The sequence below is a fragment of the Holdemania sp. Marseille-P2844 genome (genome assembly GCF_900120005.1).
Lineage (GTDB): Bacteria > Bacillota_I > Bacilli_A > Erysipelotrichales > Erysipelotrichaceae > Holdemania.
Map to the genome: position 1 here is coordinate 285,863 of NZ_LT635450.1, position 57,671 is coordinate 343,533.

Sequence of the window (57,671 nt, forward strand, 5' to 3'; positions counted from 1 at the left end):
ATGGGGACTGACCCCTTTATTCCACACAGGTTCGTTTTAATTACAAAAATTCAAAAATGAGCGCTATAATAGATGACATACAGATTGAAAAATTTTAAATTTGGAGGTGAATAGCAATGGAATTTAACTGTGGTTTTATAAAAGATAATAAATGGTTTCGTTATAGAGCAGCGGCAATTATTATTGAAGATGATTGTGTGCTATTTGCAGGAAATGAATTGGATGACTATTTCTATTCTATAGGCGGTGCTGTTCACATGGGAGAAACCGCCGAAGATGCTGTTATAAGAGAGGTATATGAAGAAACAGGTATTTGCTACGAAATAGACCATCTTGCGGTTATTCATGAAAACTTTTTTTATAAAAGCAACGGCTCCCTGGCAGGTTTGGATTGTCACGAAATTTGTCTTTACTATCTGATGAAGCCAAAAGGAAGTAAACAACTCTTTAGTAACAGCTATACGCAAGGTGTGAAAGAAGAAATGTACTGGATACCTATTCCAGATTTAAGAAGGCACAAGGCGTTTCCTGCATTCTTGAAAGATTATCTAAGCAAAGAACATTGCGGAATAGAACATATCATTTCGGATGAAAGGAACTAACAAATGTAAGTTTGCGTAAGAAATCAGGATATTATTAACAAGCTGCTTACTGTCGCGAACAAAAACAACTGATTTTACGGAAAGGGTACTACTTTCCTATACTTGTGGCGGAACTTTTTACAAAGGAATGGAAGGGAAAGGATAATCTGAACAGAGAGTTGCTTTGAAGCATTGCAGTTAAAGGACATTTTTAAGTGAAAAGGTATAAACACCTTGTTTTATCAGTTTTAGTGACTGTGAAGGCTGGTTATGCAAGGCTTATTGAGTCCCTAATGCGTAACAAAGGCATTCTCATCGTCTTTGCAGTTGCGATAACATCACCTTGTGTGTATGCTTTTTGCCTTGTTTGTGGTGCTGAAATGGTACCCGATTTTACAAAGCCAACTTATGCGGAGATATGCGAAGATATAAGCAAAAACGTGAAAATCATTGAAAATACAGTTTTTCCCTCACTTCTATAAACACTTGTAAGAAGTTATAAGACGATTTTCGTCTATAAAATCAATAAAAAATAAATACCATGCGACATGTGCAATTCCAACGTGTATGTAATATTTTTGTTGTCCATTGGGACACCTGCCTTTGATTTTCATATGATCTGCGAATCTATTATTATATCTTTTGAAGCTTTTTTATACTCTTGGCAACACTTTCACTTCGCCTGTTCCCCCTGTGCTGATATCGCAATCTAAAATTCTTGCGTTCCAACTCTCAATAACCGCTTCTTTCATATACCAATAGCGTGCATTTTCATCCGTAATACGAAAAAGACTCCTAATATGTGTCCAATTCAAATTGTGAACGCATGCGTTCACAATTTGCTCATCAGGAAAGTATTGATAAAATTTAATGTGATATTGGGAGGCTATTTTCTCAGCGTCCAGTTTTTTTGACTTTTTGTACTTTTTCAACAGCTTCGCCCACATCGTTAACATGACTTAGCAGTATATAGTTATAAAGAGCTTATCATGTTCCTTTAAGATGCACTTTTCTGCGAAAAGAAAGCGTCTTGGCAACACTCGAACGAGTTTTCTACTAAAACGCTCTTTTTATTTCCGTTAATCAGTAACCATTCTCCTCACGCTTTCAGCGGCCGCTGCGGAGATAACTGATGATTTCCTCAGATCAAACGTTTCATTCCTGATCGTGATCATGACGTCCGCTCTTGAACCGTCACCTGATGAATCCACTGACAATGATGAATCCGCCAGTCCCCGGCAAACGCCTTGATTACATCGTCGCACCGCAGGATAAAGAAGGTCATAAACACCGGAATTCCCGCCTGCTGCGAACACCACCAGCCGACTGGAATACAAAACGCCCACAAATAAAATACATCGTTGAAAAAGACGAACCGGGCATCCCCGCCGCCGCGCAGAATCCCGACATTATTGACAAACCCCATGCAGCGGAAGATTTCGATCAGCGCGCCCACGACCATGATTTGCACGAGCACGCCGAATGTTTCCGGCGTAATGTTGTAAAATTTCGGCATCAGCGGAATGATCGCCAGAATAAACAGACAGGCCAGCGTCCCACTCGCCGCGCCGACCCGCTGCAAAAGCCGAATCGGCTGATCCAGCTCGGCCTGTTTCCCTTCGCCGATCAAGTTGCCGACGACGACCGAAGCAGCTGCGGAAATCCCCTGCGAGAGCGCGCAGGAAATCTGCGCAACGACGTTGAAGATCGCATACGCCGTCGCAAACGCGAAAGCCATGTGGCCGGAGATCATCGTCAGCACCGAGCTGCCCAGCACCCACGTTAATTCATTGGCGACCACCGGCGCACAGTTTTTGACAAACGAAGGCCACAGAATCTTCTGTGGATGGAGAATACAGCTGAAACGGAAACGAATCTTTTTCTCAAACCCAAGCGAATAAACAATCAGAATGGCGCATTCCAGCATCCGCGCCAGAATGTTCGCCAGCGCGCTCCCCACAACCCCGCAGGCCGGAACGCCCAGATTGCCGAATACGAAAAGCCAGTTGAAGATCACACTGGCCCCGATCGACGCCAGCGACGCACCCATCGCCACATTCACATCTCCGACAGCCCGCAGCGTATTGCCCAGAACCGTCGTGATCCCAAAAAACAGATAGGACACGCTGACGATCCGCAAATACTGCGTTCCGACCGCGATCACTTCGGGATTGTTCGACAACAGCGTCATGACCTCGCGCGGAAACAACGCCGCGATCGCGACCAGCACCGCCGCTGCGCTCAGCATCACGCGGAACGTGTAGCCGATCACCGACCGGATCGCTTCGCCATTCTGTTTTCCCCAATACTGCGCGATCAGCACGTTAGCGCCGCCGGTTGTCCCGAACAACGTCAGCTGGAAGATGAAGAACAGCTGGCTGGCCTGCGATACCGCGGTCAGCTGCGTTTCACCCAGCGCCCCGACCATCAGCGTGTCGACCATGTTGATGCCGACGGAAATGATCGTCTGCAGCGCTACCGGCACCGCGATCAACAGGATCACTTTCAGTAAAGCGAAGCGTTGAGGGTTGAGAAAAAGCACGTTCCCGTGCTTCTTCCTCTGCTTATTCATCGTGCGTATTGAAGTATTTCATCTCCGGGAGCGGATCCTGCGTTTTAATGTCCTTCAATTCAATGCCGTAATCCACAGCCAGCCGGTAAGCGAGGATCTCCACAACCGGCGCGTATTCCAGACATGCGAAGTCCTTCGAGGCCGGCGTGAAGCCCAAATCGTCCGCGTCGATCGGATTGGCGCCGATCACATACGCGTGGCCGACATCGTTTTTCATGTATTTCGCAATGCCCATTGCCAGATGGTTATCCTTGCCGCCGTCGTTCAACACAATGACCGCATGCCGTTTCGTGAAGCCCATCGTCGGTCCATGCAGACCGTCGTCCATTTCATAACCGACGCACATGAAGCGCTTGGCAATCTCGAGAATTTTCAGCGCGCCTTCCATCGCAACGCCATACAGACTGCCCGGGCCATACAGAACAAAGGCATCGACGTCCATCAACGCTTCCTTGTTGTGATCAAACCAGGCCAGTGTCCGGTCGCAGATTTCCTTGTGGTCCTTCGTCACCGCCAGCGCGTCTTCCATATAGGCCGCCGCTTCCGTCTCGCTGACAACGCCGCGCGCCTGTCCCAGAGCCACGCCCATCAACATTTCCGTCAGGATGCTCGCGCAGTAACCAATCGTGCGCATGCCGTATTCTTCGTAGCCGCAGCCCATGTCGATATGCACATCCGCTTCTTTTGCCAGCGGAGTCGTCGGCGCTTCCGTAATCGCCGCCGTCAGACAGCCCAGCGCTTTGACTTTTTTCAATGCCTGCTGCGTCAGCGTCGAGGTGCCGGACTGGGAAACGAAGACATACAACGCCTTCGGGTTATAAACCGTTTTTGCCAGGAATTCGTTGGGAATCATCGTGCACGTTGACAGCTTGCTTGCTTTTTCAACAAAACGGTACGATGTCAGCGAACAGGTGTTGCTTGTGCCGGAACCGATAAACATGATTTCGTTCAGCTCGCCCAGCCGATCCTTTACTGCGTCCAACAGCGGCGCAAATGTTTCTTCCCGGCGTGCGACGATCCCTTCAATCACCGACGGTACACGATAGATGCAATCCAGTAATGTCACCATTTCTTTTCCTCCTTCAAATGGAATAGAATCCGATCAGGCAGAGGACTCCCTGCCTGATCGTTATTCTTCTTTCTTTCATTGTAGCTTGAAATCCGGTTGTTTTACAGACTTCGCTTAGAAAATACCAATCCAGGTACCCAGAATTGCGAAGATCATCAAACCGAAGATCAAAACTGTCGGGTTGACTTTATTCTTCAATAATTTAAAGCAGAACAAGGTCAGTAACAGCGGAAGCAGATTCGGGAAAATTGTGTCCAGCATCGCCTGGATCGACTGTTCCGCTCCATTCATTTCAAAGACGAAACCGATGTTGCAGGAAACCATCGTCGCCGTCATCGCGCCAACCGTCATCAGACCGACAGTGCTGGCAGCTTTCGTAATCGTACCCATGATGCCGTTTTCCGCAGCGTCGCTCATGAATTTCGCGCCTAAGCTGTAGCCTACGAACGGGCCGATATAACGAACAAACGTCGCAGGAATGTTATAAACCAACAAGAAGATAATCGGTCCTAAAATACTGCCGTTGACCGCAAAGCTTAAGCCAATGCCCATTGCAATAACACGCAATGTACTCTGGAAAATGGAATCGCCAATGCCCGCGAACGGTCCCATCAGGGAAGACTTAACCGCAGAGATCGAGGATTTATCAAAGTTTGGATCTTCCGCCCCCTGTTTTTCCATCGAAGCAGCTAAACCAGTGATAAAGCCGGAAACGCTTGGGGTCGTGTTGAACAGTTCCCAATGCCGTTTGTAACCTTCAATCCGGTCTTCTTTTTCCGGATAATATTTGTTGATAACCGGGATCATCGTGTATAAGAACGCCAGCGCCTGCATTTTTTCCCAGCAGTATGGAGCGCTCATCGTGCAGGACCGCATCGCGATCTGCCGACACATTTTATTTTCTTCTTCTGTTAAATTGAATTTTTCCTTAATCATTGAATAATTCCTCCTCTTCATCCGCGGCGGCACTGGCTGACTTACCGTTGTGATTTTGTTCAACAAAGAGAATAATAACGTACAGAATACCTAAAATGGCGACTGCCATTAACGGCAAACCCAGATAGGACGAGAGAATAAAACCGACGAAGAAATAAACTGCCAGCTTTTTGGTCCACATCATCTTTAACAATAATGCAAATCCGACTGCACCCAGCATGCCTGCCGCGACGCCCATACCATCTAATAAAACAGTTGGCAGCACAGCGATGAATCCTTCGACAGCGGTCGATCCCAAAGCGATCGCACATGCACAGACGATGCCACGCGGAATGAATGTGGTTAACGAAACAAGCGGCATAATTCTTTCTAATGTCTTATAATCGCCTTTTTCCACCCATTTGTCTATTGCCGGGCTCCACAGTGAACGCAACGCTGTAAATGGAACGAACATCATCTGGCAAAGCATCGAAGCCGGAATTGCCAACGCAAAAGCGGTTTCCACACCCTGACCTAAAATAATCGCGTAAGCCGTACCGACGGCGGTCCCTGCTACGGCATCCGGCGGAACTGTGCCGCCGATCGCCATAACGCCCATGAACACTAATTCCAGGCTGGCGCCAACTACGATACCCGTTGTAATATCCCCTAATACGATACCGATGACTGTACCTACAATCAACGGTCTGGTTGTCATAGGATAGGAGAACCATGTTTCTACGAAGTCGCAGAAAATGACTGCCAATCCTACTAACAAAGCTTGTGTCATAATTGTTTCCTCCTCTAAATTAATTTACTGACATCTGTTTTTGATTCACTGGGAACCATTCGCAATTCAACATAAACCAGAGAATTTAACTCTCTCAGTGTCGTTAAATCGTCATCGTTCATATGGACGTTGGCCGCCACCTGTCTGCTACCCTCCTTTTTCTTGACTCCTCCGATGTTGACACTTTTTATCTGCCCTCCTGTTGCCTTTACCAGTTCCAACGCATCCTGAACCGTTCTGACAATCAGGAAAATCCGGGTTTTCTTCGTGCGCGGATCATTCAGCAGCACCGCTGCATCCTTCACCGTTTTGATCGCCAGCTTCACGCCGGCCGGTTTGGCCATCTTGAACGCCAGCTTGCTCATCTCGTTAGTCGCCGCCTCGTCGTTGGCGATGAGAATCGCATCCGGCGCGACCTGTCCGTGAAGCATCCGGTCATCCACTCTGCACAGCTCTACCATAAAACATCATCCTCCATTCCCTTTTCAATTTGTTCCACCGCCTGCTTGTGCGACAACACGGTGATCGTGTCCTTGGCCGACTGCACGGCGTTTTCCAACAATTCCATCGTGGAAATGTCCTGAACGTTCAGATGGCATTCCAGGATCATCGACAACGTCATGCCGCCGACCAGATACACATTCGGATACCGGCACAGTTCCGTCAGCTGATTATGCACGCTGCCGCCATGAATATCGCAGAAGATCATGAAGTCGCAATCCGGCTCGGCTGCGACCTGCCGTTCGATCCGGCGGGCGATCTCGGCCGGGGATTCGTAACGATCCAATCCCAGAGCCTGAATTTCTTCGCAATCACCCATGATCATTTTGGCGGCGCTGAGCACCCCTTCGGCCATGGATCCATGAGAAGCCAGAATTATCTTTCTCACGGGCTGTCCTCCCTTCTCTACTTACGCTCAAATATAAGCAATTAGTATGCCAATTCGAGTTTTTTTGCGTAATTTCTATTTTTTGGAAATAGGGTAGAGGGAAAATAAATTTCGCCCCTCCCATTGCACCGTACGTACGGATCTCGTATACGGCGCTACATATGTATTGCTGTCACGAATAACTTAGATAGTACTCTAAAGGATTGACTAAGCCTTGTCTTTCCTTTTCCTTTATGGCTAGTATTCTGGGATTTAAGATGTAGTTTACCACATTCATTCCACATCTTCGATACCATCCTAGTCTTGAATTTGCTACTTTAAATATGTCTTCCTCTGTAAAGGAAAAATTTTGCAGTTTATTCAGTCTTTGCAGATTTATATAAATCCGTTTCGGTATCTTCCATTGCTTAATAATAACCACTCTTATTTTGTGTCTTAACCATTGTCCGAATTTATCCAAGAATTGTTTCATACTTCCGATACGGAAATAGTTTATCCATCCTCGTATAATTTGGTTTATTCTTTTAAATGTCTCTGCTAATGGTCTTGCTACTGCGTGTTTCCGTTTTAGTATTTCTTTGATTTTCATGCATAACTTCGCTTTCCTGTTATCGCTTGGCCTACACTTCCATCCCATACTTCCTTTCCAGAACGTAAAACCTAGAAAATTACTTTTCGTCGGTCTTACGATTTTGGTCTTTGTCGCACTCACTTTTAAGAATAGTTTTCTTTCTAGCCACCATGTGATTGATTTCATTACTCTTTCTGCTGCCATTTCGCTCTTTACGAAGATGTTACCATCATCAGCGTACCTCACAAAGCGCAGCCCTCTCTCTTCAAGTTCTTTATCAAGCTTATCTAAATATATATTTGATAGTACTGGACTGAGTGGTCCTCCTTGTGGTACTCCTGCTTCATTTGGACTTACTAGTCCATCTTCCATAACTCCTGCTTTTAAGAACGAACGTATCAGATGCAGTATTTCTCTTTCATTCACATGTTCTCTAAGTATTGAGATTAACTTGTCATGATGTACTGTATCGAAATATTTTTCTATATCTATGTCAATAACCCATTCGTATCCTTCGTTTAGATATTCTAATACTTGTTCCATCGCATTATGTGCACTTCTATTGGGGCGAAACCCATAACTGTTTTCACTGAAATGTGGTTCATATATTTCGCTCAGTATCTGCGCTAATGCTTGTTGTATTACTCTATCTGTTACTGTCGGTATACCTAGCGGTCTTTGCTTTCCATCTGCTTTTGGTATATAGACTCTCCTTACTGGCTTTGGTTTATATTTCATATTCATGATTGCGGTTATAATTTCCTCTCCATGTATTTCAAAATATTTGTCAATTTCTTCCACCATCATGTTATCAACACCCGGTGCGCCTTTGTTACTCTTGACTTTCTTTATCGCCAGTTCCATATTTCTTTTACTTAGCATCTTTTCTATCAATCTCATTCGCTGTTCCTCCTCTACTCGTAGATTTATCCAAGACCATCCCCACTACTTTCCTCATCAATGATTACGATTCATTGTTTCAGAGTATCCTCATTTTCGGATTGCTTGAACATTTTCTCATAGTGATTCACACTATACATACATTAAGTCCTTCGTTATCTAGGCTGGATAACTAATATGACCTCAGCTGACTTCTTGTGATAAACCTTTTTCGACCGATGCTACCATCCCTGATTTTAAAGTTTATTGGACTTCATCGTTCACAAGACCTCCCGGGGTAAGACATACATCTCTTTCCTATCTTCACAAGTTCCTGATTTACTGTCTTGGTTTTACGTTTACCTTTTGGACTTTGGTTTGTTTCGCAACCTTATCCACCATTTAGCCTCATCAGGTTTCTGTTCGTAACCTCGAAGATTTTGCTACACCACTTCCTTCACCCTTAACATCACTGCTAACGACTTGTGGTTCACTACACTTGGCGGTAAATACCCGTGGTTGGATTTTCACCAACTAGATGTATGCCATGCCCGGCACACGAAAAAAAGCTGAAATTCCGGAATTCTTTCTGAAATTTCAGCTTTTGTACAGTGTGATTCATGCTTTTATTCAAAGTAACCCGTTTCATCTTCGACACTATTTTCCTCTTTCTCGACACTGCCCAGCGCAATGTATTCATACAAATAGCCAATTTCCGACAGCGGAATCGACACATTGTAAATCCGTTCCACCTCGGCGAAGCTCTTGCGGATGACGTCGATGAAGTCCTGATGCTCCCGCTGCAGCTCGTCCAATTTGTCGTATGGGGCGACGGTCTTGTTGATGATCAGCCGTTCGATCAGACAGCTGATATGCAGGTACAGACCGACCTTGACGTTGCTCGTAATCCGCAGACCCAGCTGCGCTTCAATCGACCGGATGATCGTTTCGACGTTGCCGAGAATGATTTCCGGGTTGAGAATGGTCAGATAGTTCAACAGATTTTCCATCGGGAAGTTGCGCAGCAGGTTGTCGTTAAACTGCTGGATCTCGTCCGGGCTCATGAATTCGTTAAGCAGCTCGGAGATCTTCTCGATGTTCTTCTGTTCGATCAGCTCTTCCAGCGAGATAAATTCCACGCCCTTGATCTTCGGATCCATCGTGCCGACAACGAACAGAATGTTGTATTTGTCAAACACCGGAGCCTGAGAGCCCATCGTCTCGATACTGTCATATTCGTAGGAAAGCACCGGGATGTTCTGCCCTGATGGCAGACTCTTTTCCAGCAGCTTCTTGATCTTCTCCGCCGTGCCGAAGCCGCTCTGGCAGATTGACAGGATGGCGTTGGCCTTCTGGCGGTTGCGCACGATCAGGTAACGGTGCTGGTTGCGGTTGGCCGCTTCCTCCAGAATCGTTTCAATTCCTTCCCCCTCCATGATCATACATCCGATATCCAGCGCCAGCTTGGTCGTGACGTTGTTAATGATGCCGATATCGACATTCTTTAAATTCTCCGTGTACTTGTAGATTTCCTCCAGCGATCCCATATCCACCATCAACAGCACTTCCTTGCACCCTTCCAGGTGTTTCAGATAGTCGGACACCTTGCGGATGATCACGTCCACGCCGCATTCGATCGGCATGTCGATGGCGTCGAAGATCTTGCGGCGAAGCAGCTGGTTGGCGACCTCGGCGATACTGCTGGCAATGTTGAAACCGTGCGCGATGATCAGCACCGGAATCTGCGAGGTTTCCATCTCGCGGTTAAAATACATCATGTAGATCAACAGATCAAGATATCCGATCCCTTCCAGCTTGATGTTCAGACTGTCCTGAATCAGCCGGGCGACGTTGCGGATCGCCGTGGCATTGATCGGAAACAGGCGCTGAATCGCCGCGATACAATCCTGAATTTCCCTGTGGTATTTCTTGTCCAGCGGCAGGCAGGAAACATTGTGGCTGGCAAAATCGAGAATGAAGCGCGACATCGTCACGACCTCGGAATTGCTCAGCTTTTCCAGATTGTATTTCTGCGCCGTGATCTGATAGATATTCTCAACCAGGCTGGCCGTCAGATCGTCCTTGGGCGTCTTGCCCGCGGGATTGTTGAAGAATAAATAATCCGTGTAGCCTTCCAGCAGGATATAGGCTTTTTCAATAAACTCCGGCATCGGCAGATTGTTCCGGTATTGTTCGATCAGCCCCTTATTGAAGGTATAAAGCATTGTTTCAAAATACTTCTGCTTCATCATCTGGCGGGTGTCGATCATCTTGCCGTCGTCATATTCCATCAGCTCGCCGTTGGCGGTTCCGCTTTGAAGCAGGAAGCTGGGCAGATCGTACAGATGCAGCTCAACCGGATCGGCAGCCGGATCGCGCAGATAAGCTTTGGCGACGCTGGCGCGGATCGTATTGACCAATTCTCCGACGTTGCCGGGATAGGCATGATTGACCAGCGTCTGGTAGGCCAGTTCACTGAACACGACCTGCCGGGCGATCTTCCCGCTTTCCTGAGTCACGATCTCATGCACCAGCTCGCGCTTTTCCTGCAGGGAGCGGTCGACGAGCGAAGGCACCTGAACGAGAATCGGAATCCGCCGCAGCAGTGTTTTCAGCAGCACCTTCTGCGGGTCCTCCGTCGTTGCGAAGATCAGCCGCACCTTTGCGGAATACCACGTTTCGTTATCGCCGACCATGTGATAGATCCCTTTGTCCATAAACAGAAAGATCTTCTCCTGACATTCCGGTTTCAAGGCATGAATCTCATCGAGAAACAGCACGCCCCCGTCGGCCAGCGCCAGTAACCCGGCCTTGTCCTTTTCCGCACCGGTGTAAGAGCCTTTCTTATAGCCGAACAAATTCGTCAGGAACAGCTCCGGATTGTTAGCGTATTCGGCGCAGTTGACGGTGACGAAGCTGCCCTTCTTGTCCAGAATTCCTTTTTCCACGCTGTATTCGTAGGTCAGCTGCGCGATATAGCTTTTGCCTGTGCCGGTCTGTCCCTACAGGAGAATCGGCAGGCCGATGCCGGGATAGGTGATCGCCGCCTTGCATTGCTCGACGCATTGCTTCAGACTTTCCTGATGCCCGACCAGCTTGCGGAAAGACACGATCTTTTCCTTCCGCGCCGTTACATCCCGCATAAGCTCCTCCACCGAATCGTAGGCCGGTTCCAGATCTTCCGCCTTCGTCCGCTCGCACAGCGCGGCTTTGCTTAAAAAGTAGACCGGACGCGTGTTGATTTTAATAACCGTCCCCTCGCCATGGGCTTCGTTAAGATATTGCGAAACAAGATTGCGGCTCACGCTGAAACGCTCCGCCAGCCCCTGAGCGCTTAAGCCGGACAGATCGTTCCAGGCGAAACAGCGGGTTGCTTCCGCCAGCGCGTCCAGAATTTTTTTCTTTGCCGGACTTTCCATAATTACCCCTCCTTCTGTTCTCCCCTTGGAATAATTCGTTGAAAAAAGATTACAATTTAAGAATAGGTTCGGAATTCGACTTTGTCAATCAAACGCGAATTAATTTTGAGAGCGCTGTCACCAAGTCCCGGTTGTGCTACAATAAGAAAAAAGGAGGGAGACCGCATGAAAAGTACGTTTGCCTTAACGCCGAAGATCCAGCCTCAGCACCGGTTGAAACCGGCGATGCTGGAATCTTTGAACATCCTGCACATGAGCTCCGACGCGCTGGCGGCCTACCTGGACGAGCAGATGCTGAGCAATCCGCTGCTGGAATGGAGTGATCAACGGCCGGTTAAGAGCGGCGATCTCTATGAGAAAGCCGGGCAGTTTGTCGCGGCCGAGGTTTCCCTGAAACAACAGCTGCGGCACCAGGCGGCAGTTTTGTTGGAACCGGCGGATCAGGCAATCGCCGAAACGTTGATCGGCTTGCTGGACGAGGACGGTTATCTGCGCGAAAAGACAGATGAGCTGTGCGGTTTGTTGAAGATCGGCGAACCAAGGCTGAACCGGATTTTGTCTTTATTGAAAACCTTGAAGCCCACCGGGGTGTTCGCTCAGGATCTGCGCGAATGCCTGCTGCTTCAGCTTATGGAATTGCATCCGGAAAATGAACTGGCCCGGCGGCTGACCGGGCAGTTGGAAGCACTGGCCCGGGGCAGTACGGCGGCCTTATGCAAGACGCTGCATTGCACGGCGGATCAGCTAAACGAAGCGATTGCCGCAATCCGCAGCTGTGATCCCAAACCCGGCCGCAGTCAGGGCGCCGCGGCCGCTTCGCTGGCTTGCGAGGTGGCGGTGGAAATCGAAGACGGACAGTTTAAAATCACTTTGACTCACAGCTTCAGCGAGCTGATTTTCAATCCGCTGCCGATCGACGATCCATCGGTTCAGGAATATTTGAAACAAAAAACGACAGCTGCCAAAAACCTGCTTCTGGCAATTCAAAAACGCAACCAGACATTGGCGGCGATCACTGAAGCAATCTGTCTGAACCAGAAAGGATTCTTTATGGAGGGACGGCCTTTAATGCCCCTGACCCGCCATCAGATCGCCAGTCAGCTGGGGCTGCATCCTTCAACGGTTTCCCGCTCGCTGGCTGGCAAAGGTCTGGAATTTAACGGTCAGCTTTACCCGTTCTCCATCTTTTTCTCCGCCAAGATTCAGGACGAATTAAGCCAGGATCAGGTGCTGCGGCAGCTGAAACACTTAATTGACGAAGAAACGCCCGACACGCCGCTGAGCGATCAACAGCTGAGCGACCGGCTGAAAACGCTGGGCTGCCCGATCAGCCGGCGAACAGTCGTCAAATACCGGGAAAAACTGCACATTCCCGATTCCCGAGTCCGCCGCCAATGGGCGCAGACCGCGTTAAACCGCAAACATTCAGGAAAAATCTGAAAACCAGCCGAAGTTTCCCCTTCTTTTCTCATCTTGTTAAAATTATTAACAACCTGTCTTCAGTTCTCTGTTATAATAAACTTACATATTGAAGGTGAGTTTATGCAGCGATGGAAAAGACGCGTCGATCTTCAGGTTTCCCTGCTTACGGCAGCTGTTGTTTTTTTGTCTTCTTCCGTCGTTTTTATTTTATGTTACACGTATACGTATGCCGGAATGATTTCAGAATTAAAAGAGCGGGTTCATGCCATCGTCAGCTTTGCCAACACGTCGCTGGATCCGCTCACCTTCACGGAAATTCATGACCGGGGCGATATGACCTCTCCGCTTTACCAACAGACCGCCCAGCTGCTGCGCGATATCCGCAGCGCGACGGGAGTGCGTTATTTATACACGGCGACCGTTACGGAAAACGATACCCTGATCTACTTATTAGATGGTCTGGAGCCGGAAAGCGAGGATTTCCGCTATCCCGGCGATCTGATTGAACCGGAGATTCAACAGGATCTGCGGACAGCGCTGGCCGGCACGGAGATCCTGCCGAATACCATCAAGGCGACGGACTGGGGGAAAATATTCATCGCCTATTCGCCCGTCTATCAGGATGATGCGGTCATCGGTGTGGTCGGCGTCGAATTTGACGCCGGGAGACAGGCTGAAATTTATCATCAGCTGCGAAACTTTATTCCCCTCACGTTAATCTTTGCCTGCGGCCTGACCACAGTGATCGCCTTCTTTGTTTTCCGCCGCATTTCCAATCCACATTATAAAGATCTGGCGATAACGGATCAGCTGACGCAAATGCGCAACCGCAATGCTTTTGAAGTGGATATCGGCAATCTCAACGCTTCTCATCAGTTTAAAAAAATGGGTATTCTTGTGGCGGATCTGGATCATTTAAAACAGGTTAACGATGAGCTGGGGCATATTCAGGGGGATTTGTATATCCAGAAAGCCGCTGCAATCCTGCAGGAGTGTCTCAAACCCCAGGCGGTGCTGTATCGGACTGGAGGAGATGAGTTCGCGGCTTTGATTTTGGACACCTCCGGACGAAAAGACTTGAGCGATCTCTGCACGCAGCTGCGGGCGCTATATAAAAAACGCCGGCCCGACTGGCCCGTAGAGACCGGCTTATCGGTCGGCTGGGCTGTTTATGAGATCGGCGATCATTCTGTCGAGGACATCTATCGGCGGGCAGACAACGCGATGTATCAAGATAAAGCGGCGTCCCATCAACAATAAGACAAGGCTTCAGCGAGCTGGGGTCTTGTCTTTTCTTTCGTTTCTTCAACGTGCATGTTCTTTCGTTTCTTCACCGTGCTTTTTTTGTTTTTCAGCATGGGCTTTAAGATTGGCTGATTCTCGGCTTTTGCCCCTTCGCCTTTCTTGTCCTTCCGCCAGCCTGAAATGAATTTTGCTTTTCCAATCGAAGCGTAATTACCAGAATCAAGGCCGGAAACCGTTCCGACCTTTTCCTCTCTTTGCCCTGTGTTTATCTGTTTCTTTACCAAACTGCGGCTTATGCCTGACTGTTCCATTCGTCAAAGAATTCCTGGAGGTACTGTTCCATAAACGCCGTGCGTTTTCGAGCCAGACGCCGGCCTGTTTCCGTGTTCATCATTGATTCCAGAAGCAGCAGTTTTTCATAGAAATGGTTGATCACCGTGCTCCGCTCGCTGCGGTAAGCGGCAGCGTCCATCTGAGTGCGCGGCGGCAGTTTAGGGTCGTACATCGGATTGCCGACATGGCCGCCATAATAGAAGGTCCGGGCAATTCCAATCGCGCCGATCGCATCCAGCCGGTCCGCATCCTGGACGATTTGCCCTTCTTTGGATAAGATCTGCTTTTCGCTCAGATTCTTGGAAAAAGACAAATGATCAAGTATCGTGAATACCGGTCTTTGAATCGACGGATCAATTTCCGCCAGACGGTCTTCCAAAAGCTGATGTTCCTTTTGAGGATCCGCCGTCAGCTTATCGTCGATGACGTCGTGAAGCAGCGCTGCGGCGACGATCAGATAGAGATCGCAGGGCGCTTCGCTGCGGGTGATCAAGACCGCGTTGTTGACCACGCGCAGAATATGATCGAGACTGTGTCCGCTGGTGTCGCCGGCCAATTTGGATTGCGCGATGGCATAGAATTTCCGGCAGTTTTCAATTTGTGTGCTATTCATGTTTCTCCTTTTCGGGCTCAAGCCGCCCGGTTTGTCTGTCAGGTTCCATTGTACTCCGTTTGTTCATCAATCAGGCTTGGGATGATTACAAGATGGAAAACTCAAACGATGCCGTCGTCGGCTTCGTCACAATCTGAATTTGAAGTAGAAAAATCGGATTCTCTTTTCTTGGAAGACGCCGAAAACACGCTTCTGCGGCAAACGCTTGCTTTGCGGGGGGGGGGGATTCTTTTTTCGCTATCTCTGTTTCTGAGGGGCTGGATCAAAGATCTGATATCCGCTGACAGTCTGAATTTCCCCGCCGCTGACTTTAACAAAGCGTTATCGCATAATGCCAGAATCGACCGCGGCACGGCTGGCCTGTCGGATTTCTTCTCGCTGTTTGTCACTTGTTCGATTGAAATGGAGCTCCAGATAGATTGAAACCAACCCCAATCCGCAGATTTGTACCCATGCCAGACCGCTGTCAAGCTCAGCGCAGAGAAACGGAAGTGACCACCCGGCGGATCAGTGCTTCGTTCTGATCGTAAAAGTCCCGGTCAAACGATCCTGTTACGGTATAATACCGGGCTTGACCTTCAAAGAACAACAACTGCAGTCTGACGCTTCTGCCTTCCTTCAGCACCGCCAGCCGGCCGCGGTCACCCTGCCTTGAGACAACGAGCTGATCTTCAGAATCCATCAGTGGGAAAGTCCATGCGGGTACGCCATATTGATAAATCACCCTGAGCGCATTCTGACCGGAAGGATCGCTGAGTGTCAGGCCATAATTCGGTGGAATTTCACTGATCAGCGGGGTGTGGATATTCGCATCGCACACACAGCTCCAGCCCGCTGGCAGTTCGATCGAAAATTCCGGATCTCAAGGTACTTCCGATTTAAACACGCAGCGTTTTTCTGCAAGATGCAGGAGAATACTGACGCTCAAAATTACTGCGATCAGAATGGGACAGACTTTCATCAAGCGGGAAATCATTGTCATCAACCTCTTTTACGAATCACGGCGTGAATTTGAGCGCGGATTTCCGGCATCCGCCGCTGCTCAAAGTCAGGATGATCCTTCAGCCATTTGCGGTTTAATGGAGAAGGGTGGGGCAGCGTAAAAACAGGAATCCCCCGGAAGCTCTGTGTATGGAAGATTAATTCTTCCAGCGCGAGTTCAGGATACAACCACTGTGCGGCATAGCTGCCGATCAAAATGATGCGCTGCGGCTGCACCAGTTCCAGTTCCCGCCGCAGATACAGCTCGGCACATTGCTTCGGCGGTCGAAGATCGCCGCTGCCTTTGGCTTTACCGGGATAACACCGGGCGATCGAAGCAATATAAAACAGCGCGGGATCATAAAATTCCGCATCCGTAATCTGATACCACTCCTGTTTCAGCTTTTTGCCGCTGGCGTCATTAAACGGCAGTCCGGTTTCCATTACGCGCCGGGACGGTGCCTGACTGATCTGAAATATTTTGGAATCGAGATTTCCCTGAAATACCGGGCGCGGTTCATCCTTGATCTGTTGCCGGCATTCCCGGCAGTTCTGAAGCTGAACTTTCAACCGTTCAAATTGTTCCCTTCGCTCTTCATTGTTCATTTCTTGTTCCTCAATCCTCGTGCTTTGTTTCATTATACCACGCTTTTAGGGAATTCATCCGGTGTTCCTTCAGGCTGTTGACCATTGGAATCTCATTGCAAAAGCGTAAGGAAAATGCTTTAATTCAGTCAGAAGCAAAACGACGCAACGATTCAATGATCCGATTCATCCAAAGGGCGAAAAAACCGAGTTCATATAGTTTCGATCCAAGAGATCAGCCATTTTGCTGAAGCGTTATAAAAGGAGGAAAAAAGGATGAAACCAAGTACGAGAATAATTTGTCTTGCCGGACTTCTGCTCAGTCTGCTGAGCAGCTGCCAACAGACCGCCGGTTCAAAATCAGAACTCAGCCTGAAAGCCGCTGCTTTCAATCAGGAAGACGCCGCGATTGCCAAACAATTTGGCTATTCGTCAGATCCCCTGATTTTCCAGTTTACAACGGACAGCTCCGTTCAATCGCTGCATTATACGGTCTATACGCTGAATCAGGGACAATGGGAAGCCCAATGGACCGGCGATCAAAGCTTATCCGGCCTCCGCGGCCGCATCGCCGTATATACCGACGGACTGCCGAAGGGCTATACGTTGATTATGCAATGCGATAATGTCTGTGTGAAAGACGAACTGCGCGTGGAAAATCCCGATTTTTCAATGCCGGAACAAGCGGTCTTATCAACGGCGGTTCTGAGTGAAGAAACGTCATGGACGAAAGGCCGGGAATTCCCCATACTGGTTCAACAGATTTCCACCCATGAAAATAAGGGCGCAGTAAATCTGGAACAATTTTTCAAACCGGATCACTTTTCCGATCAGGACGAGGTCTGGGCCTTGACTCTGATTTTTCAGGAATCAGAGAATTCACGGCAGCTGCCTTCAAAGTGATCCTTGAAAATCGCAAATAGAAAACCCTATATGTAGGTGCTATAATAGAAACGTACAAAACGACAAAGCAAAATTTGTGGAGGCAATTTATGAGCGATTTCAGCATTAAGGATATGCTCTTCATGCAGCAGACATTGCAGGAAAAATATAAAGATAAGTGGGAAACGATTGGCCCTGAAGCGGGAAAACACAAATTGTTGTGGATGATCGGCGAAATAGGCGAGGTCGTAGATATTATTAAGAAAAATGGAGACGTCAAGGCACTTGAAGATCATGCGTTACGAAGACATCTGATTGAGGAAATGGCGGATGTTCTTATGTATTACAACGATGTCCTTCTTTGTTATGGAATCAGTGATGAAGAACTCAAAGAGGCATATACGACCAAATTTGAAAAAAATATGAAACGCTGGTGAATTCCAGTTTGGGATATTTCCAACAAGCAAAAATCTCTCTTTCTTTCATAGACGGAAACAAATGATTTTTAGAAATGTGACGAAGGTTAATGGACCTTTGAGGTATAACCCCCACACTCTATCCATTGTAAAAGCTGTATTGGCAAGACCTGATGAACCTCTAATGCATAGCATAGCGGCATGAACAAGGGTATCCTGAATCGCCTTCGTGGGCATGATAATACCGTCCTGTGTTTTTATTTCTTGCCTTATTTTGTGGTGCTAAAATGGTGCTCAACTTTACAAAACTGACTTAATCGGAGATATAAAGTAATAAATGGAACTATGCGGAAAACCATGATTTTAAGCCATCTTCTCATGGTATCATAAACTTTTATGCAGACTTACAAGAAGATTTCCGTCTATTAAAGCAATAAAAAAATAAACGGGATTTGAATCCCGTTGTTTTTGCGTTTAGCTATTTTTTTCTGCCAACAGATGCTGGGCGATAAACTTCCCGACGCCGTCGTGATCGTGATCCGCCGTGATAAAATCCGCGGCACTTTTTGTTTTCTCGCTGCCGTTGGCCATGACCACGCCCATTCCGGCATGGATCGTCATGTCGTAATCGTTATCCGCATCGCCGAAGGTGCAAAGCTCCTCCATGGTGAAACCATGCAGCGCCATGACTTCTTTCAAGCCCTGCGTTTTCGATACCCGCGGATCCATGTATTCGAACAAAACGCTGGCCGTGATCAGGCCGGCCGATTTGGTTTTCGGAACGGTAAACGTATGACTGCGGGCAACGACCGTTTCCATCATTTCCGGATCACAGACAATCATGACCTTCGGCCGGGGTTGATTCAGAAATTCATCATAATCGACCACATGGTAGGGAATATGATCTACCCGGGAAAGCCGCTGGATGAACCGGTCATCCTTGGGCGCAAACAATTCCCCCTGCCAGGGAATCGCAAAGTTCACATCCAGATCCTGATAATGTTGGATGACCTGACGGATAACGTCACCGTCCAAAGGAAAACTGCTTTTTTCCACATTCAACAGAAAGTCAGCGATTTCCGCGCCGCCCGTACCGACAATCGCATCGACGAGTCCGTTAATGCCCCAACGCTCCAGTTGATTTTTAACACTATGCACATCCCGGCCCGTCGCCAGACCAAACAGAACGCCCTGCGCTTTTATTTTTTTAATTTGTTCGATGGTATAGGGAGAAACGACTCCCTGGCTGTTCAGCAACGTTCCATCCACGTCGCACATGATTGCTTTGATCGCCATTTTCTAGTCCTCTCTGATTTCACAGTCCTATTCATTATAAATCAAAAAACAGGGAATGCGGACATTGATTCGTAAATTCGTTAATTCACACAAAAATTTCCATGTCAGCCTCTTCTGGATCCCAAACCAGAAACCCTAAAACTTAACCTGAAATTAACAAAAGTCCGGCCTGGCTCCACTTCGCGCATGGTATAATTGAAAAAAGAAAGAAGAGGAATCCCATGTATCAGATAAAGAATTTTCAGGATAACGACGACGTCCGGACGCTTGATCAGCTCGGCCCATTTACCGTCATCGAATATCTGCGCGATCTCAGCGTTACGCCCGGCTCTGCCATGACCGCTTATTATTGCAATGAGATGAATGTTCGCAAACGGCAGGTACTTTGCGATCTGGCGCAGGCCGATATCACCGTCCAGGCCGGCGCGATGCAGTGGATGGTCGGCGATGTGAAGGCAACGACCGGCGTCAAAGGAGTCGGCGATCTGTTAGGCAAAGCGATCCGCGGCAAGGCAACCGGCGAATCGGCGATCAAGCCGGAATACACCGGCAGCGGCACCTTGGTGCTGGAGCCGACTTACAAACATTTAATCTTGATGGATGCCGCAGATTGGAACGGCTCCGTCGTTCTTGACGATGGTTTATTCTTAGCCTGCGACTCCCGATTGCAGCACAAAGCAGTCATGCGCTCGAATTTCTCCTCCGCGGTAGCGGGCGGCGAAGGTTTGTTTAATTTGAGCTTGAACGGGTCCGGCGTCTTCTGCATTGAATCCGATTGCCCGAAAGAAGAACTGGTGGAAATCACATTGAAAGACGACGTGCTGAAGGTTGACGGCAACTTTGCGATCGCCTGGAGCAATTCGCTGCAATTTACCGTGGAGCGTTCCAGCAAGTCCCTGATCGGTTCTGCCGCTTCCGGCGAAGGACTGGTCAACGTGTATCGCGGCACAGGGAAGGTTTTGTTAGCGCCGGTCGCAACGCTGCCGCGATAAGATCCTTTACGCAAAAAAAGACGGAATATCGGTGCTTCCGTCCTCTATGATCCGAAATCTTTCGGATCTTTTTTTCTTCGCGGGCCAAAGATCTTGCATTATTCCTTCCACAAGATTTCCGCTGTCTGACATCGGGGAGCCTGACCCTTTTTTACAACGAAGAAAAACATGATCGACAGGAAATCCCGATATTTCTTCACTTTCAATGAAAGGCGCTTCGAAGATCGGCACGCCGCAGTCCTGAACCCTGCGCCAGCATTTTCCGTCTTACTTCCCGATTTCAGACTTTACTGAACGATGAAGTCGGACGATTGGAAATGGCTGTAATACCTTCCGCTTTTGGCGGTAAATAGAATTCTGATCTTCCCTGATTCCTCGGGTTCCCGCTTTTCCCGGGATGCTTCCGTCCTTTTTGGCAACGGGTCTTCCTGAACGCCGATGATTGTCAGCCACCCCTTCAAACAAACGCCGCGGTAAAACCGCTGATCCATAAAGTAAAGGCTGGCTGGCCGTTGATCAATTCCCGGAAAAGAAAACGCCGCCGCTTCCACTTCAAACCAGAAGCCGCAAATTCCCTCACGCCGGCAGGCTTGCGGCAGCGTCCAGGTTTCAGGATATCCCTGATCGTCGATGAAGCTGCAAACGACATCGCTGACATGATCCGCCAGTTTTCCAATCGTCTGTTCTGGATTTCTTATCATTTCTATTCTCCTGTTCTTAATGAACTCAAAAATCATTCTCGCGGTATTTTTCCGCTTTTCCTTTCTGCGTATACTCCCGAATCATTTCCGTTTTAGCCGCGGTGTAGCCGTCACGATCAAAGCGATACAATTTTGCCAGCCACAGCTTCAGCTGTTGATATGCCAAAGCGGCTTTTGGATGATCAATCAGGTAATCCCGGAAAAACAGCTCGTCATGATCGCCCGGCCGGCGCAGATGGAGATGAAAGACACGCTCCGCAAAGCCCTGCGGCGTATAGCCTTTATTGAAGGACATTCGCAACTCCGACTGACTCATGCATAAATATCCCGCATCGAGAAGCCGTGCTTGCATGTCTTCCCAATTCGCCTCTTCCGTCGTTTCCACCAGAATATCCACAATCGGTTTCGCCCAAATTGTTCCTATGGCCGTACTGCCGATATGTTCCATGCGGATCAGCTGATTTTCAGGCAGCTGACTTTTCAGGAATGAAGATTCCTCTGCATAGAATTGCGGCCATTCCTGACGGGGCGGGACCAATTCGATTGGAAAGAGATGCCACAATTCTTCTAACGACATTTCAGATAAAGCCTTTGTCATAAACAGTCCTCCTTTGCGGGCAGTGAAGGCCAGGATGAAGCAGCTGAAACGTCTAAGCCTGAGTGATCCCGGATTCGCGGCGAAGATCCCGCCTCCGGCTACACGCTCACGCTTTCGCTTTCTTATGTCATCGCAAAACTCTTATCAATCCAGTTCTGGATCGCGGCGTCTGTCAGGACACCGTCCAGCGTCAGTGTGATCCAGTGCTTTTTATTCATGTGAAAAGCCCGGTACTGGCCTGGCTTACCGACTTCTTCCGCAATCATAGCCGGCTGTGCTTTTACGACAAGAATTTCGATCCATCCCTCGCGCTGCGGATCCAGCTTGCGGCTTTCAATCGTCATCAGCACGCCAAACCATTTCAAGGTTTTCTTATGGCGCAAAGCTGCGGAATGGGGCGAAGCTTCCCAAAGGTATTCCGGCTGCACATCATAACGTTCGCGGAGATAGCCGACGATCCGCCGGGCTTGTTCCGCCTGAAACGTGTCGGTGATAAAGCAGGCGGCGGCAATACGGGCAAGTTCCTGCCGGCACAATTCGCGCAGCACCGTTACGAAATGACCCTGCGCGGCTTCAGATTTAATCAGCGTATATTCTTCTCCGGTAGCCGGATCTGTCAATGAATAGTCAGGCTGCCCCTTATCCACAACGACGCGAAGCAGGAACTGACCTTCGTTGATCGGCGTTTCCCATAAAAACTGATTACCGGACTCGCGGAACCCGAAGGCAAGCAGCCGCGCCGGATCCGGTTTTTTGAAATGAAACAGGGCCTCCCATTCCCTCATGTTTTTTCTCCTCTCAGCGGTCTTGTCCTCAACCCGCATGCGATGTTTTCTACAACTCCAAAACAGGGATAATCAGCATATCCTCACGCCGATTCTCTATCCAGCCATTGTTCAATAACCGCCTGAACCGAAGCGGCGCTGTGCGCTGCGCTGGCTATGACCTGCGGCTCGGCCATGTCGATGCAATAGCTGTGCCGGGTCGTTTGAAACATCGGAATATCGTTTTCAGAATCGCCGACGACGATCAACTGATCGCGGTCCACTCCAAACTTTGCGCATAGTTCCATGATGGAGATGCCTTTTGAACTGTTCAGCGGACCGATGTCGATCATATCGCAGTCGCTGGTCGTTATGATCCCCGGATAATTCCGCCGGCTCAGCGTCTCTTTGAACGCGTCGCGCTGATGCGGCGGTACAAAGATCTGAATTCGTTCGACGCCGTCCTCTGGGTTGATTTCATCCAGCTTCGCGACCACAATCGAATCCCACAGGGAATCATAGGCCGGAACTCCGCGCGGGTAACGGTCGTTGCCGGACCACAGCCAGCAGTCATGATAGCCGGTCGCAACACTGATATTCAGATCATTCTCAAGGACATAGCGGCACAGATCAAGGTACACGCTGCAGGGCAGCTGCTTGATTATCGTCTCGCCGGTTTCCAGCCGTACCGCCGCGCCATTGCCGCCGATAAAATTAAAATCAAAGCCCAATTTCTCCGCAATGACCGGATAATGATGCAGCCCCCGGGCTGTCGCAACCGCAAATTTATTGCCATGTTCCACCCAGCGTCTGACCGCATTCAGGTTGTCTTGAAGCTGGTTGGGATTGGGAGATTCTTTTCGTGGGTACAACGTTCCGTCTAAATCTGAGATTAACAGTTTCATCTTTTACCTGGGGTCCAACGAGATGAATGGCTGCTTTCCCCTCGGGCCCTTCCTTTCCGAATTGTATCTATATAGACATGTTCTAATTAGAATATACTATATTCCTTCATTCCCGTCAATTCCTGTTTACGAAGATTGAATAAATAACGGAAGTATTACAAAGTTTCAACAAAGTGGTTGTCATAGCTGTCCCAATATTTACGGTATACCCGGCCATCGTTTCCATCTAAATTGAGCTGATACATTCTGAATGTAACCAGAAAGTTCTTTGGCTGCCACATTTCTTCATAAGAATATTGATAACGCATCCCAACTGCCTGCATGACATGGCCGCTGCGCGGATTATTTACGTCATGCGTGGCCGTGACGTAGGGAAAACCGTCTTCTTGCACCTGATGAATCACCGCCCGGGCTGCTTCTGCGGCAATTCCGCGATGCCAGAATTCGCGGCGTAAACCATATCCCAGATCATGGCTCTCGCCCGTGCTTACATGGATATAACCAATCGGAATTCCGTCGCTTTTCAGACAAATCGCATAAGCATAGCCCTGCGGCTTTGCATAAACCGAAACAAAGTTCTCCTCGTAAAAAGTCTTCGCTTCAGCAACGCTGGTCAGCGGATACCACGGCAGGTATGTATTGACTTCTTTGTCGCTGAAAATGGCATAGATTGCGGAAATATCCTGTTCTGTGAATTTCCTTAACCGCAGACGTTCTGTCTCCAATTCCGGTGTGTTCATTCCTTCCTCCCCTTCTCTCATATTAAGTCTTTTGTCTTAATTATACGCAATGATTATGTCTATGAAAAATCATTCTTTCCGCAGCCCGTGATTTTCATCATAATCAAAGTCTTCCCTGTCCGTATTCTTTGAACTTTTCAGTCAGCTTTAACTATTACTGACTGATTTATCCATGTCTGATTCAATAATAGGGTAGAGGGAAAATAAATTTCGCCCCTCCCATTGCACCGTACGTACGGATCTCGTATACGGCGCTACATATGTATTGCTGTCACGAATAACTTAGATAGTACTCTAAAGGATTGACTAAGCCTTGTCTTTCCTTTTTCTTTATGGCTAGTATTCTGGGATTTAAGATGTAGTTTACCACATTCATTCCACATCTTCGATACCATCCTAGTCTTGAATTTGCTACTTTAAATATGTCTTCCTCTGTAAAGGAAAAATTTTGCAGTTTATTCAGTCTTTGCAGATTTATATAAATCCGTTTCGGTATCTTCCATTGCTTAATAATAACCACTCTTATTTTGTGTCTTAACCATTGTCCGAATTTATCCAAGAATTGTTTCATACTTCCGATACGGAAATAGTTTATCCATCCTCGTATAATTTGGTTTATTCTTTTAAATGTCTCTGCTAATGGTCTTGCTACTGCGTGTTTCCGTTTTAGTATTTCTTTGATTTTCATGCATAACTTCGCTTTCCTGTTATCGCTTGGCCTACACTTCCATCCCATACTTCCTTTCCAGAACGTAAAACCTAGAAAATTACTTTTCGTCGGTCTTACGATTTTGGTCTTTGTCGCACTCACTTTTAAGAATAGTTTTCTTTCTAGCCACCATGTGATTGATTTCATTACTCTTTCTGCTGCCATTTCGCTCTTTACGAAGATGTTACCATCATCAGCGTACCTCACAAAGCGCAGCCCTCTCTCTTCAAGTTCTTTATCAAGCTTATCTAAATATATATTTGATAGTACTGGACTGAGTGGTCCTCCTTGTGGTACTCCTGCTTCATTTGGACTTACTAGTCCATCTTCCATAACTCCTGCTTTTAAGAACGAACGTATCAGATGCAGTATTTCTCTTTCATTCACATGTTCTCTAAGTATTGAGATTAACTTGTCATGATGTACTGTATCGAAATATTTTTCTATATCTATGTCAATAACCCATTCGTATCCTTCGTTTAGATATTCTAATACTTGTTCCATCGCATTATGTGCACTTCTATTGGGGCGAAACCCATAACTGTTTTCACTGAAATGTGGTTCATATATTTCGCTCAGTATCTGCGCTAATGCTTGTTGTATTACTCTATCTGTTACTGTCGGTATACCTAGCGGTCTTTGCTTTCCATCTGCTTTTGGTATATAGACTCTCCTTACTGGCTTTGGTTTATATTTCATATTCATGATTGCGGTTATAATTTCCTCTCCATGTATTTCAAAATATTTGTCAATTTCTTCCACCATCATGTTATCAACACCCGGTGCGCCTTTGTTACTCTTGACTTTCTTTATCGCCAGTTCCATATTTCTTTTACTTAGCATCTTTTCTATCAATCTCATTCGCTGTTCCTCCTCTACTCGTAGATTTATCCAAGACCATCCCCACTACTTTCCTCATCAATGATTACGATTCATTGTTTCAGAGTATCCTCATTTTCGGATTGCTTGAACATTTTCTCATAGTGATTCACACTATACATACATTAAGTCCTTCGTTATCTAGGCTGGATAACTAATATGACCTCAGCTGACTTCTTGTGATAAACCTTTTTCGACCGATGCTACCATCCCTGATTTTAAAGTTTATTGGACTTCATCGTTCACAAGACCTCCCGGGGTAAGACATACATCTCTTTCCTATCTTCACAAGTTCCTGATTTACTGTCTTGGTTTTACGTTTACCTTTTGGACTTTGGTTTGTTTCGCAACCTTATCCACCATTTAGCCTCATCAGGTTTCTGTTCGTAACCTCGAAGATTTTGCTACACCACTTCCTTCACCCTTAACATCACTGCTAACGACTTGTGGTTCACTACACTTGGCGGTAAATACCCGTGGTTGGATTTTCACCAACTAGATGTATGCCATGCCCGGCACACGAAAAAAGGCCGGATACCTTAAGTATTCGGCCTGTTCGTAAGCAAATGGTGTCCTCTTAGGGACTCGAACCCTAGACCCACTGATTAAGAGTCAGTTGCTCTACCAACTGAGCTAAGAAGACATATATATCAACAGCAAGATTTTAGCAAAATCATCTTATCACACCTGACGGCGGAATGCAATGTTTTGTTGAAAGCTTCCCAATTTTCAGGCGCTTTCTCTTGCCGTGCTTTGATATTATATTCCAGCACTCTAAGAAATGCAAGTCTTTTTTCTTTTTTTACAAATTTTTATGCACAAGTGAATTGAAAAAGTAAACGCAGCCTTAAAGCAAAAAGAAATTGCATTTACTTTTGCAAAGACGCGGACTGCATTTACTCGTGCAAATGAGTTATAGTCATCTTGTATCTCCCTGTCCAGATAGGAGTCCTCATTATGAGCCACTTAACTTTGCAAGATCGGATTACGATTCAATCCGAGTTGAATCAGGGTTCTTCTTTCAACACGATTGCTCGTTTGATTTCCAAGAGTCCTACCACTCTCTCCCGTGAAATTCGAAATCATCTGCTGATTCGCGATCGTTCTTCTTACCCTCAGTCTCGCATGATGAACGATTGCCTCCATCGCTTTGAATGCCGGCTAAAATTTGTCTGTCAGCCTCAGTGCCATTTTCAAAAGGGGAATTGTCGTTTTTGTGGTCATTGTTTCCGGGTTTGTCATGATTATGAAAAAGAGTGCTGTCCTTCTCTCTCTCATCCTCCTTATGTTTGTAATGGCTGTCGGCAGCGTCAGCGCTGCTCCCTGGAACAACGTGATTATAAGGCAGCAGAAGCCCACCAGGAATATCGGCAGAGGCTCGTTGAAACCCGTTCTGGATTTAATTTAACCGAAGCTGAATTGGCTTTGATTCAGCGGGAGCTTACTCCGCTTATTAAAGAGAATAAACAATCCGTACATCATGCTTGTCTGGTTAAAGCTGATATTCTCCCTTGTCATGAGAAAACCATTTATAATCTCATTGACGCCAACCTGCTTCCCGGTATCAAAAATTTAGATTTGCCTCGAAAGTGCCGCTTAAAACCTAGAAAATCAGGGCGGAAAGAACATAAGGTCGATAGTCAATGTCGGATTCACCGAACTTATGCAGACTACCTGGACTTCGTTCAAGCTCATCCGGATGTCTCCGTTGTAGAGATGGATACTGTTGAAGGGATTAAAGGCGGTAAGGTGATTCTCACGTTTCTCTTCAAGTCCTGCAATCTTCAATTATTCTTCCTGGCCGACCACCATACCTCTCAAGCTACAATTCAACAGATGGATCAACTTTATGAACAACGATTCGGTCCTGAGTTATTCAAGAAAATATTTGAAGTCATCCTGACGGATAATGGCTCCGAATTTTCCAATCCGACGGCGATTGAAAACGATGCCTTCCATCAATCCAGGTCTCGTTTATTCTACTGTGATCCCGCTGCTTCCTATCAAAAAGGGACTTGCGAGAATAACCATGAAATGTTGCGCAGATTCTATCCTAAAGGATCATCTTTCGATCAGTTAACACAAGATGAATTGAACCTCATTTCAAGCCATATCAATTCTTATAAAAGAAAAAGACTGAATGATCACTCGCCTCTTGAGTTATTCAGTCTTCTCTTCGGGAACGAAACGCTCGATAAATTAGGGCTTGTTTCCATCGCTCCTGAAAGCGTTTGCCTTTCCCTCCGGGGTTTGTTCAACAAATAAAGAATAGACACAGGGAGATCCATTGACAAGCCAGCCTAAGAACGAATTTAGCACCTGCATTTACTCAACGAAATAAATTGCATTTCGCTAAATATCTTTTCTTGTACCCTTTTTTATCTGGTTTCTACGGATATTTTAACACTTTTCCCTCATTATCTGGCTCTTTTTTTGTTTCCTTTTACTCTGTTTCTCCTTTTACTCTGCCCCGATACACATTTTCTTCTTTACCTGCGTTTACTTTTACTATTGACCATTTTTATGCACAGGTAATTTGAAAACGTCAGCGACAGGAATCATTGCGTTAACTTGGACAAAAGAGACCGTTTCCCTTCTGGCCGACGATTCCTTTATTCACAGATTCCACCGTTTATCCGGCTTTAACAAAGCATCGTGTTTTTTATTTTTTGTTTTGACCAAAAACAAAAAAGCCCTTGCGGACTTTTCATTTTTAATGGTGACTCGTACGAGATTCGAACTCGTGAATGACGCCGTGAAAGGGCGCTGTGTTAAGCCACTTCACCAACGAGCCAAAAAAAATGGCGCCTAAAACAGGGCTCGAACCTGTGACCTAACGGTTAACAGCCGTTTGCTCTACCGACTGAGCTATTTAGGCGTTTGCTTAATTATAATATCATAAGCCTTAAGGGTATGCAAGCACTTTTTTTCGTTTTTTAAATTTTTTTAATTCCATTTTTTAACATTTCTCAAAGGAAAAGTCTGCCCGGATCCGGGCAGACCACCGCTGTTTCAAAATTGCGTTAAATTGACGACCCATTTCTCTTTCCGCACTAACGAATAGGCGATCACCAGCTTCAGAATATCCGTCATCTGTCCGATGACATACAACACCAGAATATCAACGCCGGTAAAATAGGTGAAGCAGCAGATCAGCGGAATGTTCACCGTCCACATATAGCCCGAATCCATAAACAGAGTCGAACGCGTATCGCCGCCGGCGCGCAGAATGAAGTAGCACTGCGTGTTGCCCATATAAATCCAGAACATCACCGACATGATCCGCAGCACGTCCACCGCAACCTGCTTGGCGGTAGGCGACACCTGATAGAAATGCGGAACGACAAACGAAGAACCAAACATCAGAACCGCGAACAACAAGGAAAGCATGACGCTGAAGCCCAGCAGCTGATAACCATGATCGCGCGCTTCGTCCAGCTTGTTCGCACCCAACGGCTGCGAAACCAGAACCGTCGTCGCTGCGGCCATCCCGCCGAACAGCACGAAGAAGATATCGCCGATCGTATTCGCAATCGAATAACCGGACATGACCTCCGGTCCGCGCGTCGCATAGAACTTGAACAACGTCGCCATTCCCAGCGACCACATGACTTCGTTGAGCGCCAACGGCGCCGCCTTGATCAGAATGCTGCGGGCCAGCTGGCCGGGAACGTGGAACAGCTGCGCCAATTTGGTTTTAAACGGCAGATCCAGCTTCGTCAATACGATCAGCAGCACGGCCGCTTCCAGCACCCGGGCGATCAACGTCGCGATCGCCGCGCCCTCAACACCTAAGCGCGGAAAACCGAAATTCCCGAAGATCAGACAATAGTTCAGCACCGTGTTCGTCAGCACCGCCCCGGCGCTGATCACTAACGGAATTCTGGTTTCCCCCACCGCCCGCATCGCGCTGGAAATCCCCAATGACAACGCCATCGGCAAAAACGTAAACGCCGCAATCCGCATATAGGCGCTGCCCAGCTGAATGATCACCGGGTCGCCCGTAAAGAAATGCACAATCTCCTGCGGCGCCAGAATCCCCAGGATGAAGAACGGGATCATGATCGCATACGCGCTTAAGATCGAGAACCGGAACGATTGCTTCATTCGTTCCTCATCCCGCGCCCCGAAGAACTGTGCGATGAAGATCGCCGCGGCCGCCAGCACGCCGTTGGTCCCATAGGTCGCGATAATATAGAACCGATTGACCGCCGCGACGCCGCCCAGCGCCGCATCCCCCAGCTGGCCGACCATTAAATTATCGACAAGGTTAACCGAACTGGTGATCAGCTGCTGCATCATCAACGGGACCGCCACAGCCAGCGCCAGCTTGTAAAACTGCCGCGTTCCGAAAAACTTCGAGAATCTTTTTTTCATTTTTCCCTTCCTCCCTCTTTGAAATCAATGGTATCAGTTTATCATACTTTTCAAAGAAGGTCATCCTTCCCTTGAAGCAAACAGAAAAAGCCGCGGTTTCAGCTTCCTGCCGCTCTCTTCCGCCGCTCTTTCCTTTTCTGATAGATATTGTTTGAATTTCCGGCTTTTGCCGGACTACCGTTTGATTCCTCAGGCTTACGCTCAGCCTTCCAGATCCTTCAGGAACTGATCGCACGCCTGATCAAAGCTTGAATACGTCTGAATTCCGTTGGCTTTCAAGCCGCCGATCACAAACGCGTTGTAGCCGATCGGACAATCCAGGCCGGATGCCTGATTGCGTCCGATCCGGGAATCGGAGTACACCGGGTACAGCTGGATCGGCTTGCCGCTCAGCTTCTTCTCCAACAGAATGCCCAGCGCCATGTGGCTGCCGGTATCTTCATTCGCCAGATCCAGGAACACGTGCGTCGCTTCGCACTGGAAATGATAATCGGCTTCAAAGATCGCTGCCGGCGTCGACGCGCCGCCTTCGTTTAAAGGCAGGTCGATCGGATTGACAAGCTGAACATCGACATCCCGCTTTGCCAGTTCCTGACGCAGCCGTTCCCCTTCCTTCCGGCGCTGATATTGATCGGCTTCGGTAAACAGCGGGCCGACAAGATAGACCGTGATCATTCCTGCACCTCGCCTAACGCCCAGTCGATATAGCTCTGCATTTCAGCGATCGTTTTCAGATGGGCTTCGCCCTTGCCGCGGTCATGACTGCCGAGCGCCAGCACGCGCAGCAGCACCGGATGATCGCTCTGGTTGTTTTCCTGCAGTCTCGCGGCCATTTTCTTGCCATGATACGGCGGCACGTTGTTATCACATTCGCCAGTCTGGATATACGTTGCCGGATAAGCGATCCGGTGGATGTTGTGATATGGAGAATAGGAAAGCATGTACGAAAACAGCGCCGGATCCATCGGATCGCCGTATTCGGTGATATACATCGGTCCCCGGTCATCGTTGCGGAAACGGATCATATCGGTATGCGGCACCGAGGCGATGACGCAGCCCCACAGATCGGGCCGCATCGTCAGCAGCGCGCACATCAGCAGTCCGCCGTTGGAACCGCCGCAGATCGCTGTTTTCTCAGGGCAGGTCCAGCCTTCCTGCTGGATGCGCTCGGCGGTCGCGATGAAATCGGTGAAGCAGTTTTTCTTGTTTGCCAGGCTTCCCCCTTCATGCCAGCGGGTGCCGTATTCGCTGCCCCCGCGCAGGTTGATGCTGACATAGATCCGGCCCTGACTGACCCAGTCAACGATGTCCAGATCGACAAACGGATTATTATAGGAAGACAGGATCGCGTTGTTGTAGCCGCCGTAGCCATACATCAGCGTCGGGGTCTTTCCCGTTTTCTCCAACCCCTTCGGCATGACGACAAAGGCCGGGATGCGCTCGCCGTCCGGAGCCTCGGTGAAAATCTGCCGGACTTCGATATCCGCCGCCGTTTTGGGATTCGGCTGATACAGCACGCTCAGCTGATCGCCGGTCAGCTTCAAAAGCATCGGCGAATGGACAAACGATTCAAATTCCAGAATCAGTGAATCGGATTTGCGAATCCCGCGCCCATTCTGCATGGCCAGCGTGCACGCGCCCCATTGGCTCGGCAGCGACAGATCATGGACCTTCTTTCCTTCAGCGTCCACCACGCGGACGAACGACGCCGCATCTTTTAAATAGAACAGCACCAGCTGATCCCCTTGACGGATCGCATCTTCCAGCTTCATTTCACATTCTGCGACCAGCGTCCTGCCTTCCGCCAGCGTCTGGCCTTGCTTCACAGCGATCAGACGCCCCAGCGGCGCCTGAGACTGGGTCAGGAAAATCAGCTCCCCGTTCAGTGTATCGACATAGGTGAACGCGCCTTTTATGTTCGCGCTGACAGAGACAAATTCGCCGTTGTCCTGCTGCACAAAGATCACGGTATCGGCGTAATTTTCCATCACTTCCGCAACGACAGTAGCCCCGTCAGCGGAGCAGGCCAGACGTACCAGCACGGCGTTTTCACGGTAATCAAAGCAGGTTTGGATTTCATCCGTGTCGCAGTCATAACAGCGAACATGGTTGACGTTCAACCCTTTTTCCGGATCGGCGTCGGCGTCGGAATACAGAATCCGGCGGCCGGTCTTATCCCACAGCGAGTAGAAAATCCCGTCCAGTTTGCGGATCAGCTTGTTTTCCTTTTGATCGACGACCAGCACGCACGGGCGGCCAGCCCCGTCTTCCAGTCCGGTATAATAAATCAGATCCGGATCCGTAAAGGACGGATTGGCCGTAAACACCGTAATTGTGTCCGGAATCAGGCTCAGATCCGCTTCCCGGATTTCTTTAAATTCCTTGTCCAAAACGACCAGTGTGCGCGTGCCGTCCGCGTTGGCCCGGGTTGCCCAATAGCCCTCTGGCGTTTCCGTGACGGCGGTATAGCTGGCGTAAAACGGCCGCGCCTGCAGCTGTTCCTTTTTCTTCGCATAGCCCGGCAGCGTGCTGAAAAACTGATCGGTCAGCGCATTTTCCCTGGCGACCCAGCTCAGCACCGCGGGATCCTTCGGCTGTTCCAGTCCGATATACTCGTCCTTCATCGTCACGCCGAAGCGGGTTTCGGACCAGTCGGATTTTTTCCATTGCGGATAATTCATAACTCTGTTTCCCTCCTTGAAATTTCATTGATCTCATTGTACCACAATGCGCGGGGAAAAAGGATCCTCTTCCGCCGCCGAACACGTCGTCATCGTTTCTTAAGAAACCTGTCATAGACCTTCACAAAGCGTCATGGGGAAGTAAAGAACTTAAGATCTTTTCCTTTTATACTGAAAGTGACAAACAAGTCACCGGAGCGGCCATGGGAAAGTCATCTTCCGGTGGCATAATAAGGGAAACTTCAAGGAGAGTGAATTGTATGAGCCGACGTCGAGTTACGGAATTTCTGCCTTTTCTTCTGCCGCTGCGCAGAAAGCAGAAAATCTGGTGTTTTTATCAAAAAATGAAGCATGACGGGAATCGTTATGCGCGCAGGCAGGCCGAAGAACGGCTGCCGTATATCCAATATGAATGTACGCAGGGATTAATCAATCCTGACAGCGGGTATGATATTCAATATCAATACAACAAGGCCCACAACCTGAAGGTGGTCTCCCGCCGCATGCAGCAGCTGATCATCGAACCGGGCGAGGTGTTCTCGTTCTGGCAGCTGGCACGGGGCGCCGATCACGATGATCCCTATCTGCCGGGGCTGGGGCTGCACGATGGTAAAATCGTACCGGTCCATGGTGGCGGGCTGTGTTTTATGAGCGAACTGTTATATTGGATGGTGCTGCATACGCCGCTGACGGTGATCGAGAAGCATCCGCATCTGGTCATCTCGCTGCCGGCCAATCCAAATGCGGAAATGCCGGCGGGGATCGACGCGACGATTCAGGAGGGCTGGAGCGATCTGAAATTCCGCAACGATACGGATCAGCCGTTTCAGCTGATTCTGGACTTTGACGAGGATTCCGTTCACGCGCAGTTCCGATGCGCACAGCCGCCGCGCTGCCGCTACGAGGTGACTGGTTCCGCGCTGACTTATTCGCGAAAAAAAGGACAGATCTTCCGCACACAGGATATTGCGCGCACGATCTACGACGCGCACAGCGGTGAACTTGTGCGCAAGGAAGCCTGTTACACCAGCCGCAGCCGGATCGATTATCCGCTGCCGCCGGAAACTGAAATTATCGAGGAGGACTAAATCATGAACGAAAAATTGAACGTTGCCGTCCTGTTTGGCGGCTGCAGCGATGAATACCATGTTTCTTTGCATTCCGCGGCGGGCGTGCTGCGGGCACTGGATCCGCAGCGGTACACAGTTGTAAAAATCGGCATTGATCCTCAGGGCGACTGGTTTCTCACAAATGCAAGCGCGGCGGAAATCGAAGCAGATCAGTGGCATACAGCGTCGGATCTGCGTCTGCGACTGACCTTGGCTCGCAGCAACTTTGAATTAAAAAGTGAAAACGGTGAAACTGTAGCCGTCGACGTCTTCTTTCCGGTCCTGCATGGCCGCAATGGCGAGGATGGAACGCTTCAGGGCATGCTGGAATTGTTCCACATTCCTTTTGTCGGCTGCGGCATGGATGCTTCGCTGCTGGGCATGGACAAGGCGCTCAGCCATCAGCTGGCGCGGCAGAACGGGATCGAAGTCAGTCCGTTCATCGTGTTCGCTTATTCTGAGATCGATCAAAAGCGAGAATCGCTGAAACGGCTGCATCTGCCCTGCTTCGTCAAACCGGCCCGCGGCGGTTCCTCGATCGGCATCACCAAGATCAACGCTTGGGAAGAACTCGACGCCGCCTGCGCGGCAGCGGCCGAACATGACAGCCGGATTTTAATTGAAGAAGCCGTCGAGGGTGAGGAAATTGGCTGTTCCCTCCTTCAAACCTGCGACAGCCTCGTGACAGGTGCGGTCGACCGGATTCATTTAAACAGCGATTTCTTCGATTATGAAGAAAAATATGTCGATACCCACGCGCAGGTGGAATGTCCGGCGCAGCTGCCGGATTTCATCAGCGAACAGATGCGCTGTCTGGCACGGAAGTTGTGGGAAATCCACCATTGTCAGGGACTGGTGCGTGTGGATTGTTTCCTGACCCCGGACCAGCGAATCGTGTTTAATGAGATCAACACGTTGCCGGGCATGACCGCGACCAGCCGCTATCCGCGCATGATGGGACAGGCGGGTATTCCCTTTGAAACGATTCTGGACACGTTAATTGAAGACGCTTTGCGGCGGGGGAGGAACGCATGAACTGCGTACGGCTTGTCAACCGGGAACATCGCCTGGAAGCGGATGAATCTTACTGGACCCGCGAGCTGGTCTGGATTGATGAAAACACTCAGCTGCAGCCGGTCTGCGCCCGCGCTTTAAACGCCTGGATTACCCATTGCGGCGGGGAAAACGAAGTGACGTTTGTCAGCGGCTGGCGCAGTTATGATCAGCAGCGAACCCTCATGAGCGAAACGGAAAGTGAACGGGGATGGGATTACGCGCATCAGTTCGTCGCCGAGGTGCGGGCCAGCGAGCATCATACCGGGCTGGCCATCGACCTGGGCATCGCCGGCAAGGATCAGGATCTGATCTGCCCGGATTTCTCCGGTCCTCTGGCGGATCGGATGCGGGAATGCGCCGATCAGTTCGGCTTTATTTTCCGTTACCCCAAACACAAAACAGAAATTACCGGAATCAGCGAAGAACCCTGGCATTACCGTTATGTCGGACTGCCGCATGCGCAAATCATCGCTGATCACGACTGGGTGCTGGAGGAATACGCCGCTTTTCTTAAAGCTTATACCAAGGCCAACCCCTATCGCTATGATGACGGACAACGCCGCTGGCAGCTGTGGACGCAGCCGCTGGCCGAAACGCTTCCGCCCGCTGAAAACACGTCGGTCGAAAGCTCACAGCTGGATGAAACGACTTGCTTATTCGTCGAAGCGCTGGATCCTGAACCGATTCCTGAAGGTCGGGATAGGGCCTGGGTCGAGCTGGACGGGATCGCGCTGCGGCACAATTTGACGATCTTGAGAAAAGCCATGGCGCCGCAGCAGGAGCTGATGGCGGTCTTAAAGGCCAACGCTTATGGACATGGTCTGGAGCCGACCGCGGATTTCCTGAGCCGGCAGGGCGTTCGGCATTTCGCCGTCGCCACCGTCGAGGAAGCCAAGGTGATCCGGGCGATCAATCCGACCGCGGAGATTCTGATCTTAGGCTATGTTCCACCGCAGCGGGCAGCAGAACTGTCGCGTCTGCATCTCTCCTTAACCTTAACCAGTTACGATCAGGCCTGTCAGCTGGATCAGACCGGCTGTCCGATCAGCGCACATCTGCCGGTGGACACCGGGATGCACCGTCTGGGTGAAACCGCGGAGGATCTGGACGCCATCGCGCGGTACTATGCGCTGCCTCATCTTCAGATTACCGGCCTTTATTCCCATCTTTATGAAGCGGATAACCTGAGCGCTGAAGCCATTGCGCATACCCGGGCGCAGATCGAACGGTTCTTTCACGTCGTGGACGGTCTGAAACAGCGGGGAATCGATCCGGGCCGCGTGCATCTGCAGGGAAGTTATGGATTTCTGAATTATCCGGAGCTGCGGTGTGATCTTGTCCGCTGCGGAATCGCGCTGTTCGGCTGCATCGCCCCGTTCCGTTCCCGGATGGCGCTGGATTGGCGGCCAGTTGCTTCCGTCCGCACCCGGATTGCGGCGTTGCGGCCGTTGAAAAAAGGGGAGGGCGCAGGGTACAATCATGCCTGGGCCGCTCCTTGCGATACGACCGTCGCGATTCTTTCGATCGGTTATTCCGATGGTCTGCTTCGCAGTTCCTCCTTCCAGGGGGCAGAAGTTCTGATTCATGGACAACGCCGTCCGATCGTCGGCGCGATGTGCATGGATCAATGTCTTGTGGATCTCAGCTCTTTGCCCGCGGCTGTCGGGGATGAAGTCATCGTGATCGGCAAACAGGGAACCGGCCAAATCTCCGCACTGGAAGTCGCAGAAAAAACTGGAACGATTGTTCCGGAAACGTTAAGCATGCTTCGTGGACGAATGCCGCGCATTCTGGTTTAATCTGGTCTAATAAACTTGGATTTTCATCCAGTTCCAACTGAAGTATATCCCCTGTCAGGGGCAAAGATAAAAAGGGCAGGCAAGATAACGTTTTATATAACGTTTTATCTTGCCTGCTTCTTTGTATGGAAATTCTATTCCTTCCCGAACCGAGTAAGAACTCATAAAAAGATCATCGCCTTAATAAACTATAATTTATTTCTCCATCAAATGATTCTTCACAAAATCAAGTAGCAACTCTTTAAATACACTTTCTTCTCCTTGGAAATCGCTGAAATAAATTTCTATTGAATCTTCGTCTAAATACTTTATAAAGTTTATAACAACTATATCATTATCACTATATACAATACTATCCTTTAATTCAGTATAGGTAAGTTTTACATCTTCCGTAAAATCAATATAACTATTCTTCAAAAAAGATTGTTTCTCATAAACTCCTAAAAAACCAATCAGCTTAGTATATAAATCACCTTGTTCAATAGTATCTTCTGATAGTTTATAAGAAGCCATAAGATAAAACTGAATTTGGTTTGTAAATTTTTCTATTTTATCACAGAACGAATTCTTAATGTCTCCTTGGCAGCTAAAACAATCTATGTATAACTCATCAAAATCGGCATATTCATAAATATTATAATTTCCCAACAAGTTTTTATATGGAATGTGTATAGATTCCGGCGTTTCAATTTCCACACACACTAATTTATCCGTTTTTGTAAAAGTACAGGATGCTAAGAAGAATATCATAATGCAAATAAGCAATTTTCTCACTTTATTCACCACGCTTTCTATAAATACAAGTGATGTTTTTTATCTTTAGTTTAATATGAACTCACATAAATACATAAGACTCAAATCAATTAGTTTCTGCCTATTATCCAGACAGAGTATCTCATTACAATTACAGTATAGTACAAAACAATCTATATAACAGGTTATTTAATCACAAATTCTTTGGATACAATTAAATAGTTAGATATATATCGAAAGTAACAAAATTCATGGTCCAAATTTATTATCGAAACTCAAAAACAGGCTATTAAAAACATGAAATTAAACGAAGAAAAAGAAAATTTGGATTTATCAAATAGGTTTTTATTCAGTTTAGGATAGTCTAGAATTTCTATATAAAGAAACAGGCAGTACAGAGCATATCGTGCCTTGTACCACCTGTATTTTTATATATTTTCCAAGTTTACAGTAAAATCATCTGTCTGTTTTTTCATTACTTTCTTCTCAATCAGCAAGTCTGTCGATCTGCCGGACTCTCACCCGGCGGTACATGACGGCACTGAACACCATGCACACCGCTTCAGAGAGCACAAATGCCAGCCACAGCGCGTTCAGCCCGCCCCAGGTTGAAAGCAGCCAGGCCAGCGGCAGCACCAGGATCAGCTGACGGCCCAGCGACACCCACAGCGAAAGCATGCCGTCGTCCAGCGCCTGGAAGATTGAGCACAGCACGATCGACACCCCGGCAAACACAAACGACAACGAGATCGTCTTGAGCGCCGGAATGCCGATATCCAGCATCTCGGCGGATGCGTTGAACATTCCCAACAGGGCCTGCGGAAACGCCTGAAAGATCAAGGTTCCCAGCGCCATGATCATCACCGCGGCGATCAGCGAATACCGCGTCGCCTGGTAGATCCGTTGTTTTTTCTGCGCCCCGAAATTGTAGCCCACAATCGCGATCAATGCGCTGTTCATCCCCATGACCGGCATGAAGATAAACTGCTGCAGTTTGGCGTACACGCTGTAAACCGAAATCGCCAGTTCCGAATACGGCATTAATATCATATTCATGCCCAGCGTCATCACCGACGCCACCGACTGCATGATGATCGCCGGGAAGCCGACCGAATAGATCTGGCGGCAGGTTTCCAGAGAAAACCGGAAATGATTCAGACCCAAGTGGATAAACGGAATCTTCTTATGAATGATCCACGCCCCCAGCACCATCGCCAGAATCTGCCCGGCTACCGTGGCGATGGCCGCGCCCATGATGCCCATTTCCGGCAATCCGAACAAGCCGAAGATGAAGATCGGATCCAGAATGATGTTGACCAGCGCTCCGATGCCCTGCATGACCATGTTGTAAATCGCGTTGCCGGTCGCCTGCATGATCCGTTCCATCACAATCTGTACGAACACGCCGAAACAGAATACCGTGACGATTCCCATATACAGCGCCGCCTGCGAAGCGATCGCTTCGGAGGTGGTAAACAGATTGGCGAACATCCGCGCTCCGCCTAAACCGAAAAGCGCAAACACCGCCGCGCTCAGCAGCGCCAGAACGACGCCGTGCTGCGCAGCCTGATTTACCTCTTCCATCCCGCCTTCGCCCAAGCGCCGGGCCAGAAGTGAATTGACGCCGACCGCGGTGCCGACCGACACCGCGATGATCAGCATCTGAATTGGAAACGCCAGCGATACCGCCGCCAGCGCGTCTTGTGAATACCGTGCGACAAACATACTGTCAACAATGTTGTAGCAGGCCTGAATCAACATCGAAAGCATGATCGGAAGCGACATCGCCGTCAACAGCTTCTTCATCGGCATCGTCCCCATTTTATTCTCCATTCTATTCCTCCTTCAAAATAAAAAACCACTCTGTGTTTTTTAGAGTGGTTTTGCCTCACTGATTTTTTGATTCCCTTTTTCGTCTTTCCCGCAGGCATTCCTGAGGGTCCGACCGGGATTAGTTTACGCTTTCCTGATCCGCTTGTCAAGCAGATTTCTTTCCGTCAGTCCGTTTCCCCATCTGCCTGCCACTCCTGTTGACGGGCCTGCCAGAACTGCCGGTCCTTGTCGGTGACAGGCCGCAGCACGCGGCAGGGATTCCCGGCCGCGATCACACCGTCAGGCAGATCGTGGGTCACAACGGTACCGGCGCCGATCACAACCTCATTGCCAATCGTCACGCCGGGATTGACGATCACATTGCCGCCGATCCAGACAGAATTGCCGATTGTAATCGGCTTGCCATACTCCAATCCGGTATCCCGGACCTCCGCGCTCAGCGGATGCGCCGCGGTGTACAGACACACCCGCGGTCCCAGCATGACATGATCGCCGATTGTAATCGGACACACATCCAGAAACAGACAATCATAATTCGCAAAAAAATGATCGCCAATTTCAATCTGACTGCCGTAATCACACCGAAACGGCGGCATGATGACCACGTCTTCGCCGACGCTGCCCAGCAGCTCCTGCAACAACGTCTCGCGTTCCTCCTGCTGATCCTCTGCGGTCATGTTATAACGCCGGGTTAAGCGTAAAGCCCGCTGATGATCCGCCGTCAGCTGCGGATCCTGCGCGGTATACAGTTTCCCCGCCAACATTTTCGCCTGTTCATTCATCGTCGTTTCGTTTCCTTTCTTCGCTTTTCCTGTGCGCTTATTGCAGCGCAAGACCGTTTTAAGGAAAAGCTGCAAGATTCTCTTATTTTCCCGGGTTTTCCCAGGGATGGCAAGATGCTGCCCTACGCGCTTCAGTTTCAGAAGCGGCAACTGAGCCTGTTTGCGCGCCTGTTCAGTTTGCTTTCGTTTTAGAAGTCCACATTGGTGAAATCATCTCCATCGTCAAGCATGACGTGCGACTCCTCGTTGATTTTCTGCATCGCCAGCGTTAGCCGCTGCATGAACAGCTCGCGGTCTTCGTCCTCAAACGCCTCCGCCATCAGCGCCGCAAAATGCATGATGATCGCATCCGCTTTCCCGCAAACCTGCCGGCCATACGGCGTCGTTTTTAAATGCAGGCTGCGGCGATCCTTCTGTTCGATCTCCCGCTCGACAAAATCATTGCGCACAAAATAACTGATAATTTTGGTGACGTTCGATTTCGACATCCGGAAGACTGCAGCCAGCTCGCCCGGTTTTACGCCTTCATGTTTTCGGATATACTCCAGCACCTTTAAATAATGAGGATTGATCCAGTTTGCGATCTGTTGATCGATTGACTGCGTATACGTCGTACATAACGCAGAAAGCAGCACGTAATATTGTCTCTCTTTCGCTTCCATCCGCAGCCCCCTTTCGTCTTTCTCATTGTACCGCACATCCGAAGAAAGGAAAATCCCTCTTGTGAGAATCCGCAGAATTTTCGTGATTTTTCACTTGTGCTGGCGGCTGAATTCGCTGATCGAACTTCAGATTAACGTGGATAAACGATCTGATTGCGGCCTCTGGCCTTTGCCTGATACAGCGCTTTATCCGCTTGTTGATAGAGCGTCTCAAACAGGCAGCCCGCTTTGGCATAAGCACAGCCGGCGCTGACGCTCAGCCGGTCGGTCGCCGACAGCCGAATGTCCTGAACCCGCCGCCGCAGCTCTTCACAGCGGATTCGCACATTCTCCGCCTCACTCTGGCGAAGGTAGACGAGAAACTCATCACCGCCCGGCCGGCCGACAATTTCGCCGCTGAACACTTCCTGTAAAAGTTGGGCCACCTGCCCCAGCACCTGATCCCCTGCCCAGTGACCATAATTGTCGTTGACTTCCTTGAAATGATCAATATCCAGAAGAATTAAAGCACCGGTCTGTTCCGACCGCAAAACCGCCAGTTCCGCTTCCACCTGTTTGCGCGAGGCCTCAGCGTTGAGAATATGCGTCAGACTGTCGCGCTCCGCTTTTAAGCGCAGCCGTTCTTTCTCTTTAACCTGTTCGTCGATGTTGTTCAGCCGCCCGATCACATAGACGCAGCGCCCACTCGCATCCGTGATCGTCTGCATCGCGATGCGGAACCAGTGCGGCTGTTGCTGAGGATCACTCAGCGCAAGATCCCTTATCGTCTTTCCGCCGCTTTCCGTTTCCAGCAGCCGCGCAACTTCCTGCCTGATCTTCGCATAACGGAAGTCCGTGTGCGGCAGCTCGCGCATCTGTGCTGATTCCCCCGCAGCTTTCGCAGCCGGATCAAAAATCATCAGCTTCTGGGTTTTGATATCAAATTCAAAGAACAGGTCGTTGACCAGCTGGTATACCTGAAGATGTTTTTCCAACTCCAGCGAAATCTCACGATTCATTTTCGAACGCTGATGGCCGGCATACGCCAGCACAAGGATGATCAGCAAGCCGACCGCGCTGATCAACGTCACCGCCGTCAACGAATTCTCACGGATAAAATCCGTCAACGTCATCGTGTGATGGAAAACTGTATTCTTATAAATCAGCGACTGTGTTTCCTCATCGCTGGTCGACAGAATCACTTTGTTCAAAAGGGTCAGCAGCTCCTGATTGCCGCGGTTGGCGACGCCGAAACAGATCTCGTGCGTCTGCGCGGTCAAAGGGATCAGCCGCAGGTTGTTATATTTGGGCTGATTCAGATAATACTGCGCCGCATAGCCGTCGGCGATCGTGTAATCGGCCTGACCCTCATATACACTTTCCACGCAATCCTGCATCGAAGCGCAGACATGCGTCAGCGCCGTGTCTTCCCCATCAACCAATCCGCTGTTTTCGCTGAGAGCCATGACCTTGCCGCTCAAATTGGTTTCGTCAATGCGTTTGTTCAAAACCGCGACAAATTGGGAATTCAGATAGACCCGCGTCATTCCGAGGTTTCGCTTCTGGGCCAGATCATAGTCATAAGTCATCCCGGCGATCATTTCCACTTCGCCCGCAGCCGCCATTTGATCCAGCTGCGCCGTCGAGTCTGCCGGAACAAATTCAAACGTCAGGCCGGTCTTTTCGCTGATTGAGCGCAGATAATCCACGGCAATCCCGGCCGGCTGGCCCTGATCCTCAAATTCCAGCGGCGGATAATCACGCAGATAGCCCACGCGCACGCTCTGCGTCTTATCAATATACGCTTTCTCACTGTCCGAGAGCACAAGCCGGTTGGTTAAATTCCCGAAATACTTTTCTTCCAGCCGCGTGGAAAAGTAGGGATCCGACTGTTCAATGTTCTGCAAAGCATAGTTCAGTTCCTTGATCAGACCGCTGGTGTCCTTTTTGGAAGCGATGAAATAATACGGTTTGGGGGCAAAACGGGCGATTGTCCGCAGTCCTTCGACCCGGTCAGCGCTTGTTTTCAGCACCGCGTCCGCAGCTTTGTTTTGCAGCAGCTCCAGAACATTCTGATCATCGTTATAATAAACCAGCCGGGGATTGACCTTATTGATTTCACAGAATTCAAGAAATTCGTTCTTCCGGGCAACCGAATTTTCATGAATGGCGACCGTCAGATCCTGATCGATCCGCGAATCAATCACGATATCCCGCGTATCTTCCGCCGACACCTGCAGCACAGTTTCCACCATGCCGTAGCTGTATGCCGAGTAGTCATACTTTGCTTTCATGGATTCCGAGTACATCATCCCGCCCATTAAGTCGATCGTGCCCTCCGCCACCTGATCCATCAAAGCCAGAAGATCGTCGTCACTGTTGGAGCCGATGACAAATTCATATTCCCATCCGGTATACTGCGCGATTTCCTGTAAATATTCGTAGGTGTAGCCGCTCTTTTTACCATTTTCCTCAATTTGCGTCAAACCAGACTGAAGCGGATAGGCAATCCGGACAACACGTTTTTTCTGAGCCTGCACGGCAGGAAAATCCCACATAAAAAAGAGCAGAAAAATCATTCCGATTTTTCCCCAGAAGGATGCTTGTTTTTTCCTCGTAATGCCCGCTGATTTCATTCCTTCACTCCTTGCCGCTGATCTTCGCAGATGATTTAAGATCCAATTTTATTCGCCGCCGATCAGGCTTTGTTCGCCTGTTTTCGCAGTTATAATTATTTATTCTCAATAACTTTTAGTATATCAAATATTTCGCGTTCCGGCAATCTGAACCGAGAAATCCAGAGCTGGATTTAAGTAAAAACAACATGAATTCAGTACATAAAGACACATCCTGCTTTTTGAGCCGCCCCTGGTAATTCGCGGATGCGGCTGTTCCTCATCCGCCTTCCTTTTTTCCAGCCGATCAGAATCCATTGGAAGCGAAGCCTCGCTTGGCGCTGGATCTTCCACTTTGGCATAAGATGCAACCCGCGCAGAAGAAAGCCGTTCTTATAACACCCGGCAATTTCTTTTCAAGCTCTGTTTTTTATACAGTGATCTGTTACTCGTTCTCCCCCTGGCGGCTCATGAATTTCTCTCACGTTGATCCCGCTTGAGCAGATCGGGAAGCTTCATAATTTAAGATAGGGTGCTCTGGATTTTATTGGTATAATAAAGTCAGAATCAAAAAGATTTCCGCTCTTCCGTTGGAAATTCAAGCGAAAGGAGACTTATGAAAAACAGATTCCGCCGCTTTATGACGCTATGCTTCTCCCTTGCCTTGTTTGGGGCAAGCGCCGCCAGTTCTCAAAGAATACTGGCTGAACCCCCGGCAGAACCGGATCGGACGATGGGCGCCGTCTTCGACACCCCTTACCGCCATACCCTGCAGTCGGATTATGCGGCGATCCGCCAATCCGATCTCAGCGAGTTGACGGACACCGTCTGGCAAAACGATGTGCTGGACGCTAAAGTCACGGTCTGGGCAGGCAGTCAGCCGCTGGAGCAGGTGGAAATCCGCTGCGATGATTTCAGCAGCGGCAATCACCGCATCAGCGCGGAAAATGTTGATATCCGCTGGCTGTGGGAAACGCTCGCCAATATCGGCAGCGGGGATCCGGAAGCCCCCGTCATCGCTTATCCTGACGTGATCCATCAAGGCGGACCCGCGTCGATCGAAGCTCAGCAGCTCAAATCCGCCTGGATCTCGCTGACGATTCCCAGGGACACTGCCCCTGGCGTCTATACCGGGACGCTGAATGTCACTTCCGCCAATCATTCTCCCGTTCAGCTGACGCTGACTTTTGAAGTTCTCGATCTGACCGCGCCGGACCCGCAGGCAGGAGCGACGCAGGTTGAACTGTGGCAGCATCCCTACACAACCGCCCGCTATTATGGGGTAACGCCGTTTAGCGACGCACATAAAAATTACCTGCTTGATCAGCTGCGGGAATATGCGCAGATGGGCGGGCGCGGCGTGATTGCCACGATAGTGGAAGAAGCCTGGAACCACCAGTCCTATGACAGTGATCCGTCGATGATTCACTGGACCCAAACTGCGGATGGAACTTTCAGTTTCGATTATACCGATTTTGATCAGTGGATCGAGCTGGCCATTCAGGCAGGCGTCCTCGATCCGCAGACCGGCCGGGGACAGATCAAAGCTTACAGCATCGCTCCCTGGGGCAACATTGTCACTGTTGTTGACGAAGCAAGCGGCACTTCCCGACGGCTGACGCTGACGCCCGGCAGCGATGACTGGCAGGCAGCCTGGACGGCGTTTCTGGAAGATTTCCTGCGGCACACGGTGGAAAAGGGTTGGTTTGATCTCACGTATATTTCGATGGACGAGCGGGAAATGGAAGTCCTGCAGCCCTGCGTCGAGCTGATAAAAGGGATCCGCAGCGAGGCTGGGAAATCCTTTAAAATCGCCTCGGCGATGAATTATTCCGACCTGGACGATGATGCGTTTCTGGATCGGATTGACGATATTTCCGTCAGTTTGATCAACGTCAAGGACAAGTCGGACGCGATGCGGAAGCTGGCCTTGCATCGTCAGGAACAGGGCTTGTTAACAACGCTCTACACCTGTACCGGACAATATCCCAGCGCCTACACAATCTCCGATATGGCCGACACCGCCTGGACGATGTGGTACACCATGAAGCAGGGAACCGACGGCTTCTTAAGGTGGTCATGGGACGGCTGGGTTGAGGATCCGCTGACCGATGTATCCTACCGCACATTTGAGCCGGGAGATCCGTGGTTGATTTATCCTGCGGAACGAGATTCAGTTGGCGATCATTTTTACGAATCGCCGCGGTATAAAATGTTGAAGCAGGGCATTCGGGATATCAACAAAGCCAAATTGCTTCAAAGCTTATCTGCGGAATCCGAAGCAGCCGTGGATCAGTTAGTTCAGTCGCTGAAACGGCCGAAGATGAAAATCGACCGCTATGGCAGCGCAACCTATGCCCGAAATTCTGATCGTGAGCTTGTCCAGAGCGAAGTGCTGCGAATGCGGAAAGGGATTGATGAGATCGCGAAGGCGTATCTGCAAGCGCGGGTTGTTCCGATTACCGGCATGGAATGCGGAGCGTCGATCATCCTGCGAGTTGGAAAAACCAGCGAAATTGCCATCGAACCATTTCCGTACAACGCCAATCCGGTGACCTGGCGATACCACAGCAACGACGAGACGATCGCCACCGTCGATGAAACCGGATTGATCAGCGCAAAGAACCCGGGAACCACAACAATTCTTGTGCAATGTGAGGAAAATGATCAGATCGAGAAAGAGATCTCGCTCATTGTCCTCGATCCTTCACAGGCTCCCCGCAAACGGACGTCGGTTTCCGCCGATCTGAAACTGCGGATACAGAAAATCCTTCAGGCCGCCGCAGCGGCAGAGAGCCATCCTTAATCGCATGGAAAACAAGAGGCTGGAAAGCTTTGATTTTGATCTTTTGCGTTCCAGCCTCAATTTCAGTTATAGCCTGCCTGGCATCAATCCACACTCTTCATAATTCTGCACACACAAACGATAGGAAAGATGGGGAAAACTTCTTCCGATTTTCAAATTTCCCATAATAATCTCCAATCCGTTTCACTATCCCCCATTTGGAAAGCGGCAGCTGTATAAAAAGCAAGGTAAAAGGCGGTTTCATCGGCTAACTCATAAAACACCAGCGCAAACATGTGAATTGAGAAATTTAATTCAAAAATAGATCAAACAAATCCCTGACCGGCGAGCTGGTTGAGATGGGTATCAGGGTAGTCCTTATTCTGCATTCTCCGGTGGGATTGGATTTGAAGCTGAGAAGGCAGAGTGATCATTAAAATTACAATCACGTAAATAAAGTAAAATGAAACCACAGAGGTTGCCTCCATAAATTCAGCTTTGGATGAAACTGGCTCTTACTTATAAAAAGTTTTGATGTCTTTCCCGGCATCTTTGTGATTTTGAGCGGAAGAACAAAATGGCCATGGAAATTTCCAAACAGTTATCCAGTCGATATGTTTGTTTCTATCTCATAAAGATTAGTTAAATTAACGATGATTTCAAAAGATTTCTTTGTAATCGTTACCCTTGGTTCTTCACAACCTAATTGCATCAATAATTTTCTGACGATATATAACCCTTGACCTGAATTACCATTACTTCTAGAAAAATCCCCTGAATAAAAACGATCAAAAATCCGCGTTGAATCCAGACTGGAATCTTCTTTGATCGAGTTTTGGATACTGATAATCAGCTGTTCATCGTTGAAAATTAAATTTATGTTCAGATTCCCAGCAGTTGAATGAACAGCGTTAACAATGAGATTTTGAAAAACTCGTGTTAGCGCCATTTTATCGGAAGCGATGAAAATTTCTTCTTCTATTAAATGAATTTCTGGAGTTATCTTAACTTTCCAGAAAATCAGTTAATATTTGACAAATTGCTTTGTCATCTTCTGCGATCAATATACGACTCATCTTTTTTGACCTCCGATTATTTAAAACATAACGTTTAAGCAGATGCTAATTTCGATGACAATGAAGTCCTTTCTGATCAAATGCAGCCTTTATTGAAAGATTTTATTTGTTGCTTCGACTCTTTCCAACCCTAACAGCTTAAATATGAAGCTAACAATAAAACTGCCGATATTGCTTTAATGGCCGTCCATCTCTGCTTGAAATCATGTTCATCTATGATCCGCAAACTCTATTTTCCTGATCAACTTTTATTTTTAAGTTTACTTCATTTCTAATCTTATTTATAAACAACGATCCCTATTCAACGAAGAACTGGCAGCCCTATCCTCAGCGTGCCTCACACAGGCTCTTTATAAGCTCCTTTATATACAAAAAAGGGATGCGCTACTTTTAGCGATATCCCAATAATCTCATTAACATGGTGGAGCATAACGGGATCGAACCGTTGACCTCCTGCGTGCAAAGCAGGCGCTCTCCCAGCTGAGCTAATACCCCATGTATATTTAAATTCGATGGTGGGCCTGAATGGACTTGAACCAACGACCTCACCCTTATCAGGGGTGCGCTCTAACCACCTGAGCTACAGGCCCAATTAACTGTTTCCCATCGAATGCTTAATAAATATACCACGGAGAAAATAAAGTGTCAACAACTTTTTAAAATTTTTTGTTTTTTTTACATACAATTTTTTTGCAAGACAAAATGCAGGCAGCCCCTTCCATTCAATTTCACAAAAGACAGGCAGACGCGCTATTCCAGAATCTTAACAAAATCGTCGATTCCCTGAAAAATCGCATACGCGATTTCATCCAGATGTTCCTCTTTTTGCAGCGCAGTCAAATCCTGACCGTTGGATAAAAATCCAATCTCGGCCAGAATTCCCAGCGATGTCGTCTGTTTCAAGATGAAGATATTTCCGGTTTTGGGCTGAAACTTGGAGTTCGTCACCGGCCGCAGCCGTTCCAGAACAGCGGCGGCCAGCTGATGCGAATTTTCATTGCCCTGCTGATAATACACCTCTGCGCCATGTACCCGGCTGTCCAGCGAGATGTTGCAATGAATGCTGACAAACAACGTGACCTGCGGCTGATTCATAATTTCAACCCGTCTTTTTAAATCCTCCCGCTTGACATTCTTCGCATCGGCGGGCGCCAGATCAACATCCTCCTCACGAATCATGATGACCTCCGCGCCTGCCCCCTCCAATAGCCGCTGCAATTTCTTCGCCGTCTTCAAATTAATCTCATCTTCGTCAATCGCCTGACTCCGTGCTCCCGGATCCTTTCCCCCATGTCCCGCATCGATCACGATTGTCATTCCGTTTAAACGCGTATCCGACATGACTGTGATCGCGCGGCTGAACGCCCGCATCACCAGAGCGGCGATCAACAGGACAATCAAGCTCCCTGTTGCCCAGCATTTTCGTTTTAATCGTTTCATCGCTTCATTGTATGAAAAAAGCAGCGGTTCTATGCCGCTGCCCCTGACTTCGCTTTGCTTAACAGAATAAAGCTCAAGACCAGACATCCGCCTTCGCTCACCGTCGGCGTCAGCCAGATTCCCAACGCTCCGAAAATCGACGACATCGCAAGCAGACTGATCAAAATTACGACAATCCCCCGGGCCAGCGACAAGGTCAGCGCCGCTTTCGGTTTCGCCAGCGCGACGAAGAATCCCGAAGTCAGCACATTATACCCCATAATCAGAAAACAAAAGGAATACAGGCGGAACGCCGCTACCGAACTGCCAAACAATGCCGTTTCCTGCGGCTGGATGAAAACCGAAACGATCTGCGGCGTAAAAATCCAGCAGCCGCCAAAGCACAGCGCCGAAGTCAGCGCGACCGCTGTCATGCCATAACGATAGACCAATTTGATCGTTTTCGAATCCTGCTGCCCCAGCGCATAGCTGACCAACGGCTGACATCCCTGCGCAATGCCCACAAACGCCATTAAGACCAGATTGTAAACATACGTCATGACCGTGTAGCTGACCACGCCCGAGGTTCCGATCACCGTCAGAATCTGATGATTAAACGCAAACACAATCACTCCGGCCGACAGTTCTGTAATGCAGTCGGCGATGCCGATCGGAACAATCCGCCGATACTGCGACAGCTCCAGCGAAAACCGGGTGAAATGAAAATGCGTTTTCCGGCTGAACAGGAAATGACTGAAAAAGACCAGGAAGGTCAGCAGCTGCGAGATCCCGGTCGCCCAGGCCGCTCCCGCCAGCCCCCAATGGAAGCCAAAGACAAACAATGCGTCAAGCACAATGTTCGTCACCGCGCCCAGCAGCACGCCGAAGGTGGATAACTGCGGAAAACCATCCGCCTTGATCAACACTTCAAACGAATAGGAAACGATGAAGAAAAAGCCAAAGCCGCCGATGATCCGGAGATATTCCGTTACATAGCTCAACGTATCGCTGCCCGCTCCCAGAAAGATCGCCAATGGTTTGGCGAAAAAGACACAGCATGCCGAGATCAACAACGCCAGGACCGACAGCACAGCCGTGTTCATCGTAAACAGCTCGTTCGCCCGCTCCGTTCGCCCCGCGCCTCGATGGATTGAAATCAACGTCGACGCGCCGATCGACAACAGCAGAGAAAAAGCAAACATGAAATTGATAAACGGCATCGCCAGATTGACAGCCGCCAACGCCGTTTCTCCTGCGTAGTTGGCAATAAAGATGCCGTCTACCATCGTATATAAATTAAATACCAGCATCGACGCCATCGACGGCAGGACAAAACGTATAAATTTTCGTTTTAAACTCATAATTTCTCCTTCCTGAACCAGTATAAACCTTGGTATAATACCAGAGTCAAGAGGTGAAGGAATGAAAAACCTGTATCAGATCCAGGAAATTTGCCGACTCTATCATATTGGAGCCGATTCCCTGCGCTATTACGAGAAAATCGGATTGATTCAGCCGCAGCGCAGCGCAGGCAATTACCGGCTGTATTCGCTCAGCGATATCTGGCGGCTGAACGTTATCCGCGATTTACTAAAGCTGGGATTCAGCACAGGACAGATTAAAACCTACCTGGATGCCCGTTCCGTAGCGACGACCCGCAGTCTGCTGGGCGAAAAAGAAGCCATTCTGCGGCAGAGAATCAAGGAGATGGAGAAAGACCTCCAGGATGTACAAAAGCGCCGCCAGAGCCTCGAGGTGGCGCTCAGCGAGCCGATGAATCAGGTTTGCCGGCGGACATTGGAAAAACGACGATGTCTGCTTCTCAAAGAAAAGATTGAGCGTGACGAGGATATTGATTTCCTGCTGACCAAACTTTCCGGACGGCTGGAGGAACAACTCTCCATTCTCGGCAACGGCGATACGGGTTCAATTCTGGAGCTGCAGCCTGACGGTTCAGTCCGCTGCACGTCCGTTTTCATCTGCACAGAGGATGAATCGTATGATTTCATTCTGGAAGCAGGCGATTATCTCACGCTGACCTATAGCGGGCGCTATGATACCCACGACGAGCATCTGCGTCTTTTACAAGAAACAATCGAGAAACAAAACCTGAAGCCAGCGGGAAATTTCCTTGAATTTTTACTGATCGACGTTCATGAAACCCAGCGTTACGAAGAATACGTAACCCAGCTTCAGGTGCGGGTCATTCCTGCCTGATCGCTTCCCTTAATTGAAAGGCACCCTTCTACTGCGAGGGTGCCTTTTAAATCATTGGGCTCAGAACTTTACGATTTCCAGAAATCGTTCCGGCATTTGTTAAACCTCAGATGAAATTCCAATCTGGATGACGAAATCGCTTATCCGGCGGCGGAAACCTTGCCCTGATTCAAGACAACATCCGCTTTCTTTTCCAACTCGTCTGCATCCGTTAAATAAGCATGACTGAGGACGTTAAACTCCGCGTCAAATTCATAGACCAGCGGCGCAGCAGTCGGGATCGTTACTTCCATGATTTTTTCCGCGCTCAGCTGATCAAAATAGTTGACCAGCGCTCTTAAAGAATTGCCATGCGCGACGATCAGCACTTTGTTTCCCGCCAGCATTTCCGGTTTGATCACAGCTTCAAAATAAGGGACGACGCGTTTGATCGTCGTTTCCAGACTTTCGCCATCCGGCAGCAGAGCCGGATCCACCCGCCGATACATCGTCTGCCTAAGCGCACTGCGCGGATCCCCGGCAGGCAGGACTGGCGGCAGGACGGCATATGCACGGCGCCACAGCTTCACCTGTTCCTCACCGTACTTCGCCGCTGTTTCCGCTTTATTCAACCCCTGCAGAGCGCCGTAATGCCGTTCATTCAATTTCCAGCTTTTGATCACCGGCAGCCAGCTGCGGTCCATCGCATCCAACATGTGATCCAGTGTATGAATGGCCCGCTTTAAAACTGACGTGTAACAGAGATCAAAATCAAATCCCTGATCTTTCAAAATCCGGCCAGCCTGTTCAGCTTCCCGACGTCCAGTTTCACTTAAATCGACGTCTGTCCATCCGGTAAACAGGTTCAGCTTATTCCACTCACTTTCGCCATGACGAACCAGGACCAGTTTCATAACTATCCTTCTCTCTTAGTGTTAGTTAATTCTAACTTTCATTTTAATTCTATTTCTCCTCTCATGGATTGTCAACGAAAACGACCGACGTCTCAAATCCTTTGAAGAAAAAGAAGAAATTCCGAAACAGAAATTCCCTTTGGCCACAGTTTTTTTGATCGGCATTCTTCATTCTTTCCATAGTTTATGCCAACGCAATCAAAACGGATCTAACCCCTGTTTTCTAATTTATCCTCGTTTCAACACACCGTTCACTTGCCTTCTCATTCATGGCCGCGGACATCGTTTCTCTCACGCCCATTTTCAGAACGAGGTCTCCTTGAGCAATCGTCCCCTGGTGTATTTCGATGATAAGCCTCCTGCCTCTCTCTGTCAGAGGCTGCCGCTTGTCCGCAGATACCGTTTCCTTGCTTTGCCGACGACTCAGTGTGTCCATTTTCTACATCTCCCGCGTCAGTTCTTGCCTGCCGCATCACGAAAGAGCGGCAGCTCTTTTTTCAAACAGTCATGATCAGGCAGTGACCCATCCTCTGTTCCACCTTTGAAAATCAGGCGAAAGGAATTTTTCCTGAATCAAATTCCATCAGGTTTGATCAAAAGTAAAAGCCCGGAAAATTTAGCTTTTCCGGACTCTTTGAACCATTTTGAGAATAAAGCTTAACGCTTGCTGAACTGCGGAGCGCGGCGAGCGGCCTTTAAGCCATACTTGCGAACATTTTTCAAAAAACCCTTGTGGCACAAGGGTTTTTGCCATTTTCATTAACAGTTAGCCTACCCATTAACATGAAAAATGGGTGATTTCACATGGCTGTCTGCTGTCCGAAAGCGGCGTTTACCACCCCTAAAAGTTCCTTTGGTTTATTATACTTTATTTTGGCGTAAATGTCCATAGTCGTCTTGCTGTTCTCATGTCCTGCAAGGTACTGAACGGTCTTGGGATCTACTCCGGCATATAGGAGATTGGTAATATAAGTGTGCCGGAGCTGATGTGGCGTTACGCTAAAATCCAGACTGTACACGATCTTGCTGTTGTTTTTTGCATGACCGCCCAGCGGCTGCTCTACAACATACTTGATTCGCTGACCATTCACATATTTATAGCAGGTTCGATTTTTAGCGGTGCGAACTTTCACATAATTCCAGAGTCTGGCATATTGAGAGTCAGACAACGCCTCTCCGTTTTTATCTGCTATTACAAAATCGGATATAGAGTTTTCTTTCGCTTCACGCAGACAATCTACAAGGCACTTGGGAATGGGAATATCACGCCGAGCAGCCTTTGTTTTAAGAACCGTAGAAACCTCCGGCCTGTTATTCTTTGTTCGCCATGCTCGCTGCACAGAAATGTAGGGAGTGGTCACATCCAAAAATACACAGTCCCACTGCAGACCGAGGATCTCTTCCCGGCGCAGTCCGGAGTATAAACCAATCATGATAAACAGATTAGTCGGCAGATCTCTGACCGTATCCAAAAGCTTCTGAACCTGTTCATCTGACAAGGCTTCTCTTGGCTTTGCGGGTACACCGCCCTTGGCGTTGATTTTTGCAGCCGGGTTGTAGTCGATCACTTCACTGCGTTCGGCATTATAAAATATACTCTTGAACAGCATATTAACTTGGTTATAAACCGCCGATGATTTCTTCGCTAACGGGATCATGGCGATTTTAATGTCATCTGAAGTTACATCAGACAGATACATAGTCCCCAGGGGCTTAACTATGTATTTATCCACTTGACGGCGATAGTTCTGTATGGTGTCATCGGACACGGTTGCAGATCGCATCAAGAGCCACTTTTCACAGTAATCCGCAACCGTTGGATTTTTTCTTCTGAAAATGATTTCCTGCACTTCCGCCCGTGCGGCCTGCTCTTTCTTATACAGTTCCTCACAGGTCAAAGCATATAGACTTGCCTGCTTACCGTCTGCATCCGTGATTCTGGTTCGGTAATACTGTTTACCTTTAATCGTGGTAGTTTTGTATTGCGGTATGTCTTGTTTTTTCTTTGCCATATTGTTGTTCCTCCAATCGTGATATGTATTCTGATACCACTGTTCTATCAAGAAACAGCATTTATAGCAAAGGTGCGATTTGGTATGTAAAGAGGGCGGAGAAATCATCCCTGCCCTTGCGTATTTTTGTATTAAGAAGCATCCCATTGAGAGAATGCGCAGCCCATTGCTTTTACTACATCATCCGGTCTGTTGTATTTCACTTTTGCGTAAATATCCATTGTAATCTTGCTGCTTTCATGACCGGCCAGATACTGAACCGTCTTAGGATCAACCGATGCGTGGATCAGATTGGTAATGTATGTGTGTCGTAACTGGTGTGGTGTCACTTCAAAATCCAGACTATAAACCACTTTTCCGTTATGAGCAGCTTTTTCACCCAATTTGGGCGTTACGATGTGTTTCACACGCACCCCGTTTTCATAGCGGTAATAGCACCGTTCCTTAGTCGTTCTCGTGACAATATACTGCCAAAGCCGCTTAAACTGCGTGTAACTCAACGGATCTCCGTCCCGGTTTGCAACCACATATTCCGATGTAGAATTGGTCTTTGCCTCTCTCAAACATTCAGCCAGACAATCGGGCAGGGGAATGTTGCGTTCTGCAGCCTTAGTCTTTAATTCCGTAAGAATAATCGGTCTGTTACTTTCCGTGTGCCATGCCCGTCGAACAGTAAGATAAGGGGCATCCTCGTCCAAATACACCGAGTCCCATTTCAATCCGAGGATTTCTTCACGGCGCAATCCCGCATACAAACCAAGCATTACGAATACATACGGCGGAAGTCCTCTAATCGCACTTAGAAGCCGTTCCACCTGTTCATCGGTCAATGCTTTCTTATCTTCCTGCGGAACACCACCACCCTTGGCAGATAAATGAACCGTTGGATCGTGGTCGATTACTCTGCTTTCCAACGCAGCTCGGAAAATACACCTGTAAATGACGATTACTGACTTATAGACCGAAGCGGACTTTTTGGACACCGGAACGAGCGCAAGCTGAATATCATCCAGCGTTACATCTGCGATCCTCATCTCGCCAATATACGGGATAATATTACGGCGCACCTTAGAAGTATAGTCAGTCAAGGTGGTAGTGCGAACATGAACGGATTGCATTAATAGCCATTTTTCGCAATACTCTTTTACAGTAGGCGATTTTTTTCTGAACTGTTCGTTTTCAATTTTCTCTATCGCATCCAGTTCCTTGTCATACAATTCTTGACGGGTCTTTCCATAGAGAGAAATCTGCTTGCCCTCGTTATCCGTAACAGTTGTTCGATAATAGGTATGACCACCGATGGTTACGGTTCCATACCTTGGGATTCTTTTCTTTGTAGCCAATTTCTTCACCTCCAAAATATTCACATCGCTGTGTTGCTTTTGTTTTACCAAAAACACATCAATCCATCAAAGGTGCGAATTTGCCCTTATTTGCCGTTTCGCACATTACGGTAGGTTGTTCTTTTTTCCATGGGTTTTGCTCTGTGTGTGCTTTTAGCGATATATTCCTGTAATCCGGTGTCGGTGAAGTAAACGCTGCCATTTGGTACATATTGGATATAAGAAATCAAGCCATTATTTCTGGCTTCATCCAGAGTGGCCAGACTGATTCCCAAAAGTTTTGCCGCCTCCTTGCGTGTAATCAGTTTTTCCATATTGAAAAATCACTTCCTTCCTATTAAATACATTCAAGCTGTGTCAAAGAACGCGACTTATTTTTTCATCACGGTGTAGTCATATCCACGACGCTGACCGCAGTAAGTGCAGGTATCCTTTTCAACGGCATCCTGATCAATCCGCTTCAAAACAAAAGCACCCGTGCCGTAAAAATTGTTGGCACAAGTGCTGCAAAAGCAAAGTGTTAAGTTTTGCGGAGCCGGTTCAATCAGTCCAATGCTGATGGCCAGCGCATGGTTTATGCCCTGGAGGTGCTTCTCAGACAGCTTTCCGATCCTCTGTCCCAGACGATGCTTGTCTATGGTTCTAATCTGCTCCAGAAGAACCACAGAAGGCTCCCTAAGCCCGTCCTCGGCGTTAATATAGTAATGGGTAGGTAGTTTGCTTTTGCCGACAATACGGCTGGAAATCGACGCCACAATGACGGTGGGGCTATGTCTGTTACCCACATCATTCTGAATGATGACAACAGGGCGATACCCCTCCTGCTCGGAGCCGATGCCTTTGCCCAAGTCGGCATAGTATATCTCGCCCCTCAAATATGTTCTGTTCATATAGTGAAACCTCCTATTGAATTTTAGGCAGTATGTACCGCCTATGTAGGAGGTCAGACGACGAAACAATATTGGTTTGAAATGTTATTTACACACATAGCCCGATTAGCTGTACGCCGCCTGACCTTATGATACAGAGATTTCATTTGTCCTCGACACCCCAAATCTCCATTGGGAAGTCATCAAGCGGCTGACAGCGTATCAGCTCCACGGGAATTTCACCCTCACATGGTTCTCATGCAACCGCCCCCATTGCCTGCGACGGCTTCACGCCGGAACACGCTTATCACGCTCGGACTGTGGCTGGACGGGAGTCTCATTATCCCTATTGCCGGTCATGGCCATACCGGGAGCCGCCCGGTACTGATAACACACTGTTTCTCGCTCCATGACGGAAAGCTAAAAGCACACAGACCATAATCTACACAGTGAAATCTTGTTGCTTTATCCTCCCGGCACATCGTGGCGCAGCAGCTAAAGCGGCTTATGCTCATCGCAATGGCAATAGGATCGTACTTGATGAATGGGTATTCGGTTGTCAAGGAACACCCCATTCGCCGTACAAACGGAAAACGGGCAAGAAGCTATCCGTGGCCTCTCACCCGTTTCCTCACTCAAAGGGCAAAAGTTAAGCCCTTTTCAGAAAATTATTCAATTATTTTTTTCAGTGATGCCAATGCCTTATCAATGGTGTACTTGACGGCCACCTTGCTGCACCCATCTAGATCAGCAATCTCCTGATAGGTCAGATTGCCGAAATAATACAGAAGCACTCTGCGTTGCTGTACCTCCGGGAGCGTGGCAATAGCCTTATGTAACATTTCAATTTCGATATGTCGAAAAACTTCTTCCTCCACGGATTCTCTGCGTTGTGTTGCTCTGGCCATCAAGGTTGCTTCCGTCTGCTCACTTTGCTCCAGATGCCTGTCCCATTCATTGAGAAATGACAGATCATCCAATTCGAAGCTGTCCAGCAGGTCGAACAATTCTTTTGGGATCTCCAAACAATGCTCAACACGAAAACCATCCTTAAATCGTATATAATACCTTGGAGCATCTGTTTCGATGCCGACGGTAAAGATTTCATAAGGGTTGTCCTTATCCCTGCGCCGCTTTGGGCGTGGGTCAATGTTATTTTTCGGATGTATTGCATCCATTTTGTTTTCCTCCTGTCAATCGTTTTTGAAAAATGTTCAAAACGATTGATTGGGAGGACTGCGGCAGCCGACGCCGCTTATATGGTCACGGGCAAAGGGAAAAAGGCCGTGACGAAAAACGCCAAACTCACCCCTTGAAAAACAAAAGGTAAATTTGGCGTTACGGTTAGGATTAAGTTTGCCGGGAGGCTTGTCCGAGCCTTCACCTTTCTTCGGCGCTTCGCAATGCTGCCAGTGCGTATGGTTGGTTCGGTGACCACCTCTGTGTATTGTCCATCGTATATGGGCAAGATGGATTATGTAAGGGTGTTTGTTCGCCATTGGTAACATCCTCGCCGTAAGGGCAGCACAGCCGCCTTACGGGGGATGTGTTGCTATTGCGGTAGGCTATGCTGCCACGCCATTTTCGTATACATATTCGTATTTTTGATTTCTTCGGAGACTATTTCTTCGTCCATGATGCACACCTCCTGACTGTTGAAAGATG

Annotated in this window: 53 protein-coding genes, 5 tRNA genes and 1 pseudogene; 13 read left to right on the plus strand and 46 right to left on the minus strand. The window is 48.5% G+C overall.

Translation table 11 applies throughout. The features are described 5' to 3' along the window. The first annotated feature begins 116 nt into the window (after positions 1-116). A complete protein-coding gene (locus BQ7364_RS05980) occupies positions 117-602 on the plus strand; it encodes an NUDIX hydrolase (RefSeq protein WP_072683871.1) in 486 nt (161 codons plus the stop codon). Positions 603-1,234: 632 nt separating this feature from the next. On the opposite strand, the gene BQ7364_RS18340 is transcribed toward BQ7364_RS05980, so the two are convergent. The 11 genes and pseudogenes from BQ7364_RS18340 to BQ7364_RS17730 all read right to left on the minus strand — a co-directional run bounded on the left by BQ7364_RS18340 (position 1,235) and on the right by BQ7364_RS17730 (position 11,685). Next, a complete protein-coding gene (locus BQ7364_RS18340) occupies positions 1,235-1,528 on the minus strand; it encodes a DUF1016 N-terminal domain-containing protein (RefSeq protein WP_234973152.1) in 294 nt (97 codons plus the stop codon). A 224-nt stretch (positions 1,529-1,752) separates the two neighbouring features. Further along, on the minus strand, positions 1,753-3,123 hold the full coding sequence (locus tag BQ7364_RS05990) for an MATE family efflux transporter (RefSeq protein WP_159432758.1): 1,371 nt from the start codon (positions 3,121-3,123) through the stop codon (positions 1,753-1,755). Positions 3,124-3,145: 22 nt separating this feature from the next. After that, a complete protein-coding gene (locus BQ7364_RS05995) occupies positions 3,146-4,222 on the minus strand; it encodes an SIS domain-containing protein (protein ID WP_195396199.1) in 1,077 nt (358 codons plus the stop codon). Positions 4,223-4,336: 114 nt separating this feature from the next. Then, positions 4,337-5,158, minus strand: coding sequence for a PTS system mannose/fructose/sorbose family transporter subunit IID (locus BQ7364_RS06000; RefSeq protein WP_072683873.1), 822 nt, complete (start codon positions 5,156-5,158; stop codon positions 4,337-4,339). Beyond that, the gene (locus BQ7364_RS06005) at positions 5,151-5,927 is read right to left on the minus strand and encodes a PTS mannose/fructose/sorbose/N-acetylgalactosamine transporter subunit IIC (RefSeq protein ID WP_083538461.1); all 777 of its coding nucleotides are present in this window, start codon (positions 5,925-5,927) and stop codon (positions 5,151-5,153) included. Before BQ7364_RS06005 ends, BQ7364_RS06000 begins: the two co-directional genes overlap by 8 nt. 14 nt (positions 5,928-5,941) lie before the next feature. Next, complete coding sequence (locus BQ7364_RS06010; RefSeq protein WP_072683875.1) at positions 5,942-6,388, minus strand: PTS sugar transporter subunit IIB; 447 nt, start codon at positions 6,386-6,388, stop codon at positions 5,942-5,944. After that, positions 6,382-6,816 (minus strand): PTS sugar transporter subunit IIA, encoded by a 435-nt coding sequence (locus tag BQ7364_RS06015; protein ID WP_072683876.1) that lies wholly within the window; start codon positions 6,814-6,816, stop codon positions 6,382-6,384. Before BQ7364_RS06015 ends, BQ7364_RS06010 begins: the two co-directional genes overlap by 7 nt. Before the next feature lie 172 nt (positions 6,817-6,988). Beyond that, positions 6,989-8,287 carry a group II intron reverse transcriptase/maturase gene (ltrA, locus tag BQ7364_RS06020; RefSeq protein ID WP_072683877.1) on the minus strand — a complete coding sequence of 433 codons (1,299 nt, stop codon included), beginning with the start codon at positions 8,285-8,287 and terminating at the stop codon, positions 6,989-6,991. A 605-nt stretch (positions 8,288-8,892) separates the two neighbouring features. Continuing rightward, positions 8,893-10,557 (minus strand): PRD domain-containing protein, encoded by a 1,665-nt coding sequence (locus tag BQ7364_RS18500; RefSeq protein WP_369802547.1) that lies wholly within the window; start codon positions 10,555-10,557, stop codon positions 8,893-8,895. Positions 10,558-10,848: 291 nt separating this feature from the next. Further along, a pseudogene (locus BQ7364_RS18505) lies at positions 10,849-11,256 on the minus strand (sigma 54-interacting transcriptional regulator); the annotation flags it as partial. A 12-nt stretch (positions 11,257-11,268) separates the two neighbouring features. Continuing rightward, a complete protein-coding gene (locus tag BQ7364_RS17730) occupies positions 11,269-11,685 on the minus strand; it encodes a hypothetical protein (RefSeq protein WP_139248576.1) in 417 nt (138 codons plus the stop codon). A gap of 165 nt (positions 11,686-11,850) precedes the next feature. Here BQ7364_RS17730 and rpoN point away from each other — a divergent pair, with 165 nt between their 5' ends. Next, positions 11,851-13,125, plus strand: a complete 1,275-nt coding sequence (rpoN, locus tag BQ7364_RS06035; protein WP_072683878.1) for an RNA polymerase factor sigma-54 — start codon at positions 11,851-11,853, stop codon at positions 13,123-13,125. Positions 13,126-13,341: 216 nt separating this feature from the next. Next, entirely contained in the window at positions 13,342-14,367 is a 1,026-nt protein-coding gene (locus BQ7364_RS06040; protein ID WP_159432759.1) for a GGDEF domain-containing protein, read from the plus strand. On the opposite strand, the gene BQ7364_RS06045 is transcribed toward BQ7364_RS06040, so the two are convergent. Both BQ7364_RS06045 and BQ7364_RS06050 read right to left on the minus strand, forming a co-directional pair. Beyond that, on the minus strand, positions 14,358-14,663 hold the full coding sequence (locus BQ7364_RS06045) for a hypothetical protein (RefSeq protein WP_072683880.1): 306 nt from the start codon (positions 14,661-14,663) through the stop codon (positions 14,358-14,360). The genes BQ7364_RS06040 and BQ7364_RS06045 overlap by 10 nt on opposite strands. Beyond that, on the minus strand, positions 14,645-15,298 hold the full coding sequence (locus tag BQ7364_RS06050) for an HD domain-containing protein (RefSeq protein WP_072683881.1): 654 nt from the start codon (positions 15,296-15,298) through the stop codon (positions 14,645-14,647). The genes BQ7364_RS06045 and BQ7364_RS06050 overlap by 19 nt, the downstream gene beginning before the upstream one ends. Positions 15,299-15,379: 81 nt before the next feature. Between BQ7364_RS06050 and BQ7364_RS06055 the strand changes: the two genes are divergently transcribed. Then, a complete protein-coding gene (locus tag BQ7364_RS06055) occupies positions 15,380-15,721 on the plus strand; it encodes a hypothetical protein (protein WP_139248577.1) in 342 nt (113 codons plus the stop codon). 49 nt (positions 15,722-15,770) lie between these two features. Here BQ7364_RS06055 and BQ7364_RS06060 read toward each other — a convergent pair whose 3' ends face one another. Next, complete coding sequence (locus tag BQ7364_RS06060) at positions 15,771-16,118, minus strand: hypothetical protein (RefSeq protein WP_072683883.1); 348 nt, start codon at positions 16,116-16,118, stop codon at positions 15,771-15,773. Between the two features lie 161 nt (positions 16,119-16,279). Continuing rightward, positions 16,280-16,885 (minus strand): uracil-DNA glycosylase family protein, encoded by a 606-nt coding sequence (locus tag BQ7364_RS06065; protein WP_072683884.1) that lies wholly within the window; start codon positions 16,883-16,885, stop codon positions 16,280-16,282. A gap of 255 nt (positions 16,886-17,140) precedes the next feature. Here BQ7364_RS06065 and BQ7364_RS06070 point away from each other — a divergent pair, with 255 nt between their 5' ends. Both BQ7364_RS06070 and BQ7364_RS06075 read left to right on the plus strand, forming a co-directional pair. Continuing rightward, positions 17,141-17,767: a hypothetical protein gene (locus BQ7364_RS06070; RefSeq protein WP_072683885.1), complete on the plus strand. Its 627-nt coding sequence runs from the start codon at positions 17,141-17,143 to the stop codon at positions 17,765-17,767. 89 nt (positions 17,768-17,856) lie between these two features. Next, positions 17,857-18,183: a dATP/dGTP pyrophosphohydrolase domain-containing protein gene (locus BQ7364_RS06075; protein WP_072683886.1), complete on the plus strand. Its 327-nt coding sequence runs from the start codon at positions 17,857-17,859 to the stop codon at positions 18,181-18,183. A gap of 453 nt (positions 18,184-18,636) precedes the next feature. On the opposite strand, the gene BQ7364_RS06080 is transcribed toward BQ7364_RS06075, so the two are convergent. Further along, complete coding sequence (locus tag BQ7364_RS06080; protein ID WP_072683887.1) at positions 18,637-19,458, minus strand: HAD family hydrolase; 822 nt, start codon at positions 19,456-19,458, stop codon at positions 18,637-18,639. 221 nt (positions 19,459-19,679) lie between these two features. Here BQ7364_RS06080 and BQ7364_RS06085 point away from each other — a divergent pair, with 221 nt between their 5' ends. Beyond that, on the plus strand, positions 19,680-20,450 hold the full coding sequence (locus BQ7364_RS06085) for an AIM24 family protein (RefSeq protein WP_072683888.1): 771 nt from the start codon (positions 19,680-19,682) through the stop codon (positions 20,448-20,450). Between the two features lie 287 nt (positions 20,451-20,737). On the opposite strand, the gene BQ7364_RS06090 is transcribed toward BQ7364_RS06085, so the two are convergent. The 7 genes from BQ7364_RS06090 to BQ7364_RS06125 all read right to left on the minus strand — a co-directional run bounded on the left by BQ7364_RS06090 (position 20,738) and on the right by BQ7364_RS06125 (position 26,389). Beyond that, the gene (locus tag BQ7364_RS06090; RefSeq protein WP_072683889.1) at positions 20,738-21,151 is read right to left on the minus strand and encodes a hypothetical protein; all 414 of its coding nucleotides are present in this window, start codon (positions 21,149-21,151) and stop codon (positions 20,738-20,740) included. A gap of 25 nt (positions 21,152-21,176) precedes the next feature. Beyond that, positions 21,177-21,749 (minus strand): GrpB family protein, encoded by a 573-nt coding sequence (locus tag BQ7364_RS06095; RefSeq protein WP_072683890.1) that lies wholly within the window; start codon positions 21,747-21,749, stop codon positions 21,177-21,179. 122 nt (positions 21,750-21,871) lie between these two features. Continuing rightward, positions 21,872-22,534: an MmcQ/YjbR family DNA-binding protein gene (locus BQ7364_RS06100; protein WP_072683891.1), complete on the minus strand. Its 663-nt coding sequence runs from the start codon at positions 22,532-22,534 to the stop codon at positions 21,872-21,874. 83 nt (positions 22,535-22,617) lie between these two features. After that, entirely contained in the window at positions 22,618-23,418 is an 801-nt protein-coding gene (locus BQ7364_RS06105; RefSeq protein ID WP_072683892.1) for an HAD-IIB family hydrolase, read from the minus strand. Positions 23,419-23,573: 155 nt separating this feature from the next. Continuing rightward, complete coding sequence (locus BQ7364_RS06110) at positions 23,574-24,158, minus strand: GNAT family N-acetyltransferase (protein WP_072683893.1); 585 nt, start codon at positions 24,156-24,158, stop codon at positions 23,574-23,576. 271 nt (positions 24,159-24,429) lie between these two features. Then, positions 24,430-25,728, minus strand: a complete 1,299-nt coding sequence (gene ltrA, locus BQ7364_RS06115; RefSeq protein ID WP_072683574.1) for a group II intron reverse transcriptase/maturase — start codon at positions 25,726-25,728, stop codon at positions 24,430-24,432. A gap of 585 nt (positions 25,729-26,313) precedes the next feature. After that, positions 26,314-26,389: transfer RNA gene (locus tag BQ7364_RS06125), tRNA-Lys, on the minus strand. Between the two features lie 314 nt (positions 26,390-26,703). Between BQ7364_RS06125 and BQ7364_RS06130 the strand changes: the two genes are divergently transcribed. Continuing rightward, on the plus strand, positions 26,704-28,011 hold the full coding sequence (locus BQ7364_RS06130) for an IS30 family transposase (protein ID WP_072683894.1): 1,308 nt from the start codon (positions 26,704-26,706) through the stop codon (positions 28,009-28,011). Positions 28,012-28,463: 452 nt separating this feature from the next. Here the strand turns inward: BQ7364_RS06130 and BQ7364_RS06135 are convergent. The 5 genes from BQ7364_RS06135 to BQ7364_RS06155 form a co-directional block, all read right to left on the minus strand. Further along, positions 28,464-28,540 (minus strand) — tRNA-Glu (locus BQ7364_RS06135). 8 nt (positions 28,541-28,548) lie between these two features. Continuing rightward, positions 28,549-28,624: transfer RNA gene (locus tag BQ7364_RS06140), tRNA-Asn, on the minus strand. Positions 28,625-28,758: 134 nt separating this feature from the next. Further along, entirely contained in the window at positions 28,759-30,123 is a 1,365-nt protein-coding gene (locus tag BQ7364_RS06145; RefSeq protein ID WP_072683895.1) for an MATE family efflux transporter, read from the minus strand. A gap of 201 nt (positions 30,124-30,324) precedes the next feature. Then, complete coding sequence (locus BQ7364_RS06150; RefSeq protein ID WP_072683896.1) at positions 30,325-30,798, minus strand: hypothetical protein; 474 nt, start codon at positions 30,796-30,798, stop codon at positions 30,325-30,327. Next, a complete protein-coding gene (locus BQ7364_RS06155; RefSeq protein ID WP_072683897.1) occupies positions 30,795-32,804 on the minus strand; it encodes a prolyl oligopeptidase family serine peptidase in 2,010 nt (669 codons plus the stop codon). Before BQ7364_RS06155 ends, BQ7364_RS06150 begins: the two co-directional genes overlap by 4 nt. Positions 32,805-33,064: 260 nt before the next feature. Here BQ7364_RS06155 and vanW point away from each other — a divergent pair, with 260 nt between their 5' ends. From vanW to alr, 3 genes are read left to right on the plus strand one after another with little or no spacing between them, the layout of a single operon-like run. Then, positions 33,065-33,892 carry a glycopeptide resistance accessory protein VanW gene (vanW, locus tag BQ7364_RS06160; protein WP_072683898.1) on the plus strand — a complete coding sequence of 276 codons (828 nt, stop codon included), beginning with the start codon at positions 33,065-33,067 and terminating at the stop codon, positions 33,890-33,892. A 3-nt stretch (positions 33,893-33,895) separates the two neighbouring features. Next, entirely contained in the window at positions 33,896-34,948 is a 1,053-nt protein-coding gene (locus tag BQ7364_RS06165) for a D-alanine--D-alanine ligase family protein (protein ID WP_072683899.1), read from the plus strand. Then, positions 34,945-36,768, plus strand: a complete 1,824-nt coding sequence (gene alr / locus BQ7364_RS17520; protein WP_083538464.1) for an alanine racemase — start codon at positions 34,945-34,947, stop codon at positions 36,766-36,768. The genes BQ7364_RS06165 and alr overlap by 4 nt, the downstream gene beginning before the upstream one ends. Positions 36,769-36,963: 195 nt before the next feature. On the opposite strand, the gene BQ7364_RS06180 is transcribed toward alr, so the two are convergent. The 5 genes from BQ7364_RS06180 to BQ7364_RS06200 form a co-directional block, all read right to left on the minus strand. Beyond that, positions 36,964-37,464 (minus strand): hypothetical protein, encoded by a 501-nt coding sequence (locus BQ7364_RS06180; protein ID WP_139248578.1) that lies wholly within the window; start codon positions 37,462-37,464, stop codon positions 36,964-36,966. A gap of 543 nt (positions 37,465-38,007) precedes the next feature. Further along, positions 38,008-39,354 (minus strand): MATE family efflux transporter, encoded by a 1,347-nt coding sequence (locus tag BQ7364_RS06185; RefSeq protein ID WP_072683901.1) that lies wholly within the window; start codon positions 39,352-39,354, stop codon positions 38,008-38,010. 164 nt (positions 39,355-39,518) lie between these two features. Next, a complete protein-coding gene (locus BQ7364_RS06190; RefSeq protein WP_255370388.1) occupies positions 39,519-40,187 on the minus strand; it encodes a sugar O-acetyltransferase in 669 nt (222 codons plus the stop codon). A 137-nt stretch (positions 40,188-40,324) separates the two neighbouring features. Beyond that, the gene (locus tag BQ7364_RS06195) at positions 40,325-40,798 is read right to left on the minus strand and encodes a MarR family winged helix-turn-helix transcriptional regulator (protein WP_072683902.1); all 474 of its coding nucleotides are present in this window, start codon (positions 40,796-40,798) and stop codon (positions 40,325-40,327) included. A 131-nt stretch (positions 40,799-40,929) separates the two neighbouring features. Beyond that, entirely contained in the window at positions 40,930-43,335 is a 2,406-nt protein-coding gene (locus BQ7364_RS06200; protein WP_159432760.1) for a transporter substrate-binding domain-containing diguanylate cyclase, read from the minus strand. A 673-nt stretch (positions 43,336-44,008) separates the two neighbouring features. Here BQ7364_RS06200 and BQ7364_RS06205 point away from each other — a divergent pair. Next, positions 44,009-46,198, plus strand: coding sequence for a glycoside hydrolase domain-containing protein (locus tag BQ7364_RS06205; protein ID WP_234973153.1), 2,190 nt, complete (start codon positions 44,009-44,011; stop codon positions 46,196-46,198). Positions 46,199-46,350: 152 nt separating this feature from the next. Here BQ7364_RS06205 and BQ7364_RS18510 read toward each other — a convergent pair whose 3' ends face one another. The 6 genes from BQ7364_RS18510 to BQ7364_RS06230 form a co-directional block, all read right to left on the minus strand. Next, on the minus strand, positions 46,351-46,473 hold the full coding sequence (locus BQ7364_RS18510) for a hypothetical protein (protein ID WP_255370389.1): 123 nt from the start codon (positions 46,471-46,473) through the stop codon (positions 46,351-46,353). 305 nt (positions 46,474-46,778) lie between these two features. After that, a complete protein-coding gene (locus BQ7364_RS06210) occupies positions 46,779-47,126 on the minus strand; it encodes a sensor histidine kinase (protein WP_072683904.1) in 348 nt (115 codons plus the stop codon). A 546-nt stretch (positions 47,127-47,672) separates the two neighbouring features. Next, positions 47,673-47,748: transfer RNA gene (locus BQ7364_RS06215), tRNA-Ala, on the minus strand. A gap of 18 nt (positions 47,749-47,766) precedes the next feature. Then, positions 47,767-47,843: transfer RNA gene (locus BQ7364_RS06220), tRNA-Ile, on the minus strand. 160 nt (positions 47,844-48,003) lie between these two features. After that, positions 48,004-48,693, minus strand: a complete 690-nt coding sequence (locus BQ7364_RS06225; protein ID WP_072683905.1) for an N-acetylmuramoyl-L-alanine amidase family protein — start codon at positions 48,691-48,693, stop codon at positions 48,004-48,006. A 29-nt stretch (positions 48,694-48,722) separates the two neighbouring features. Beyond that, positions 48,723-50,033, minus strand: a complete 1,311-nt coding sequence (locus BQ7364_RS06230) for an MATE family efflux transporter (protein ID WP_072683906.1) — start codon at positions 50,031-50,033, stop codon at positions 48,723-48,725. Between the two features lie 61 nt (positions 50,034-50,094). On the opposite strand from BQ7364_RS06230, the gene BQ7364_RS06235 reads away from it, so the two are divergent. After that, on the plus strand, positions 50,095-50,889 hold the full coding sequence (locus BQ7364_RS06235; RefSeq protein WP_072683907.1) for a MerR family transcriptional regulator: 795 nt from the start codon (positions 50,095-50,097) through the stop codon (positions 50,887-50,889). A 140-nt stretch (positions 50,890-51,029) separates the two neighbouring features. On the opposite strand, the gene gpmA is transcribed toward BQ7364_RS06235, so the two are convergent. The 7 genes from gpmA to BQ7364_RS06270 all read right to left on the minus strand — a co-directional run bounded on the left by gpmA (position 51,030) and on the right by BQ7364_RS06270 (position 57,184). Beyond that, entirely contained in the window at positions 51,030-51,782 is a 753-nt protein-coding gene (gene gpmA / locus BQ7364_RS06240) for a 2,3-diphosphoglycerate-dependent phosphoglycerate mutase (protein WP_072683908.1), read from the minus strand. Positions 51,783-52,398: 616 nt separating this feature from the next. After that, the gene (locus BQ7364_RS18345) at positions 52,399-52,542 is read right to left on the minus strand and encodes a hypothetical protein (protein ID WP_234973154.1); all 144 of its coding nucleotides are present in this window, start codon (positions 52,540-52,542) and stop codon (positions 52,399-52,401) included. Positions 52,543-52,582: 40 nt separating this feature from the next. After that, positions 52,583-53,794: a tyrosine-type recombinase/integrase gene (locus tag BQ7364_RS06250; RefSeq protein ID WP_072683910.1), complete on the minus strand. Its 1,212-nt coding sequence runs from the start codon at positions 53,792-53,794 to the stop codon at positions 52,583-52,585. A gap of 131 nt (positions 53,795-53,925) precedes the next feature. Beyond that, positions 53,926-55,137 carry a tyrosine-type recombinase/integrase gene (locus tag BQ7364_RS06255; RefSeq protein WP_072683911.1) on the minus strand — a complete coding sequence of 404 codons (1,212 nt, stop codon included), beginning with the start codon at positions 55,135-55,137 and terminating at the stop codon, positions 53,926-53,928. Positions 55,138-55,223: 86 nt separating this feature from the next. Beyond that, positions 55,224-55,451, minus strand: coding sequence for a helix-turn-helix domain-containing protein (locus BQ7364_RS06260; protein ID WP_072683912.1), 228 nt, complete (start codon positions 55,449-55,451; stop codon positions 55,224-55,226). 57 nt (positions 55,452-55,508) lie between these two features. Then, a complete protein-coding gene (locus tag BQ7364_RS06265) occupies positions 55,509-56,027 on the minus strand; it encodes a type II toxin-antitoxin system PemK/MazF family toxin (RefSeq protein ID WP_072683913.1) in 519 nt (172 codons plus the stop codon). Positions 56,028-56,674: 647 nt separating this feature from the next. Further along, complete coding sequence (locus BQ7364_RS06270) at positions 56,675-57,184, minus strand: RNA polymerase sigma factor (RefSeq protein WP_083538467.1); 510 nt, start codon at positions 57,182-57,184, stop codon at positions 56,675-56,677. Positions 57,185-57,671: the final 487 nt, after the last annotated feature.

Coding starts and splice junctions, on each gene's coding strand:
- BQ7364_RS05980 (WP_072683871.1), top strand. CDS start 117: ATGGAATTTAACTGTGGTTTTATAAAAGATAATAAATGGTTTCGTTAT.
- BQ7364_RS18340 (WP_234973152.1), bottom strand. CDS start 1,528: ATGTGGGCGAAGCTGTTGAAAAAGTACAAAAAGTCAAAAAAACTGGAC.
- BQ7364_RS05995 (WP_195396199.1), bottom strand. CDS start 4,222: ATGGTGACATTACTGGATTGCATCTATCGTGTACCGTCGGTGATTGAA.
- BQ7364_RS06000 (WP_072683873.1), bottom strand. CDS start 5,158: ATGATTAAGGAAAAATTCAATTTAACAGAAGAAGAAAATAAAATGTGT.
- BQ7364_RS06005 (WP_083538461.1), bottom strand. CDS start 5,927: ATGACACAAGCTTTGTTAGTAGGATTGGCAGTCATTTTCTGCGACTTC.
- BQ7364_RS06010 (WP_072683875.1), bottom strand. CDS start 6,388: ATGGTAGAGCTGTGCAGAGTGGATGACCGGATGCTTCACGGACAGGTC.
- ltrA (WP_072683877.1), bottom strand. CDS start 8,287: ATGAGATTGATAGAAAAGATGCTAAGTAAAAGAAATATGGAACTGGCG.
- BQ7364_RS18500 (WP_369802547.1), bottom strand. CDS start 10,557: ATGGAATATGACGACGGCAAGATGATCGACACCCGCCAGATGATGAAG.
- BQ7364_RS17730 (WP_139248576.1), bottom strand. CDS start 11,685: ATGGAAAGTCCGGCAAAGAAAAAAATTCTGGACGCGCTGGCGGAAGCA.
- rpoN (WP_072683878.1), top strand. CDS start 11,851: ATGAAAAGTACGTTTGCCTTAACGCCGAAGATCCAGCCTCAGCACCGG.
- BQ7364_RS06040 (WP_159432759.1), top strand. CDS start 13,342: ATGATTTCAGAATTAAAAGAGCGGGTTCATGCCATCGTCAGCTTTGCC.
- BQ7364_RS06045 (WP_072683880.1), bottom strand. CDS start 14,663: ATGGAACAGTCAGGCATAAGCCGCAGTTTGGTAAAGAAACAGATAAAC.
- BQ7364_RS06050 (WP_072683881.1), bottom strand. CDS start 15,298: ATGAATAGCACACAAATTGAAAACTGCCGGAAATTCTATGCCATCGCG.
- BQ7364_RS06055 (WP_139248577.1), top strand. CDS start 15,380: ATGATTACAAGATGGAAAACTCAAACGATGCCGTCGTCGGCTTCGTCA.
- BQ7364_RS06065 (WP_072683884.1), bottom strand. CDS start 16,885: ATGAACAATGAAGAGCGAAGGGAACAATTTGAACGGTTGAAAGTTCAG.
- BQ7364_RS06070 (WP_072683885.1), top strand. CDS start 17,141: ATGAAACCAAGTACGAGAATAATTTGTCTTGCCGGACTTCTGCTCAGT.
- BQ7364_RS06075 (WP_072683886.1), top strand. CDS start 17,857: ATGAGCGATTTCAGCATTAAGGATATGCTCTTCATGCAGCAGACATTG.
- BQ7364_RS06080 (WP_072683887.1), bottom strand. CDS start 19,458: ATGGCGATCAAAGCAATCATGTGCGACGTGGATGGAACGTTGCTGAAC.
- BQ7364_RS06085 (WP_072683888.1), top strand. CDS start 19,680: ATGTATCAGATAAAGAATTTTCAGGATAACGACGACGTCCGGACGCTT.
- BQ7364_RS06090 (WP_072683889.1), bottom strand. CDS start 21,151: ATGATAAGAAATCCAGAACAGACGATTGGAAAACTGGCGGATCATGTC.
- BQ7364_RS06095 (WP_072683890.1), bottom strand. CDS start 21,749: ATGACAAAGGCTTTATCTGAAATGTCGTTAGAAGAATTGTGGCATCTC.
- BQ7364_RS06100 (WP_072683891.1), bottom strand. CDS start 22,534: ATGAGGGAATGGGAGGCCCTGTTTCATTTCAAAAAACCGGATCCGGCG.
- BQ7364_RS06105 (WP_072683892.1), bottom strand. CDS start 23,418: ATGAAACTGTTAATCTCAGATTTAGACGGAACGTTGTACCCACGAAAA.
- BQ7364_RS06110 (WP_072683893.1), bottom strand. CDS start 24,158: ATGAACACACCGGAATTGGAGACAGAACGTCTGCGGTTAAGGAAATTC.
- ltrA (WP_072683574.1), bottom strand. CDS start 25,728: ATGAGATTGATAGAAAAGATGCTAAGTAAAAGAAATATGGAACTGGCG.
- BQ7364_RS06130 (WP_072683894.1), top strand. CDS start 26,704: ATGAGCCACTTAACTTTGCAAGATCGGATTACGATTCAATCCGAGTTG.
- BQ7364_RS06145 (WP_072683895.1), bottom strand. CDS start 30,123: ATGAAAAAAAGATTCTCGAAGTTTTTCGGAACGCGGCAGTTTTACAAG.
- BQ7364_RS06150 (WP_072683896.1), bottom strand. CDS start 30,798: ATGATCACGGTCTATCTTGTCGGCCCGCTGTTTACCGAAGCCGATCAA.
- BQ7364_RS06155 (WP_072683897.1), bottom strand. CDS start 32,804: ATGAATTATCCGCAATGGAAAAAATCCGACTGGTCCGAAACCCGCTTC.
- vanW (WP_072683898.1), top strand. CDS start 33,065: ATGAGCCGACGTCGAGTTACGGAATTTCTGCCTTTTCTTCTGCCGCTG.
- BQ7364_RS06165 (WP_072683899.1), top strand. CDS start 33,896: ATGAACGAAAAATTGAACGTTGCCGTCCTGTTTGGCGGCTGCAGCGAT.
- alr (WP_083538464.1), top strand. CDS start 34,945: ATGAACTGCGTACGGCTTGTCAACCGGGAACATCGCCTGGAAGCGGAT.
- BQ7364_RS06185 (WP_072683901.1), bottom strand. CDS start 39,354: ATGGAGAATAAAATGGGGACGATGCCGATGAAGAAGCTGTTGACGGCG.
- BQ7364_RS06195 (WP_072683902.1), bottom strand. CDS start 40,798: ATGGAAGCGAAAGAGAGACAATATTACGTGCTGCTTTCTGCGTTATGT.
- BQ7364_RS06200 (WP_159432760.1), bottom strand. CDS start 43,335: ATGTGGGATTTTCCTGCCGTGCAGGCTCAGAAAAAACGTGTTGTCCGG.
- BQ7364_RS06205 (WP_234973153.1), top strand. CDS start 44,009: ATGAAAAACAGATTCCGCCGCTTTATGACGCTATGCTTCTCCCTTGCC.
- BQ7364_RS18510 (WP_255370389.1), bottom strand. CDS start 46,473: ATGTTTGCGCTGGTGTTTTATGAGTTAGCCGATGAAACCGCCTTTTAC.
- BQ7364_RS06210 (WP_072683904.1), bottom strand. CDS start 47,126: ATGGCGCTAACACGAGTTTTTCAAAATCTCATTGTTAACGCTGTTCAT.
- BQ7364_RS06225 (WP_072683905.1), bottom strand. CDS start 48,693: ATGAAACGATTAAAACGAAAATGCTGGGCAACAGGGAGCTTGATTGTC.
- BQ7364_RS06230 (WP_072683906.1), bottom strand. CDS start 50,033: ATGAGTTTAAAACGAAAATTTATACGTTTTGTCCTGCCGTCGATGGCG.
- BQ7364_RS06235 (WP_072683907.1), top strand. CDS start 50,095: ATGAAAAACCTGTATCAGATCCAGGAAATTTGCCGACTCTATCATATT.
- gpmA (WP_072683908.1), bottom strand. CDS start 51,782: ATGAAACTGGTCCTGGTTCGTCATGGCGAAAGTGAGTGGAATAAGCTG.
- BQ7364_RS18345 (WP_234973154.1), bottom strand. CDS start 52,542: ATGAAAATGGCAAAAACCCTTGTGCCACAAGGGTTTTTTGAAAAATGT.
- BQ7364_RS06250 (WP_072683910.1), bottom strand. CDS start 53,794: ATGGCAAAGAAAAAACAAGACATACCGCAATACAAAACTACCACGATT.
- BQ7364_RS06260 (WP_072683912.1), bottom strand. CDS start 55,451: ATGGAAAAACTGATTACACGCAAGGAGGCGGCAAAACTTTTGGGAATC.
- BQ7364_RS06265 (WP_072683913.1), bottom strand. CDS start 56,027: ATGAACAGAACATATTTGAGGGGCGAGATATACTATGCCGACTTGGGC.
- BQ7364_RS06270 (WP_083538467.1), bottom strand. CDS start 57,184: ATGGATGCAATACATCCGAAAAATAACATTGACCCACGCCCAAAGCGG.